We start from the raw sequence: 57,671 nt of genomic DNA on the forward strand, positions 1-57,671 counted from the left end.
GGTTTGGCGGGAAACGAAGAATAGCTGTCTGAAAGTAAGTCCAAGTAAGAATGTTCCTCGGTCCAAAGTAATATCTCATCTTGTTTAAATTCGAATCTTTCGCATAAGGGTCTTGTTCAGAAGAAATAAGGGAAATATTGAACAAATTAAAAAAGACTGCTGACAATCGGCTTTGTATGCAGTCTTGCATAGGTGCTAGTGGTTCACCTGGAATCCGACTTGAAAAAGTCCCTTGTCAGCCATAATCCGCCAAGGTAAAGGGCGAGTGCAAAATAGGCTGGCAGGAGATGGATGAAATCAAGGTAGCCGATATAAAAATGGGTGAGGATCCCTGCTGAAAAAGCTGGGATACCGCCAATCAGAAAAGTCCTCCATACCCAGGCAGAACCCTCGTGAAAACCCCATAGAGCCATTGTCAGCACCAATAACCCCACGCTGAAAAGTGCACTGCCGAATCCTGCACGGTCATGCGCGATTACCGGGATCAATTTTTCGTTCAGTGCATTTAGCTGATCTGGTGTCATGCAAATATATTGAAGATCGGTATCAACAAATACAGATGTCGCTCCGATAGAGGAAATGATAATTCCTCCCAGGACAAACGAGGAGCCGAGAATTACCAACAATAGCTGTCCAAATACTGCCTTTTTCCATGCGCGATGGTTGGTTCGGTTTTTGGAGGCTGGGGGCTCATTCGCACCGCGTGTCTTTCTGTAGCCAATTAGATAAACAGGAAGAAGGATCAGCCAAAACAATCCGTGGAGCCAGTCGAAGTAACCGAATCCGAGAAACAGCAGAATCCCGAGGAAGCCTGTGATTGCTCCGATGTTAAAAGCTTTCCTCGTCCAATGGATGCCGTGTCTGATGCCATGGCGGGCAAGCTGCATATAGATAAACCCGCCAGAAATCATCGTTCCCGCCAGGGTCATCCGGTCATGAGACATGAATTTATACAGGTTGGCGTTATAAGTAATCAATTCGAGCCTGCTCATTTGCATGAAAGCTTCATCATAAAAAAGGATTACCTTCGTCAGACTATAGAAAAGGATTAGGGAACCACCAAGCAAAATAAACAGTCCGAAAAACCAATACCATAACCATCCTGGTTGGATGTTTGCTTCTTCTTCACGGATATCAAGCATTGCTTCCTGGATTCTCTTTGGCAATCCAGGTCCTGATGCGATATAGCCCCCAGACAGAAAGACAAGTTCTGCTCCTGCCCTGAACAATTCAAGAGCATCAGCCGGTTCGACAACTCCCCCCGAAGTCACGACTGGTAAGGCAATTTCTTTTTTTATCATCGAGATTGCACCAGTCAGGCCGCTGATTTGCTGTAAAGGCAGGACCTGTTTGCCTGATGTCATGACACCGTGTTCCTCTACCATGATTCCATCTGCAAAGGCACTAGCTCCCTTAAGTTTCGGAAGGGTGGCCGCAACATCATAATGGCTGACTGCTATAAGAATCGGTCTGTTATCCAACACTGCTTTTATTTGTGACAGGTCTTCCGGGCTTTTGATGCTGTCAATTTCTATTACGAATGCATCCCCAACGTCTTTGAAATGGTTGGCAATTGTTTCAGGTTCCTCCAGTCGGATGAGGACTGGAACATTTATTTTCTTCTTTTTCAAAGTGTCAAGTGTGGCCGGGAGTCCAATCGTCTGTAGATTTTCCGGAAGGATAAGCGCATCTTCTGTCGGAGCAATTGATGCACCGACGTCGGGCTCCCGCGGTAATACCGAAACAGGGCCAACTTCGATTGCCCCAAAACCAAGCGATTGGAATGCTTGAGTTCCTGTTAAATTTGGGTCGATTTTGCCGCTTAATCCAACAGGGCTTTTAAAATCAAGTCCAAATAGGTTGCGTGACAATTTTCCTGAAGGACTCATATGGCCGAGAAACTCGATGAATGATTTTCCTCCAAAAACACTGGCGATTGTCGACATTCCCCGGTGGATGAATTCCCTGCCTGCATTTCCGGGGAGCCGTGATAGCCATGGTTTAAATAGCGGGTGATAGGACCAATCAGGCATAATGTCCTCCTGAATTTTAAAGTTTTCTTCTATTCTAACGTAAACTTGCTGCCCATTGGCGGATAGGCAAGGAATTTTTCTCAGCGCATTGGCCATAATTTCAAATTGACTAATACAACTTAGTTACAAGGGCTAGGCAAAGTTTCCTTGCATGTGCCGCATAAAAACTAAAGCTTCTAGCTAAAATAGTGGAGAAAATGGATTGTGGAGGTAGGAAAATGGATTTGAACCGGGTTAAGCAAATTTTATCGTCATCTGCAGAAATCGATGTTGTCTATAATGGTGCCTCTGTCTGGATTGATCATTTAAATGAAGATGGACGGACCGCGACTGTTCATCTGCGGGGACCACTGGAAGAGCGATCATCTGTGGAGATTTCCGAACTGCACGAAAGATCATGATGGAAATGGATTAATAAAAGTATTAACCGCCGGTATGCAAAAAAATGTACGGCGGTTTTTTACTATGGCACAATGTATATAATACCTATAGTGGTTTATCTGCTATCATTTAAAGGTATTTTAAAATCGAAAGGGGAGATGAAGTATGTTCCATCATACAATTGAAGTGGACAAGTCATTGAATGAAGCGGTAACGGCACTTGAAGCAAGCCTGAAAAATGAGAAGTTTGGCGTCCTCTGGTCGCTGAATATGAAGGAGACATTGGCTGGTAAAGGCGTAGAGCTAGACGGAGATTATATCATCCTTGAAGTATGCAATCCACATGAAGCAAAACGAGTTCTGGAGAAAAGTCCACTCGTGAGCTATTTCCTTCCATGTAAAATTGTTGTATATAAAGAAAATGGTGCAACCAAGGTGGGCCTGCCGAAGCCTACTGAGTTAATTAAGTTTGTTGAAAATGAAGACCTGCAAGCCATCGCGTCAGATATTGAGAAAAGGCTGATCGGCGCTATCGACAACATTAAATAATGACCTTTTCTATGGATAAAATGAGAAGCCCAAGGCAGATGCCTTGGGCTTCTCATCATCACAAAACCTAATTAAAAGATTGCGTTTAAGATAAAGTACGAGATAGCTGCTACAGTAGCAGAAATTGGCAGGGTAATAACCCATGTAATAATCATGCGCTGTGCTGTAGTCCATTTCACGCCCTTTACCCTATGTGCAGTTCCAACTCCAAGAATGGAAGATGAAATGACATGGGTTGTACTAACTGGCAAGTGGATATAAGTCGCTCCAAAAATAATCAGCGCACCGGTCAAATCAGCTGCTACGCCGTTCACCGGGCGGATTTTCATGATATTCCCGCCGACTGTCTTAATGATCTTCCAGCCACCGATTGAGGTACCAAGACCCATGGCTAGCGCACAGGAGAACTGGACCCATAGCGGGATATCATTTGTAGTCAGGTAGTTATTTGCAATCAAGGCCATTGTAATGATACCCATAGCCTTTTGAGCATCATTCGTTCCGTGTGTAAATGACTGCAATGCTGCTGTTGCAACCTGGAAATAGCGAAAGTTCCTATTCGTTTTTGCGAGATTGTTGTTTCTGAATACAACTTTAAAAATACTGTAAATAATAAATCCTATTCCAAAAGCAAGGAGCGGTGAAATGATCAACGCTTGAAGGATTTTAAGGAAGCCACTGTAATTTAACGCACTAAATCCTGATGCTGCAATCGCCGCACCAGCAATGGAACCGATGATTGCATGCGAAGAGCTGCTCGGAATCCCATAGTACCATGTCAACAGATTCCAGAAGATCGCGGCAATCAAAGCAGCCAAAATCACGATTGATCCATTTTCAAGAGTGAAAGGATCAACAATATCCTTTGTAATTGTTTTGGCTACACCAGTAAAGGTCATGGCGCCGACAAAGTTCATGATGGCAGCCAATAGAATTGCATGGCGAGGTTTAAGGGCTTTCGTTGATACGGAAGTGGCGATCGCATTTGCTGTATCGTGAAAACCATTGATAAAGTCAAAAGCAAGAGCCCCGATAACAATCAATACTGTTACTAAAAATACTACATCCATGTCTCAGGCTCCTTACGCGTTTTTCATGACGATGCTCTCAAGGGTGTTTGCAACATCCTGGCAGCTGTCTGCGATCTCTTCAAGACCTTCATATATTTCCTTGTACTGAATGATTCTGATTGGGTCTTTTTCGACCGAAAATAAGTGTTTAATGGACTGGCGAAGGATCCCATCACATTTTGATTCAAGATCTTTAATCCGGATAGCATGTTCTCTTATTTGTTTAAGTTTCTTTGTAGTTAATAACTGAACAGCTTGTTCAATCTCAAAGGAAGCGCTCTTGATGGCAGACACGAATTGCATCATGAACTCATCCGCTTTAGTGATTGAATACATGTCGAACAGGTTCGCACATTGTTCCATCCCATCAAGGACATCATCCATTGACATAGAAAGGGCAAGAATGTCTTCTCTTTCAATCGGAGTGATGAACGCATTGTTCAGTTCCATGATGACTTCATGGATGTAATTATCGCCTTTCGTCTCCATGTCCTTCATTTTTTCAGTGAAGATTTTTAAATCGCTGGCATTGTTGAGTTTATAATCAGCAAAATATTCACTGCTTTCTTTCAAATTTACGGAGATATCCGTAAGCAAAATAGCAAACTTGTCCTTTTTTCTGAAAACCATTATGGTCCCCCCACTGTTATCCAAATAAATTTTTTAGAGCGAAATTCATTTTAGCTTAAAGATGTCGAAATATGAAGATGTTTGCGTAAAAATTTACATAAATTTAATAAAACTCTTGTTTCGATTTTTACATTCTTAATAATGGATTAATATTGAATTCCTCTTTTAATCATCCCCTAAACAATTTTCAGAAGGAAAAGCCCATTTTTAAAAAATGAATATGTCCAGCTGTTTAGGACAATTTTTTGCCGGGAAATTAGAAATTGAGTGAAGATGAAAATTTCGGCCAATGAGCCGTTTATATAGATTTAGCGGCTGCTTTTCGGCAGCCGTTTTGATTTGTAATCATTTCCGCTGAAGGATAAAATGGATAAAAAAAGAGGGATTTCATGGCCAGTATTTTTGATAAAATCAAATTACATAATGGAGTGGAAATGCCTGTTCTGGGTCTTGGTGTATACAAAGTAGAGCAAGGGACACAAATTGAAGAAACGATTCATACAGCACTGGAATACGGCTACCGGCTGATTGATACGGCTTCTTTTTACCAGAATGAAGAAGGTGTCGGAAGAGCTATCCGGAACAGCAGCATCCCAAGAGAAGAATTGTTCATTACCACGAAGGTCTGGAATTCTGAACAGGGATATGACAATACGTTACGAGCATTCGATGAAAGCATGGAGAGGCTGGGCCTCGAGTATCTGGATTTGTATCTGGTACACTGGCCAGTCAAAGGAATGTATGTGGACACATGGCGTGCCCTCGAAAAACTTTATCAAGAGGGCAGGGTAAAGGCTATTGGTGTCAGCAATTTTAAAATCCATCATTTGCAGGATCTCCTAAGCCAATGTAAAGAAAGGCCAGTAATCAATCAGGTTGAACTTCATCCACTGCTGGCGCAGACGGAACTTCAGAATTTCTGCCGGCAAAATGACATTAGGGTGGAAGCATGGTCGCCATTATCCAGAGGAAGGTTTCTGGATGAACGTGTTTTGGGTAGCATCGCTGACCGCCATGGAAAGACTCCGGCTCAGGTCATTTTAAGGTGGCACCTGCAGCATGAAATTATTCCGATTCCAAAATCGGTCACGCCATCAAGGCTTAAAGAAAATGCCGACGTATTTGATTTCCAGCTTAGTCAACAAGAAATGGCGGAGATTGATGACCTCAATAAAGATCAGCGTTTTGGGGCTGATCCCGATCATATCGATTTTTAATATAAGCAAAAGACGGACTGAATTTTTATCAGTCCGTTTTTTATTTTTCAAAATGGATACACTAAAAACAGAGATAAAACCCGACGAAACGTTTTAAAAAAGGATTTTGGATATTGAAGGTTTTAAAACAATCTGAGGGTGGTAATGTAGGTGTACAAGCAGAAAACAACATGATTCAACATCTCAGATTGACTGCTTGTCTGCTGCAGAATCTCAGGTTTAACATCACTGTTAAAGAGGTAAGATAAAATTAGAGCAAGCTGGTAAGCTCCCGGGAAGCAATTTTCATCAGCACAGCCTAATTTTAGAAACACTGCAGTATGAAAAATAGGTGCATGAACACCTGGCACTACTACTTTACATTACATTCACATCATAAGGAGGAAGAACAATTATGTTAAGTTTTCTTTGGGCATTAATTATTGGTGGTATTATTGGATGGATTGCAGGACTAATCCTTGGAAGAGATATTCCAGGCGGAGTCATTGGTAACATCATCGCAGGTTTCGTAGGTGCTTGGATTGGACAAGCAATCCTGGGTGACTGGGGACCTGTAGTTGCTGACTTTGCGATTATTCCGGCCTTGATCGGTGCTATCGCACTAGTATTCATCGTCAGCCTTGTAATGAAGAGCATGCGCAGAGCTGACTAATAAAAGGTAAATGAGCCCTTCCGGATTCGGAAGGGCATTTTTGTGCGCAATTTCTGGTTGTTCGAGTGAGGTGTGGCATTCCATGTTCCACTAATATATCAAATTTCATTTGGATCAATATTAATAAAGATCGGTTCCTCGTCGATAAAAGGAGCATGGCATATTATTTTTTCCTGTGTAAACGGGTGAGTGAATTCCATCTTTGCTGCATGCAGCGCCTGCCGATAAAATGCGTCACTTCCGCCATACAGCTCGTCTCCGGCCAGCGGATGGCCAATGGAGCTAAAGTGGACACGGATTTGATGTGTCCGTCCAGTATCCAATGTACACTGGACGAGGGTAAGGTTTTTCTGTTTAAGTTTTTCCAAAACTTTAAAATGGGTAATCGCATGCTGGCCTGTCTCGGATACTCGTCTTCTTGTGGGGTGATGCCGGTCCCGCCCGATTGGTTTATCAATTGTTCCTTTTTTCTGCCTGATGATCCCATCTGCCAGTGCCAAATAGATTCTTTTGATGGAACGTTCCTCAAGCATCTTATCAAGGATGGCGGCAATGAGAGGATTTTTTGCAAAAAGGACAGCACCAGTCGTATCCCGGTCAAGTCTGTGAATATGGCGCGGCCGGTTGACCTCACCACTTGCCTGCATATGGAATGCAGCAGCATTAGCTAGGGTGCCCGTCTGACCGTCTTCGTTTGGATGGGTGTCCATTCCCGCTGGTTTATTGAAGACAATCAGGTGATCATCTTCATAAAGGACTTCTACATTCAAATATTGAGGTACGTAGCTCGATTCCTCCTCAGTGAAAAGCTTCACGCTAAGTCGTTCACTTTTACGAAGAGGAAGTGTCCAATCAGGCAACTGTCCATTCAGTAAGACGCCCTTTTCCATCCGGAAGGTATGGACCAGCTTTTTCGGTGCCTTCCAAAAGTCCTTGAAAAGAGTTTCGACTGTGTATTTTTCCCATTCTACGGGAACCGTGATTTCAAACCAGTTGCCTTTTTTGTTTGTCTGGATCATCATAATCTCCTTATTTGTGTGTGTAAGATAAAATTCCATTTCACCTTAGGTTTTGTCAACTTTTACCGCCTGCATGGGCATAATTACCACCCGGTTAATCGGAATGGATATGTTATTCTAGGAATATATATTACGATTAGATTACAAAGGGTTAAAAAAGGTGGGTCGATCATTGAAAATTGTTTATGCGTCTACGCCCGGACAAGAAGAAAAAGTGTTAGAGCTTGCGAATTATTTTTACTCTGATATTTTTCCATTATACTTCACGGATGAAGACATACATGAATTTGAAAGGCTGGAAGTGTTACATACAAGGCCGGAGCAGTTCGAGAGATTCAGTACACTCGGAGACGCTTTCCAGGTCATTACAAGTATGCAGACTTTGATCTCGATCCTGGAGTCTGGCCATATTCCTGAAAAATATCAGTCCATGTTTCGTAAAAATGTCCAGATCTTGACGGACTACGGAATTTGCTTCCCATTCAATTACAGTCAGTTCTCTGAATCAAAACATGTCCATCTAGAGTATATCAGTACCTATGCCAAAGCTGCCAACAGACTTTTGTTATAAGAAGAAAACGCCTGCGAATCCGCAGGCGTTTTTCGTTATTTCAGAGTGTTCTCATTGAACCAATCTTTAAAAGTGGCTTCTTCCTGATAGCCGACGATCCGGTTGACTTCTTTTCCATCCTTGTACTGGACAATGGTTGGAGTCGATTCGATTCCGTAGTCATTCCAGCCTTGTTCGAATTCAAGAAGGTTGTATTGTACTAGATCAACATCCATATCCTTTGCCAGTGGTGCGACCACTGGTGTTGTGCGAACGCAGTGAGGGCATGTTGGGCTGAAAAAATAAACCGTAACATTTTCTCCAGCTTCAAGCTTTTTATCGAGTTCATCAGGCAGGATGATGTTTTGATAGTTTGGATCATCCAGCTGTTTGACGGTTTCAGGATGTAGCGTGTCCTTTCCGTATGGATTGCCTTCAGATTTTTCCTCATTTTGCGCTTTACTGACAAAGAATAAAGCTGCGAACAATCCTATGATAATAACCAAAAAAATGATGACTTTTTTCAACTTAAGCTTCCTCCTTCGATTTCTTCCAAATAACCAGGCTTAAAGAAAAAATAATGATGAATGCGGTCAAAGCCAGGAATGGGATGGTGATAAAACCAAACCAGTTGATGTATTGGCCTGTACATGGAACCCTTCCGCAAGTTGCAGCATTATCGGCCATGAACGGCACTTTTTGCAATGAATAATGGTAAAGCGAAATCAGTCCCCCGACAGCAGCCATGATCATTGTATAAAAAGAAATCTTATAATCCTTCTTCACAACGGCTATCCCCAGTATCAAGGCAAAAGGATACATCATTATTCTCTGGTACCAGCATAGCAGGCATGGTTCATACTGGCGGATTTCCGAAAAATATAGGCTGCCGAACATCGCAATGATGGATGTAGCCCATGCAGTAAACAATAAGGTTTCCCTTGAATCTTTTTTCGGCTTTTGCAAGCTAATCTCCCCTAAGCTATGTAATCTCTATTCAAACATTCTCTATAAAAGAAACAACTATCCCTCATTACATCTTAAGGAAAGTAATAAAATATTTCAATTAACATTATGTGAAATAATTTTTCCCAATACATCAGGAGAAGCTACATATAGAGTATTATATTTTGCTGATTGCGGGTATAGGGATATGCTGGGGTGTTTTTTTACATAAATGCAAGACGATTAAGAAAGGGTGCATCAATATATGACTGAACTGGATTTGTCCAAATTTGAAAAAAGAATGATTATCCGTAATACGAAGCATGAGGATATTGATGAAATCATCAAAATGCAAAATAGCTGCTTTCCTGGAATGGACCCCTGGAAAAGGGATCAGCTGGAAAGTCATCTTGAAATTTTTCCTGAAGGCCAGTTCGTAGCAGAATACGACGGAAAGGTGGTCGGTTCGTGTTCCAGCCTGATCATCAACTTTGACGAATATGATGACCGCCACAGCTGGGATGACATCACAGATGAAGGGTATATCACCAACCATAATCCCGATGGCTACAATTTATATGGAATTGAAGTCATGACCCATCCTGAATTCAGAAGGATGAAGGTGGGGTACCGTCTGTATGAGGCGAGAAAAGACCTCGCCAGGCAGATGAACCTGAAGAGTATCATCATCGGCGGCCGAATCCCGAATTACCATCTGCATGCAGAAGAAATGTCACCTCGTGAATATGTCAGGCAGGTCGCATCGCATAAAATATATGATCCTGTACTCTCATTCCAGCTAAGGAATGACTTCATATTAATGAGGATCAATCCGAATTATTTGCCGGACGATCTTCAGTCAAACAAATATGCAACCTTGATGGAATGGAATAATGTCGACTACCATCCGAAATCGAAGCGCTTTTTCAAAACAAGCAACCCGGTCCGTATTTGCGTTGTCCAATATATGATGAGGCAAATTGAATCTTTTGAAGACTTTGCACACCAGGTTGAGTACTTTACCGATGTCGCTTCGGATGCCGGCTCAGATTTTGCAGTTTTTCCGGAACTCTTTACAACACAGCTCATGTCGTTCATGAATGAAAAATCACCGTCGCTCGCTGTCCGAAAGGTGGCCGAATACACGGAACAATATATTGAACTTTTTACAGACCTGGCTGTCCGCTACAATGTCAACATCATCGGCGGCTCCCATTTTGTAAAAGAAGAAGATGAAGAAATCTATAATATCTCCTATTTGTTCCGACGCGACGGCACAATCGACAAGCAGTATAAGCTCCATATTACGCCGAATGAACGAAGATGGTGGGGCATCAGCCGGGGCGATGAATTGAAGGTCTTCGATACAGACTGCGGCAAAATCGCCATCCAGATCTGTTATGATATCGAGTTTCCTGAGCTGGCAAGAATCGCTACCGATATGGGGGCGAAAATCATCTTCACTCCATTTTGTACCGAAGATCGCCAGGGATACCTTCGTGTTCGTTACTGTGCCCAGGCAAGAGCGGTCGAAAATCAGGTATACACAGTCATCTCGGGAACAGTCGGGAACCTGCCGCAAACAGAAAACATGGATATCCAGTATGCCCAGTCCGGGATCTTTGCGCCATCGGATTTTGAATTTGCTAGGGACGGGATTGTCGGCGAAACGAACCCGAACATCGAAATGGTGATGATTGGCGACGTCGATCTCGAAATCCTCCGCCGCCAGCGCCAGGACGGAACAGTAAGGCAGCTGAAAGACCGCAGGCACGATATTTACCGGATTCAGTATAAAAAGTAAAATGGCTGCAACACCTGGGGAAAATGTACAAAATTCTTCAGGTGTTTTTCAGTGGTATTGGAATTGATTGAAGCCGTTAAATGGCATTCATTTTTGATTGGAGATTTACCCGTAGAAACATTATCAAAAGGGTGACCAATGGATGCTGTTGGTGCCGTAAAACCCAGGAAGGTGAAAAAAAGGACACCAATAGGCCTTCTTGGTGTCCAAAAAACCCAGAAACAAGAAAAACAGGTCACTAATTAAAGCGTATTGGAACCTTTAAATTACAATAACTGGATAATTATGTCACCAATAAAGCGTTTGGAACACAGAAAACCCAGATATTGGATAATTTTGTCGCCAATAAGCAATATTGGAGCACTTAAATCCCAAAAACTGGAGAAATGTGTTACCAATAAAGCGTATTGGAACATCGAAAACCTAAAAACTGGATTATCGTGCCACCAATAAGCCATCTTGGAACACTTAAATTCCAGAAACAGGAAAAGTGTGTCACCAATAAAGCATATTGGAACCTCTAAAACCCAGATACTGGATAATTTTGTCACCAATAAGCAATATTGGAACACTTGAAACCCATATACTGGATAACCGTGTCACCAATAAGCAATATTGGAACACTTAAAACCCATATACTGGATAATCGTGTCACCAATAAGCCATATTGAAGCACTTAAACCCCAGAAACTGGAGAAGTGTGATACCAATAAGCCGTCTTGGAGCACTTTAAACCCAGACAGAGGAAAAATGTGTCGCCAATAAGCCATCTTGGTGCCACGAAATCCCAGAAACCAGAAAAAAGGCTCACCAATATGTCCTGTGGATTCCTAAATCACTGAAAATAAATCAAAAACTTAACAAGTTAGCATAAAAGTTATCAAACATGCTCTATCTTGTTTTATAATTAGCTGTAAGATTCAAATCTTATTTTTCGGGAGGTCATTCGATGGATTGGAAGATGAATGCTGACAAGTGGCTTGGTTTTGCTGGATTGGATCCAGAGCTTAAAGCCGAACTTGATTCATTTAAGGAAAACGAGAAGCATTTAGAGGAAGTATTTTATAAGAATCTTGAGTTTGGGACTGGCGGTATGCGTGGGGAAATTGGCGCTGGGACCAATCGTATGAACATATACACTGTGCGCAAAGCGTCGGCTGGACTGGCGGCATACATAGAAGAACATGGGGCTGAGGCGAAGCAGCGCGGTGTAGTGATCGCCTATGATTCCCGCCATAAATCACCGGAATTCGCGATGGAAGCGGCAAAGACTTTAGCTACGCGCGGGATCCAGACATATGTTTTTGAAGAGTTGAGACCGACTCCGGAGTTGTCTTTCGCAGTACGATACCTGCATGCGTACGCAGGAATAGTCGTTACAGCTAGCCATAATCCGCCTGAATACAATGGGTATAAGGTATATGGTCCGGACGGTGGGCAGCTGCCGCCGGAAGGTGCTGACGAAGTCATTGCCAAAGTGAATGAAATTGAAAATGAATTGTCAATCGAAGTTATGGACGAGCAGGAGCTTAAAGATAAGGGCCTGATCAAGATGATTGGACCTGAAGTGGACCGCGCTTATCTCGAGAAGCTGATGACGATTTCCGAAAATCCTACATTATCGGATGAAGCCAATGTGAAAGTGGTCTTCACCCCATTGCACGGCACTGCCAATATGCCTGTGCGGAATATACTGACGAACCTGAAGTACCAGAATGTTGTAGTGGTGAAGGAGCAGGAGCTTCCAGACCCTGAATTTTCGACAGTGAAAAGCCCGAATCCTGAAGAACATGCTGCATTTGAACTAGCAATCCGAGAAGGAAAGAAAATCGGTGCAGATGTGCTGATCGCAACAGACCCAGATGCGGATCGTCTTGGAATCGCCGTTAAAGATGCTGACGGAGAGTACACTGTGCTGACAGGGAATCAGACAGGAGCCCTGCTGCTGCACTATATTCTTACACAGAAAAAAGAAAAAGGTACGCTCCAGGCCAATGGAATCGTGTTAAAAACAATCGTGACTTCCGAACTTGGGCGCAAAATCGCTTCGTCTTTCGGACTTGAAACCATCGATGTCCTGACAGGCTTCAAGTTCATTGCGGAAAAAATAAAGCAATATGAAGAGACGGGAGAGTATAAATTCCTGTTCGGTTATGAAGAAAGCTACGGATATCTGATCGGTGACTTTGCCCGCGATAAAGATGCCGTCCAGGCTGCCATGCTGGCCGTTGAAGTGTGCGCATATTATAAAAAGAAGGACATGTCTTTGTACGAAGCGCTTCTTAGTGTATTTGAGGAGTATGGTTTCTATCAGGAAGGGCTGCGTTCCCTGACGTTAAAAGGAAAAGAAGGAGCCGAGCTAATCCAGAAAACACTTGGAGTCTTCCGTCAGGAGCCGCTCAAGAATCTGGGTGGATTGAAAGTAACTGCAGTGGAAGATTATTTAACAGGTGTAAGAGTGAATGAAAACAACGAGGAAGAAAAGATCCAGCTTCCTTCTTCAAACGTCATCAAATACTATCTTGAGGATGGCACATGGATGTGCCTTCGCCCATCTGGAACTGAGCCGAAAATCAAGTTTTATTTTGGTGTGAATGACAAGAGTCTTGCTGAAAGCAAGCAGAAGCTCCAAAAAATCGAACAGAATTTCATGCAGGTTGTGGAAGAGAAAATGGAAGCAGCAAAGAACCTGTAAAAAACAAATAAATTTAGCTGAGGGTTACAGGGCCTACCTAAAAACAAGACTGGCTTAAGTGGAGGACATGCCAATGCTGTCGTCTATATGGCATCAGCACCGAAGCATATGCTGATCGATGAAATTGTCATCCATCCGCTGGTACAGAATTATCCGAAGTAAATTCAATCCGAAGAGAGTCAGTCTCTCTTCGGATTTTTTGCTTTTACGACTTTTGTCTGAGAGAGGTTCAGACTTTTTTAGAAAGCGGAATTTTCCGAATAAAGATATAATAGGGAGAAACGGGGGGATTTGTATGGCAGAAAATAAAGCTGATTCCAATGTCAGCATTCTGAAGGAAATAGCAGAATTACTGAATGAGGGGACAGAACTTAATCGTGTCCTGGCGGAGGTTTTAAGAAGGCTTTTACATATTACCGGCTTGGAGACAGGCTGGATTTTTCTGATTGATGGCGAGGGTGAATATCAGCTGGCTGCAAAGTCCAAACTGCCTCCTGCATTATCCCAGAATGAGTTCGCGCCAATGTGCGAGGGCGGCTGCTGGTGTGTGGACCGCTATAATGATGGCAGATTGAATAAAGCAACAAATATATTTGAATGTAAAAGACTTGAGGATGCGATTAATAATAAAACAGGTGATACAAATGGATTGACGCATCATGCGACGGTTCCATTGCGGGCCGGGGATGAGAAGTTCGGGGTCATGAATGTCGGCTCTCCTCATAAAATACATTTTGAACAAGAAGAGCTTGCCTTGCTTGAAGCTGTCGCATTTCAAATCGGTACTGCCATAAAAAGAATAAAACTTGCCCAGCAAGAGCAGGAACTTGCACTGGCAGCAGAGCGAAACCGGCTGGCAAGGGACCTTCATGATTCAGTGAACCAGCTTCTTTTTTCCTTAAGCCTGACGGCAAGGGCTGGCATTGAAATGGCGGGAACCTCCGAACTGAAAGAAACTTTCTCATACATACAGCACCTGGCTCAGGAAGCTCAGGGGGAGATGAGGGCGCTGATCTGGCAATTGCGCCCCCGCGGTCTTGAGAACGGAATCATTTGCGCGCTAGCCGGTTATGCAGAAATGCTGGATTTAAATCTGGACACTAAGGTATCAGGGATTGCAAGCCTGCCAGGTAAAGTAGAAGAAACACTTTGGCGAATTGGTCAGGAAGGTTTGGCCAACTGCAAAAAGCATGCCGGGACAAATAAAGTTGAATTGTTGCTTACCACGACAAGTGAACTGGTAGAAATGAGGATCAAGGATGATGGCTGCGGTTTTAATTTTGATCCGGAAAAAGAGCTGCCGTCACTTGGGTTGAAAAGTATGCAAACCCGTGCTTCTTCACTTGGAGGCCTGGTTGAAATCAAAAGTAACCATGGAAAAGGAACATCGGTTATTATAAGGATTCCTATTTAAAGGAGGAACAGGGGATGGCAATTAAAGTACTGATTGCTGATGACCATCATGTCGTCAGGAGAGGCTTGGCATTCTTCCTCAGGACGCAAGAACATCTTGAAATCGTTGGGGAAGCAGGTAATGGGAAGGAAGCAGTTAAGCTTGCAGAAAAGCTGAATCCAGATATTATCCTAATGGATTTAATCATGCCGGAAATGAACGGTATTGAGGCAACAAAAGTCATTAAAGCAAAAAATCCTGATATTAAGATCATGATGCTGACAAGTTATTCCGACCAGGAGCACGTCATACCTGCGATTGAGGCTGGAGCCTCTGGATATCAGCTAAAAGATATTCAGCCGGATGAACTCGTCAGGTCGATCATCAGGATGGTGGAAGGCGAAAACCAGCTTCATCCAAAAGCAACCTCACTCGTTTTAAAGCATCTTTCCGGGAACAACCGAGCTGTTAGAAGACCGCTTGATGAGCTGACCAAACGGGAGCTTGAAGTGCTGAAGGAAATTGCCAGCGGAAAAAGCAACAAAGAAATCGCAGCTGCCTTATTTATTACAGAAAAGACCGTCAAGACCCATGTATCCAACGTCCTGGCAAAATTGGAACTGGCAGACCGTACCCAGGCGGCTTTGTATGCAGTCCGGAATCGCCTTGTGGACCAGGAACCTCCTTCGGCCTAGCAGAAAATTCCTGAGGGATAGCAGCATAAAAAAGAACAAACACGGCACCTTAATATAGGTGGCCGTGTTATTTTTTGGTGGAATTCTCAGTTTAAATCGAGCCGGTTACAGCGGTTTCCAGGCAGTCGTCGCCGGCGGCTTCATTTGCGTGGTCGATGTATCTTAGCAGTGAATACAGGTTTCTTTCAATGACAGTATAATCTTTTTCAAAATTGTAAGCGTGGAGAAAATGTTCAATTTTCTTAGCCAGGAATTGATCCTCGGTCCTGACCATCAGGATGAGCAGGTTATCCCATTGTGACCGATGCGTGTAATATAGTGCGCGGTCATAATCCGTTTTGTTCATTGTCAATCCTCCTTATGAGGAGTTGATAATATTATATGGATTTGTGTGCGGAACTTCCTCAGAAAATGTTGGACGCCTTTGTTTACAGGGGTTTTTAATATTTACCTGTATATTCGGCCATTACATGAACCATGGGTGACTTGAAGAAAATAGCAACGAAAAGGGGCGTTCTTATGAAAAAGTTTCTTTTATCAATCGCGGTGACCATGCTTTTTTCAACCGGATTCTTAAGTATCGATAGCAAGGCGCAAAGGCCTGATTATGAAAAGTATGGCCGGATCGCTACCGCCGTGATCAAAGAAGATTTTCCCGGTGAGGAGGTCCAGGATTATAAGTATATGGGCCGAAAGCAAATTGATGATCGCCAGGTGCTGGACTCCTTCCAGTACAGAGTCAATGTAAACGGAAAACCTGTTTATATGACAGTGCAAATCACACATGATGTAAAAAATAACCGATTAGTAAGCCTTAGCGTAACTGAACAGCAACAGCAGTAAAGTTTTTAACCTGTTCATCTTTCTCCTTTTTTTCTCATACATTGTTGTATGAGGTGAAAGGGGGAGAGATGGTGTCGGAAGAACAGAAGTCTCTAGAATATGCCATTTCTGAAATTACTGAAATTGCGAAGGGATTTGGGCTGGATTTTTATCCGATGCGATATGAAATTTGTCCTGCCGAAATCATCTATACATTTGGGGCATACGGAATGCCAACGAGATTTTCGCATTGGAGCTTCGGAAAACAATTCCATAAAATGAAGCTACATTATGATTTGGGTCTATCCAAGATTTATGAATTGGTGATCAATTCAAATCCTTGTTATGCTTTCCTGCTCGATTCGAATTCGCTGATCCAGAACAAATTAATTGTTGCCCACGTACTCGCTCATTGCGATTTTTTCAAAAATAATGTCCGTTTCCAGAATACGAAAAGGGATATGGTTGAAAGCATGGCAGCAACTGCGGAAAGGATCCGCAAATATGAAATCGAGCATGGAAAACAAGCAGTTGAGTCATTTCTCGATGCTGTATTGGCGATTGAAGAGCATATCGATCCTTCCTTAATGAGGCCAAAGCTAGCATGGTCCATCGAAGATGATGACGGGGATGATGAGCCAGTAACAGCAGCCAGTCCTTATGATGATCTTTGGAACCTTGATGAAAAAAATGCACAGCCGAAAGAACAAAACAAGAAAAAGAAATTCCCGCCGAGGCCGGAGAAAGATCTTCTCTTGTTCATCGAAAGCTACAGCCGGGAGTTGGATGATTGGCAAAGGGATATCCTGACGATGATGCGTGAGGAAATGCTCTATTTTTGGCCGCAGCTGGAGACGAAAATCATGAACGAAGGATGGGCATCTTACTGGCATCAACGCATCCTCCGAGAGATGGACCTTACCAGCGGGGAGTCAATTGAGTTCGCCAAATTGAATGCCGGTGTTGTCCAGCCATCGAAGACAGGAATCAACCCCTATTATCTTGGTATTAAAATGTTTGAAGATATAGAAGAGCGGTATGATAATCCGACTGAGGAAATGAAACGCCGAGGTGTCAAACCAGGTTCAGGAAGGGAAAAAATGTTCGAAGTCCGCGAGATTGAATCAGATATCTCATTTTTACGCAATTACCTGACAAAGGATCTGGTCATGCGAGAGGATATGTATCTTTTCCAAAAACAAGGACGGGAATATAAAGTCGTGGACAAAGCCTGGGAGCAGGTCCGTGACCAGCTTGTAAGCATGAGAGTCAATGGCGGGTTTCCTTATCTTACTGTGACAGATGGTGATTACCTTAAAAACGGTGAGCTATATATAACACATGGCTTCGAAGGGATAGAACTGGATATTAAATACCTTGAAAAAGTCCTGCCGTATATCCATCAGCTATGGGGCAGGAAGTGCCATATCGAAACGATTGTCGAAGGCAGGGCCATGCTTTATACGTATGATGGAAAAGGAGTCCACCGCAAATATTTATAAGTCCAGAACCAAACCGCTGATTACTGGCGGTTTTTTTATGTGTGAAAAACATAATAATAAGGTAAATAAAATAGACAAGCTTATTGTTGAACCATTTTCACATTTGAGTCATAATAATATATATGAGCATATATTCATATATAAAGGGAGGGCTGACAAATGGGCCATAATCATTCACACGGCCACAGCCACAGCCACAGCCACAGTCATGGCCATAGTCATACAAACAATAAAAAAGCATTATTCTGGTCGTTCCTTTTAATCTCAGCTTTCATGATTGTCGAGGTAATCGGAGGCATCCTTACAAACAGTCTGGCACTTCTTTCGGATGCCGGGCATATGCTTTCTGATGCGGCTGCACTTGGGTTGAGTTTATTTGCGATGAAGCTTGGTGAAAAGAAAGCTACTCACACAAAGACGTATGGATTCAAACGTTTTGAAATTATCGCTGCTGCTCTCAATGGTCTGACATTGATCATTATCTCGATTTATATATTTGTCGAAGCGTACCATCGCCTGGCCAATCCTCCTGAAGTGCAGAGTCTTGGAATGCTGACCATTTCAGTTATCGGTTTACTGGTCAATATAGTCGCGGCATGGATTTTAATGCGGGGTGACAAAGATGAGAACTTGAACGTCAGGAGTGCATTTCTCCATGTAATAGGTGACATGCTGGGCTCGGTTGGCGCAATCGTTGCTGCATTGCTTATTTACTTTTTTGGCTGGGGACTTGCGGATCCAATCGCGAGTGTCGCAGTGGCGATCTTGATCATTATCAGTGGCTTGAGGGTTACAAAGGATAGCTTCCATGTCTTGATGGAAGGTACTCCGGAGCAAATTAAATTAGAAGAAGTGAAAGAGGAAATATTGAAGATTCCACAAGTTAGAGATGTACACGATGTTCATGTTTGGTCAATCACATCAGGGGTTTTCATGCTTAGCGGCCATATTGCGGTCGAAGGAGAAGGAGCACATGACCGTGTCCTCAGGGCGGCGCAGACACTGCTGCATGACCGGTTTGGCATCGACCACAGCACGCTCCAGGTCGAAGCGGAGGAACACGGCTGCCCGTGTGCACATGGGCCGTGTAATTAAAAACATGCCAGCCAATTCAGATTCACTGATGGCTGGCATGTTCTATGCTTTGTCGCAGCAGGTCGATGACATGTTCATCGTCATGAGTGTAATAAAGGGTTGTACCCTCTCTCCTGAATGTAACGAGCCTGAGGTTTTTTAAAAAACGCAATTGATGTGAAACAGTGGATTGCAGCAATGACAGTTTTTCGGCAATTTCATTGACTGAATGTTCTCCCTGAAACAGCAGGTGAAGAATCCTCAGACGAGTCGGATCAGATAAGGCCTTGAAGGTTTGCGACACCATGAACAAGGTTTCCTCATCCAGTTCAGCCGTTTCATTTTTCTTTTCTTTCAATATCATCAGCCTCCCACCTTCATTATAACGCATTAAAACCATGGTGGAATCATGGCCAATAAAATCTGAGCTAGCTTTTCTGCTGGATATAGAATCCATCAGACTCGGACCATTCAGCGAAATAGACCTCATCCAGCTGTTGTATTCCTTCCTCATTCAGTTTTTGATTTAGCCATTTCTCGTCCTTGCCAATATTTTTTAGGCCATTCTTTACTGGCTTTCCTTCATCAACGACCGTTTCAGCGATATCTGATCTAGGAGCGTGTACATCAAGTCCTGCATATGTCGGGGTTTGTGCTTTTGGTTTTAACAGTACGCTGATGTTTCCACTTGTTTCGAGTATGACATCCTTCACATCATTCATGGAAAAAACACCTTTAAGCCGTAATAGAGATTTTAATTGCTCCATTTCAAGCTCAGCCTTATTCAGGTTTTCAATCTGTATTTCCCCATTTTTGACAAGTGGTTCTGCCTGTCCTTTCAGGATTGGCCGCAGTTTATCAGATTTCTGGGTTGTTTTTTCTACAATGAAAATCAAAAGTCCCCAGACAGCAATCCCGAATAGCATTTCCCAAATCGTAGAAGACGACTTTTCAAACAAGTTTTCCTCGACCAATCCGCCTAAAACGACCGCATAGACAAAATCGAAAGGGGTGACCTGAGACATCTCCTTTTTGCCAAGAAGCCTTGTAACAATAATAAGTGCAGCAAGCCCGATGACCAGCTTTAGCGCAATCATAATATAAATCATATATTCCACCCTCCTATCTAAGGATGCATAACTATTCCCATTCGCGAGGAATGATAAAACAGGCAGAAAGTGGATAGGGTTGAGCATATGAAGGGGAAGCATGGTGCTCGCGTGATAAAATTTAGGTGATACAAATGAAAGAGGGGATTGAAATGGAAGAGAACAAAACGCTCGAATCTAAATATATCCAACAGCATCTTGCGAACGAACGAACTTATCTTGCATGGGTCAGGACATCCATCGCCATCATTGGAATTGGATTTTTGGCATCAAGCTTGCATTTCAACAGTATCAAGTCAGTGAGCCAGCTTGCCGATACAATCGCTGTTTTTGTCAGCATTTTTTCCCTGCTGATCGGTCTGACCATCCTTGCTCTTGCGACCATTCATTATTTTTCAGTACAGAAAAACATTAACAGCCAGACCTTCGAGTCGGCAAATAGTCTGATAAAGGTTTCAACAGGAATTATCTTTTTTATTTTCCTATTACTCGGATTATATTTAATCACTATTTTATTTTGATCTTTATATCATCGTGCTGTTTTCCTTTGGTTTTTTATGAGTGACAAGACCATCGTAATTGGTGATATACAGCTCGATTTCCGGCTCGACATCAAGACAATGAGCCTTCAACAGCTGATAATAGTTCACCCTGTTCGATGGATCATATGGCAAAACGGGAAACTCTTTAAATTCTTTCACATAGTGATCGACTGCTCTTTGGACTTTATCGAGTGTGATCGCAAGTTTTTTTTCATCCTCTGCAAAAATATCGTAGGTTTCCTTTGACATGTAAAATCTTCGGGCAGGAAAACCTTTCAAGATGGGGGCGAGTTGTTCTAAATCAATGCTATGATCGTCCTTTACAAGGATCGTTCGATAAACACCTTTTGGAAGTTGGTCTGAATATATTCTTACTGCCTGTCTAATCTCTTCCACACTGGAATCTATGATTGGCCAGGATTTTTTTTCCTCATTTCCGCCTTGCTTTTTCCTGATGGCAAACAAAACGTGAGCAACTCCAGCGATTGTGCCCATGATTGTGAACAAGGGATACAAACTCGACAATAGGTCAAAAAGATAGCCGGTTATTGGCCAGACGATTGCGGATAAAGCTTTCATGGCCGCTGTCCCATTGAACAAGTTCCCGTCTTTTTCGCTTTTTCTCCCGGTTTTCATAACAATTCCTCCCTTCAAAATTGCTCGACGTGTTAAATAGTTTAGAGCAAAAACTCTAACAGATGTTTCCCTCTTAAGAATTCCAGGTTTATGGCCGATACATATATAAGGAATAAGATTTTTTCTGAGAAGAATAATCGATGTGGAGTGTTGGGGCTGAACAAAAGAAAAAGAAGCTATTTCTACTTTCATTATATAAAATAGTTGCCCTCTTGTGGGGGATTTCGTTTTGAAAATTAAGAAAATAGTCTATTTAATCGCTCTTTTCATTGATGATTAATGTATAATATTGAAAAAGGTTTGTTCTTTAACAGGGAAATTGTCGTCTGGCCAAAACTGTAGTCCATTATAATAATAGGCTCTGTTTACTGCCTGACATGCATTGCATAAAAGAAGGCTCTTTGGTGCCAAAGTCAACGAATATTGGAAGCATATTCGAAATGAGCCCCGCTACCTGCAAGAATTCGGATCAAGTATTCAAAAAGCCGTATCCAATCCGAACGCAGCCATAAAAAAGACAGAAACGAGGGGCAGGATGGAGATTCCCCAAATGTACATATTTGACATAAAAACAATCGCTTTGACCGTTGTCTTCTTGATGATTTCATCAATTATGGCGGTCGAATTCAGCAGACAGATCAAAAAAAATACTGACAGAAAAAAACGAAGGATTGCTCTGTATTCACTGCTTCTGGCATTCACCTTTTTATTGACACATATTTTTGTGATCATATCAGCAGGTGTCCCCTTTTCAACAGGCAATTTTTATTTATTCTTTCTGCTGTTCTTTGGCATTTGCTCAATAGGGGCATATGCAGCTTTGAACCTTGCGCAAAGAGATATTGCCAATACGCCACAGTACATATACACAAGTTTGCTGATCGCCGCCAGCATTATGATTGCAGAGTATACAGCATTCTATATCATTTTCAGCGATACAATTGAGATTCAGTGGATTTTAACGGTTTTAAGCACTTTAATGGTGACAGTCACATCCTTTGTGCTGCTCAGGTTCCTGATGCAGATTACAAATGAGGATATTTATGAGTTTATAAAAAAATATAAATATTTGGGTAGTGTCTTTGGTGGTATGGCCTTAGGCGGCATCCCTTATATTGTCCTGACTTCGATGATGCCAATCACGGAAGGAGCAGGAATCCAATCTTTTATGGCTCCATTCATTTATATGGCCATGGCTAATTTATTCTTTATGCTCATCCCGGACCTTTTCGGTGAAAAATTAATCATGAAGAATGTCCAGTCCCATTTATCCTTGTTCAGTCATAACCCTGATTCAGTCTTCAGGGTTGATTTGCAGGGATCTATCTTGAATGTGAACAAAGAGGCCGTCGAGCTGACAGGCTATACAGCGAATGAACTCACTGGTCTCCATTTTATCGAGTTGATTGGCGGCAGCGAAGAAGGGGAGAAAATCAGGAGATATTACCGGAAAGTACTGAGCGGCGAGACGAAGGTGATAGAAACCTCCTTGAAAAAAGCGGATTCGACCTTCGCTGAAGTGAGAATCACGGCCGTCAGGATCATCGTTAAAAATACGACTGTTGGTGTTTTTGGAATTGTCAGGGATATCACAGAACAGAAAAAAGCAGACAAAATGATTGAGTACCTTGCGTATCATGATGAACTGACCAATTTGCCAAACAGGCGCAATTTAGAGAAAGTGATGGCAGGATTGTACATTAAGGATGAAACTTTTTCTTTGATTTACCTAGATTTTGACCGTTTTAAAAGAATCAATGACACGTTTGGCCACTCGTTTGGTGATAAGATTCTCGTGCAAATCGGCAGGGAACTTGCAAAGGTGACACCTGAGAACTGCCTGGTTGCCAGAATCGGCGGTGATGAGTTCGCGATTCTCGTGACAGAAGGGAATAAGCCGGAAATAGTCGCAGCAGAGGTGGTCAAGGCGTTCCAGTCACCGCTATTTGCCGGGGGAATGGAGTTTTTGATTACGGCAAGTATCGGGATTGCCCATTTTCCAGATGATACAAGCGATCTAGAGCTGCTGTTGAAGTACGCCGACATGGCTATGTATAAAGCGAAGGAGAACGGAACGAATAACTTCCAGTTTTTTGACGAGAGTATGGTCGATCAGGATGTCAATAAATTTGAATTGGAGAATGAATTGCGAAACGCAATCAATAATGATTCACTTACCGTTTTCTATCAGCCAAAGTACAATGCCAACACAAATGAAATAACCGGAGCAGAAGCATTAGCAAGATGGAAGCATCCTCGCCACGGAATGATTCCTCCTGGAGTGTTCATCCCGATTGCCGAGGAGGCAAACTTGATCGTACCGCTAGAGCGGATGATCATCAGGCAGGTGTTCAGCCAGCTTGTCACCTGGAAGGAGCAGAGGTACGAGGTTCCGCGGACATCCATCAATATCTCGATCATCCATTTTTATCAGGAGGATTTCGTGAAATTCATGCAGCAATCTCTTAAAGAGTATGATTTAGTGGGTGAATTGATTGAAATTGAAGTAACTGAAAGCATCATGATTAAGAAGGAAGACAGCATCAATGAACAGCTTCAGGCACTGAGGGGAATTGGGATTGAAGTAAGCATCGATGATTTTGGAACAGGGTACAGTTCATTGAGCTATTTGAGCAAGCTTTCAGTCGATCGCCTGAAAATCGATCAAAGCTTCGTTTCACACTCCCAGGAAAATCGCGAAATCATTTCTACGATTGTTTCTATGGCAACAAACCTTAAGTTGAAGGTCATAGCTGAGGGAGTGGAGACAGAATCTCAGATTGACTTGCTGAAGTCGCTGGGCTGCCAGGAAGTCCAGGGCTATTACTATTCGCCGCCTTTGCCATCGAATGAATACGAAACCATGATGAACAGAGAGCTCCTTGCGAATTAATGCATTCTTTTGACTGTGGAGTTCAATTATGATACTATTCCTATTATGAAAAGTCCTCTAGGGTTCCGCAGCAGCATTGCTGGACTGGTCCGAGAGAGGACGCACAGGAACACCTGTGTACACGGAGGGACAAAAACCCGGGAGATATCGAATGATATCTCCCGGGTTTTTTTAATGAAAGCTGTTTTCGCATTGAATGTTGCTTCGTACAAATACAACAACCCGCATTTGAAAGATTCGGAGCTCTTTTCGGAGATGCTTTCTAATCTAATAGGTGAGACTATTTGTATAGCCCCAGATGTTGGTGTGTGAACGCAACAAGATTTACGAAAAGAGACTTAGTGAAAGGAGCAATCAGTATGGCTTGGATCTTTTTAGTTATAGCTGGCATATTTGAAGTGGTATGGGCAATTGGCCTAAAGTATACGGAGGGATTTACCAAAGCAATCCCATCGTTGATCACTCTGGCCGGTATGGCAATAAGCTTTTACTTTTTATCCATGGCCGTCAAGACGCTGCCCATCGGGACCGCTTATGCCATCTGGACGGGGATCGGTGCTGCCGGTGCTGTCATACTTGGAATCATCCTGTTTGGGGAACCGCGTAATCTTTTGAGGCTGATGTTTGTCGCATTCATTTTAATCGGGATCATTGGTCTGAAGGCAACTTCGGGGAGCAATTGACCATATAGAAAGCAGACTGGCATTTCATGCAGTCTGCTTTTTTGCTGGGATTTCCGTCACGGATGAATCGAACTGAAAATATGTCGGATTTGAAAACATCAGGCTTATTTGTTACCAGTTTTGTAACATATCGATATGTTTAATGATGTTAAAATTGATTTATGCCAAATGAAGGGGAGCATGCTGAAATGGAAGGTTTATCTGAAATCGTCAATCTGTTAAAAGGGATCGAAAGTTCAATCGATTCCCTGAATAAGCGGACCGAAAGCATCGAGAAGAGACTTGACCGACTTGAAAAAGTGGATAGCATCGAACATCGCGTAACTTCAAATCAAATCGATATAACAGATATAAAAGACGCACTTGAAAGAATGGAAGAGCTTCAAAGTGCAAAAATCGAAAATATGCTGAAAGAATTAATGACCCAGACCGAAATGAAGAACAATTCTGAATTCAGCACAATCCATAAACGCCTTGATTCCCATTTATTGAAATTGGGAAGAGTCGAGGAAGAGATCCTGATCGTCCAGCAGGAAAAATAGATTTTGGAGAGATTGCCGATGTGCAGTCTCTTTTTTTTCGATAGCCTATTATAAATAGCTACTTACCCCTCCACAAAACTTTCATAAATCTGCAAACACTTGTCACGCATGGGATATATGGGGATTTCACACTTGTTAATGTTCAGCTGTTCACAAAATATATACCTTTGCCGGTCTTGGACGAAGGATGCCAGAGTTATGATTAAGGTGTAATCAGACATTTTCTGTTATAGGCAATCTTAATAGATTCTATTTTTTCGAGGTGAGTGCTTTGAAATACGATTTAGTCCTTCTCCATGCACCAAGTGTATATGATTTCCGGAAAAATGCATTGCTGGCTGGCCCAATCAGTGATGTTGTTCCGTCATCTCCAGTTTTTGAAATGTATCCTATTGGGCTGACAAGTATTGCTGAATATTTGGAACGTCAGGGACTGCGAGTGAAAATCATCAATATCGCCAACAGGATGCTGATGGATGAAAGCTTCGATGTGGAAAAGAAACTGAAAAAAGTCAAGACACGTGCCTTTGGGATTGACCTGCACTGGCTACCACATGCTCATGGCAGCATCGAGCTTGCCAAAATTGTCAAAAATCTTCACCCACAAACCCCCATCGTTTTTGGCGGACTTTCTGCTACCTATTACCATAAAGAATTAATTGAGTATCCCTTCATCGATTTTGTCATGAGAGGTGACTCTACAGAAAAATTGATGCTGCTGTTGATTAAGTATTTGAAAGACGGCACGCATCAGCTTGGCGGGATTCCCAACTTGACATGGAAGGATGGCAATACTCCGGTTTACAATCCGCTGAGCCATGTTCCGGACAGTCTGGATGAATTTGATATACCCGGCTACCGTTATACCATCAAATCAGTGTTCAAGTATAAAAACTTTCTGGATCCGCTGCCGTATAATGGCTGGCTCCAATATCCAAACACAGCGATCCTTACAGCAAAGGGATGTACCCAGGGCTGCTTGATCTGCGGAGGATCCAAGCAATCATATAAGGATAACTGCAACCGGAAGGTGCTCGCCAAACGTTCCCCGGAGAAATTGATTGAGGATATTTTGTTCATTCAGCGCTTCAGCAGGGCGCCAATCTTCATTCTTCATGATATCCGCCAGGCAGGCAAAGAGTATGTGGATGAGTTTTTTGATCGGCTCAGCAAAATCAACCTTAAAAACGAACTGGTCTTTGAACTGTTCCAGTATGCCAACGAAGAGTATTTTGAAAAAATCGAGAAGGCAGTGCCGAAGTACAGCATTGAATTGACCCTGGAAACCCATGATGAAAAGATTCGGAGATTCAATGGGAAATTCAACTGCACGAATGCGAAAGTGATTGAAACGCTGCAGGCTGCATTGAAGCACAGCTGCAAAAAAATTGATATTTTCTTTATGGTTGGCATTCCGCATCAGGATTACCAGAGTGCCCTGGATAATGTGGATTTTTGCGAGGAAATCCATAATGCATGCAGCGGGGATAAACGATTATCATATTTTGTTGCCCCGCTTGCTCCATTCCTCGATCCGGCAAGCCCGGCTTTTGAACAACCCGAGAAATACGGCTATAAAAAGTTCTGCCACACCATCGAAGACCACAGGAAAGCAATCACCCAGCCTTCCTGGAAATACATGCTCAGCTTTGAAACCGATTATATGACCAGGGATGAAATTGTTCAGTCAACCTATGAATCTGCAAGAAACCTGAATGCATTCAAATTAAAGCATGGCCTTGTCGACAAAAAGACGCATGATGAGGTCAATGAAAAAATCGACAAATCTCTTGAATATATTGAAAAAATCGATCAAATTGTCGCGCTGCCCGATGAAGAAAAAAACCGCCAGCTAACCTTGCTCAGCAAGGAAATGGAGGAGGTCAACAAGTACAGTATATGCGGAAAGCATGAACTGAAATGGGAAGTGAAAAAGCATTATGCAAATATCTTCTCACTGACTGCAATCGGGATTGAACTATTGGCAGAGGACATTTCAATCAATGTCAAGCAACGGTTCAACGCTTATAATAAACGAGTAGCAGAAGCCTCAAAAAGCAGAACATGATTCACCAGTCTAAAGCCTTCAGGATATCCTGAAGGCTATTTTTCTGCTGAAAAAAAGACTCCCCGTATAATGTTGTTCAACAAGTCGACCATAATAAATGTTTAAAGCAGCCATAAATGTGAAAAATGTAGAAGAAATAACATATAAAGTGATTTTCGGATGGAGGATGTCATCAATGATAGAATTTTTAAAAAGAGGTAACAAGTCTTCCGGGATTGCTGCGCTTGGGAATACATTCCTGGCAATAATCAAGGGTGTTGCGGCTGCTATTAGCGGAAGTGGTACAATGCTGGCGACGACTCTTCATTCGGTTGCGGATGCATTGAACCAATTTTTCGTTTTCATTGGCAGTTCCATTTCGGAAAAAGAAGCAACCAAACGGTTCCCAACCGGTTTTGGAAGGGTCGTGAACTTATTTGTTCTCGTTGCAGTTATCATCATTTCAATTATGGCGTATGAAACAGTCATCAAAGGATGGGAACTCATTCAGCATCCGAAGGCCTCATCAAATATGTGGTTGAATATTGTGATCATGCTAGTGGCGGTCCTGGTTGATGGAAGCATACTGGTAAAGGCGATGAAAGAAATTGCTCATGAAACGAGAAGTAAAGCAAGTGGGTTCGGAATTGTGCCAAATGCGTTTAAGAATGTCAGTTTCGCAGCACCGCCGACAAGGCTTGTTTTTTATGAAGATTTAATTGCAACATTCGGAGCGCTTTTAGCATTGGTTTCTATTGTACTGGCACAAGTAACTGGTTTTTATTTCCTCGATGGCATTGGAACCTTGCTGATTGGCATCCTGCTGATTGGGATTGCATTGAAAATTGGTTTTGAGAACACTGTGGGCCTTATTGGTGTCGCAGCACCAAAGGTTGTTGAGGACCGGATTGCCCAGCTAATCCTGTCCGATCCTGATGTGGTGGATATCAATAAACTTAGGATTGTCCAGGAAGGCAGACAGTATCACGTCGAAAGCTATCTTGAACTTCGCAAAGGATTGACACTGGCAGATGCTGATGATATCAAGTTCAGGGTCAGGGATAAGGTACTGACAGACCCCGACGTAGACGATGTGGTCATGGGAATCATCGAAGCGGATGACATCCAGACGTGGAAAGTGTAAATAAAGATGCAAAAACCCGGACAGATAAATCTGTCCGGGTTTTGCTTATGAGACAACTTCAGTCTTATTCATAAAAAAATTTTCTGTTGGTTTCTCTGGTTCGGGCTGTTTCGTTACTTCAATATACTTGATGTGATGTTCTTCCATCTCGATGATCTTGAAATTGTACGTTCCGAAGCTGACGATGTCACCTTGTTTTACTTCGTAATTCTCGGTTAGCATCCAGCCGCCGAGGGTATCTACGTCTTCATCGTTGATATCAAGTGAAAGAAGATCATTTACCTCGCTTACAAGTAATTTGGCATCGATGATATAGTGGCTTTCTTTGATTTTACGAATCATTGGCACTTCATCCATGTCGAACTCATCACGAATTTCACCAACAATTTCCTCAAGTATATCTTCGACTGTCACGAGTCCTGAAGTACCACCATATTCATCCATTAAAATCGCCATGTGTATGCGTTCTTTCTGCATTTTCACAAGCAAATCGTGGATAGGGATACTGTCGATGACCCGGATGATTGGACGAATATATGAATCTATTGTTTTTTTGCCGCGGTCCTGGTCATGAATCAGATCAGTCATGACCTCCTTGATATTGACGAGACCGACAATATGGTCCTTGTCTCCGTCAATGACAGGATAGCGGGTGAATTTTTCTTCTTTCACAATCTGGAGGAAATTCTCCAGCGAATCTTCCAATGACAGGGAAATGATTTCCGTGCGGGGCACCATGATTTCCTTGGCGATCCTATTGTCGAATTCGAAGATTTTATTTACATACTTAAACTCTGACTGGTTGATTTCACCGCTTTTAAAGCTTTCAGACAGGATAATGCGAAGTTCTTCTTCAGAATGTGCCAGATCAGTTTCAGAAGCAGGCTTAAGTCCGACAAGCCCGACTGCAAGGCGGGCAGATCCATTTAACAGCCAAATGAATGGATACATGATCTTGTAAAAAAGGATCAACGGACCAGCAGTATTCAACGACACCCATTCTGCTTTCTGGATCGCCAATGTTTTAGGAGCCAATTCGCCGATTACGACGTGCAGGAATGTAATGATTGCAAAGGCAATGCCAACTGCCAGGATATGGCTCAATGATTCCGAGATATCCAGAGTGTTGAATACCGGCTTTAGCAAATCAGCAATTGCAGGTTCACCTAGCCACCCAATACCAAGAGCAGTAATCGTGATTCCCAACTGGCAGGCTGAAAGATACTCATCCAGATTGGTAATGACTCTTTTTGCCAGTACAGCCTTTTTGCTGCCTTCTTCTATTAATTGATCGATTCTGGAACTCCGCACTTTAACGATCGCAAATTCTGATACGACAAAAAATGCCGTTAAAGCAATTAAAATGGCTATCCAAACCAAGTTAAATATGTCCAAATAAGTTCCCTTAGCCTGCAGATCTGCAGGTAAGGAGTCACCTCCCAGTAAACTGAAAATTAAGCTTTATTCAAGTTTCCATTTATTAAATAATTTTTTCAAGAATTGCAACGGCCCATTTCCGTGCGGCTGGACAGCCAGGGCCTATCTCCTGTTATGCTGTTCCGCCCGCTCGGCAGCTGTTACATTCTTGATACGATAGTTTGCCCCATCATACCACCTCAGCTTTTTCATTTAAATTTAATTATACCATATCCAGCTTAAGTCCGGGGAACATTAATGTGGTTGATAACAATGTATGAAACAGATACATAAAGTATGAAGTTTATGTTTAATTATATTGGAAAATTCTGATTATAACAATTTAATCGAATCATTAGCAGCAGAAAAATTTCCCAATGTTAAAATTTTACTTTTGATAATATTATTTACAATTTTGGTTTGAATCTTATTTAAATATTCAGTAAGATTAGTGAAAGGAGGGTGGACATGAGTAATCTTTTATCCAGTCTGGAAAGCAAGCTGCATAAACAAGGGAATACAAATGAGCAAATCTGGGTCGAGCCAACCACAGATTTTATTTGTAAAAGAACGCCTGACGGTCTCATTAAATATGTGACGCCGGCCATACAATCAATGCTTGGTTATGCCCCGGGTGAAATAGTCGGAAGACTGTACACCTTATTCGTACATGCAGAAGATTATAAAAGAATTGCCAATATCGCCATGCCTAAAGGGGAAGAGGTATGCAGCCTGACATACCGGTTAAAGCGTAAAGATGGAGTGTATATCTGGGTGAATTCACAAATCTCTGTCACACGCGATCCCAAAACGAATGTGCCTCTTGAGTTGATTTCAGTAACCAGTGATGTTTCCGCGAAGATAAAAGCAGAGCATTTCATCCTTGAATATGAGAAATTGAATGTTGTGGGCCAGCTTGCAGCAGGGATTGCCCATGAAATAAAGAATCCTTTGACAAGCCTTAAGGGTTTCATCCAGCTTATGAAAGCGGGACAGGAATTGAATCAAGGCTATTTAGCAATCATGGAAGAGGAAATCAAACGCATTGAAGCTGTCTCTAAAGAGCTGATGTTGATGGCGAAACCGCACAAGTCTGATATTAAAGCTTTCAACCTGAATGATTTGGTTGATCACGCTATTACCCTCCTGATGGCCGAGGCAGCGAAGAAGTGTGTTGAAATTACCAGAAAATCAACACTTGTGGATGGAATGTTTCTTTGTGATGGGAACAAGATCAAGCAGGTGCTGATCAATTTGCTTATGAACGCGATTGATGCGATGGAACTGCCGGGTAAGGTGACCGTGGAGATTTCGAAATCAGAGGAAGTTTTGACTATTATAGTCTCAGACACTGGTAAAGGGATTCCTCAGGAACATCTTGATAAGATCGGCAAACCTTTTTTTACGACAAAGGAGAACGGAAATGGTCTTGGCCTGATGATCTGCCATAAAATTATCGAAGAGCATAATGGCAAGATGAATGTGGAATCGAGTTCAAAGGGGACGATATTCACTATCAGTCTGCCAATCCAGTGAGTTGTCACCAGCACAATTGAGGAATCATTTCACCTGCTTAGTTTCTGCTGGTATAAATTCATCAACCGGAGACAACCCGGTACGTCTTAAGAGCAAATAGCCTTAAGAGGATTAATAAAATGCAGTTGACCGGCTTTTCCACTCTCTTGCCAGAAGTCCATATACAATTAAGTCGTGAAAGTTTCCATTCAAGTATTCCCCATCACGGATGACTCCCTCCTCGCGAAAACCAAGCTTAACGGGTACTGCCTTGCTTTTATGATTGTCCTTACCGCATCTTATCTCTATTCTGTTCAAACCATGCCCGTAAAAAGCATGGTCAATCACTGTCTTCACACACCTGATTATAATACCCCTGCCTTGCCAACCTTCCCCTAAATAGTAGCCAATGCTTGCCTGGGAGTTATTCCAGTCAATAGCATGAAGGCTGATACTTCCCGCCAGGACACCCCGGTATCGAATTCCAAAGTGGAAGCTGCTTCCTTCTTGTGAACCTTTCTCCCACATTTGAATGACTGAGTAAAGTTGACCCGGAGAGTTGATACCATCTATCCAGGGAAGCCATTTGCGAAGATAATTTCGGTTAGAATCCAAAAGCCAGAACAATTCCCCTGCATCCTGTGAACCAAAGAGATTAAGGCTGATCCCAGAATCGGTTTTTAAATAAAACATCCAATACCTCCTGTATGAATCATGAACGGGAATTTATACCAAATATCGGTCGTTGGTTTATAGGGAATGAAAGAGGGAATAAATCTTTACATTCTTTTTTATACTTTTTTAAACTGGGAGGAAAATTATGAAACTGACGACTAAAATATTGATAGGCCTTGGACTTGGTGCCATGACTGGGCTTATCCTTAACATCTTTGCACCTGAATTGTTCACTGTTCTAGATAAATTCTTATTTACGCCCCTAGGGAAGATATTCATCAATTTAATTAGTATGCTTGTCGTGCCCATTGTCTTGTTTTCAATCATTCTTGGTACCGCAGGACTGGGTGATCCGAAGAAGCTCGGCAGGATTGGCTTTAAGACTGTAAGCTACTTTTTAGCGACAACAGCAATTGCGATAATAATAGGTCTTGCTCTGGCCTACCTTATCAAGCCAGGGTTGATGGGCCAATTTGATACTGCTGGAGCTGAATTCAAAGCTGAAAAAGCACCGCCAATAAGTGAAACCTTTTTAAATCTTATTCCGGCGAACCCATTTGAAGCACTGACAACAGGAAATATGCTTCAAGTAATTGTCTTTGCGATATTCATCGGTATAGCCTTGACTGCCCTAGGTAATAAGACCAAAGGAATTTTGAACCTAATCGAACAGGGCAATGACATCATGATGTATTTAGTAGGACTTGTAATGAAGTTTGCTCCATACGGAACATTTGGTTTGATTGCAACTGCTATCGGCAGCCAGGGACTTGACGCAATCAAGGCTATGGGTGTATACATGCTTGTTGTAGTTCTTGCTTTAATAATCCATGCAGTGATGACTTATGGATCAAGTGTATACTTCCTTGGGAAAATGAATCCTTTCAAGTTTTTCAAAGGATTCTCACCGGCTATGGGGGTTGCGTTCAGTACATCAAGCAGCAACGCAACGCTTCCGGTCTCAATGGAAACTGCCCAGAAGAATCTTCGTGTTCCTGAATCTGTTTCAAGCTTTGTCCAGCCGCTTGGCGCCACGATCAATATGGACGGAACGGCAATCATGCAGGGTGTAGCGACTGTCTTTATTGCCCAGGTTTATGGAGTAGACCTTTCAATGACTGAGCTGCTGACAGTCGTTTTAACTGCTGTACTTGCAAGTATTGGAACCGCAGGTGTGCCGGGCGTAGGCTTGATCATGCTGGCAATGGTTCTCCAGTCTGTCGGTCTGCCTGTTGAAGGTATCGGCTTAATCCTGGGAATTGACCGTCTTCTGGATATGGCGCGTACAGCTGTGAATATCACAGGCGATGCAGCATGTGCAGTCATTGTCGCTGAAACGGAAAAAAAACATACCGTTCAAAAAGAGAAAAGAAGAATCACAAGTACAGAGGACAATCGTACACTTGAGTATTAAGGATAAATAAAAGACCCTGCCGGCACCGGCAGGGTCTTTTTGTGATGTTAGTTCTCCATCCTTATTAATGGCAAAAGCATGATGAATGAAGTTTTATCCGGCTCTGATGAGCAGGCAAGAATACCTTTGTGCTTCTCGATGATTTCACGGCAGACAAACAATCCCAGGCCGGTTCCGAGAGTTTTCGTCGTGACGAAAGGCTCGAAAATCGTCTTCAGTAACTGGTCGGGAATGACAGGGCCATTATTGGAAATTTCGATTTTTATATGTGTATCATTCACGAAGTATCCCTTGATTTCAATTTTAGGGTCAGCCCGGTACTGGCTCAGGACATCGATTGCATTAAAGATGATATTGATCAAAACCTGTCTGATTTCATCGGCATATCCATACAATTCCATATCATCTGCTACTTCCTTGACAATCCGCACATTGGTGTCGAGGATGCTGGGATATAGGAAGTTCAATACCTCATCAATCATTTTATTTAATGAGAAAAGGTTTTTTTCCTTTCCAATTAGTTCTTTTTTAGAAAGAAGCAGAAATTGTGAAATCCGGAAATTGAGTTGGTCAAGCTCGCTGGATATGATATCAAGATACTTCATATCCTCGTGTTCGGATCTCAATAGCTGTATAAATCCCTGGATGGAAGTCAGGGGATTGCGGAATTCATGGATAAAACTTGATGTCATCTGGCCGAGCAATGTCAGCCGGTCCTTATGGGTAGAGTCGATAAATTGGTTTTTTTCCTCAATGATCTTGTTTTTCTGTTCATTGTAATAAGATACCGCGTAATACAGGAAGGTATCAAAACAGTAATTGATTCGGTTGATGGACTCCTGCATCTCATTCCACTCCATATTCATTTTGTGCAGATGCTTGTAGAGTACAGATCGTCCTGAATTAACATTGTAGACAAAATCTCCAATATTGATGTCAGCGCGAACTCGTTCTTCTCCTACCATAAAAGCAAGTTTTTGGAGATGTTCTTCCAGCTCTTCATTTGTCTTGGAAAAAACGGAGAGAATGATTTCATACATTTTCTCAGCATTCTTGGCTATTTTCTCTTTATATGGATCATCTTCCGAGACGATAATTTTAACAGTCCAGTCGGCAATGAGTTGTTCCCTTTCACTAGTCAGGAAGCTAAGCAAACGGTTATCCGTAATTGGCAGCATTTTATTAAGTCCCCCAGTTTTTCTTTTCGGTATTAAAGATTCGAGGTAAACCGCGAAATCCCTTTGTCGAAAATTAAGAACATCCGCTGAATAGCGTCGAATCGGTAAAAACGTGACAAAAGACCGATATTTTTAGCATCTCGGGGTGAGATTTGTCTTTTTTGTTTCGACAAGGATTGGAAAAACAATATTTGACTTGTTATAGGATCGAAGAAGTAGTATATTCATAGTGTAGAAACTAAATAATAACCACAAGGGGAGCTGCCAGAGTGCAGCTGAGAGTGAGCGCCCGAGTTCTTACCCTTTGAACCTGTTAGTTAATGCTAGCGAAGGAATGTGGATGCGATAGGAAAGCAATCATGGGAATCCTATATCGATCCCTGATTGCTTTTTTTGTTTCTGAAGCAGAAAAGGCGTGTTGAAAACGGACCTCATTCTGGAAAGAAGGAGGAACAGATATGAAACAAAAACAAACATTATTTTTAGTGGAAGTAGCAGTGTTTTCTGCTCTGGCTTATTTGCTGGATTTATTTTCGGGGTTTTTATTTTCTCGAATCTGGCCGCAGGGCGGTTCAGTATCAATCGCGATGGTACCGGTATTCCTGATGGCATTCCGCTGGGGAATTAAAGGTGGCGCCATCACAGGGCTTCTGCTGGGTCTATTGCAATTCATCCTGGGCTTCTCGCAAATATTCCATCCTATACAGGGGATCATCGATTATTTGGTCGCCTTCACGGTATTAGGATTTGCCGGTATTTTTGCAAGACAGATCCAAGAGAATATCAAGAGTGGAAATAAGAAGAAATGGATTGGGTTGATCATTGTGGGTACCTTCATTGGAAGCCTGCTTCGCTTTATCGCTCATTTCTTTTCCGGCTGGGTCTTTTTCGGAGTTTGGGCGCCAGAAGGACAGCCGGCATGGCTGTATTCACTCATCTATAACGGAACCTATATGATTCCAAGTATGATACTAAGCGCAATCATCATCATTCTTGTCATTGGCTATGCTCCGTCGAGGATGGTCAAATCAACACTTGTAACCAATAAAATGTGATAAAAAGGAGAGCTGACAAATTGTTCAGCTCTCTTTTTATATGGGCTCTGATAAAGCTGAATGATGATTTAATTCAGAACTGTTATCCGGAAAAATTGTCAATTCTATGGAGTTTTCCTTATTCCCATCTGTTAAAAGGGTGTTTTGTGATTTATGTCACAGTGAAAGAGACCTGAAACTGATTAAATAAAGATAATCATTCTCAATTAGTAAACTACTATCAATGATATTCTGATACAAAAAATCTAACAAACTGAAAAAAGGTGATGGCTATGCTGGGAAATTTAAAGACTGGTGAAAAAGGCCGGATCATGAATATTGCTGGAACTGACAAATTTGTCAGAAGAAGATTGCTTGATTTCGGAATCGCTGAAGGATCGGAAGTATGCATAAAATGCATTCTGCCTTTTGGAGGCCCGGTCATGGTTGAATCGTGCGGCCAATGCATAGGTATCCGACGCAAAGAAGCATTACGGATCGAAGTGGAGCGATTATGATGAACATCGCGCTTATCGGCAATCCGAATACCGGTAAAACTTCGTTATTTAATAACTTAACAGGGTCATATGAATATGTTGGCAACTGGAACGGAGTAACTGTCGAAAAGAAAGTTGGCCTGTTCAAGAACGGAAAGGATCAGCTGATTGATTTACCTGGAGTCTATACGCTCAATCCATTGTCAAAGGATGAAGGTGTGGTTACGAACTTCTTCCTGGAGGAATCATTCGAGAAACTTTTGAATATCCTGGATGCGTCGCAATTAAGGCGTAATTTGCACCTTACCATGCAGCTGCTGGAATACGGTGCGCCGGTCACTATTGGTCTGAATATGCTGGACGTGGCAAAAAACAGGGGCATTCAAATTGATATTGAACAGTTGTCAAAATCATTGGGAGTCCATGTTGCTCCTGTTGTGGCAAGATCCGGAAAGGGCTGTAACGAACTTGCTGAACTTGTTACAGGAGAAGCACCACGATCTGGCAAAACAAATCTTGTCTATTATGGAAAAGCGATAGAGGAGGGAATCCTCCAGCTTGGGCAGAAGTTGAATGGGAGGACACGACATCCTGTTCGCTGGCTGGCCATTCAGCTGTTTGAAGGCAATCCCTATGTTAAAAACTATTTGACTAACTTTTTGCCATTGGCAGAAATTGAAGCACTTGTCGACTCTGTCACTGTTGCAGAGCAGCAACAATCAGGGTGCAAACAAGCCCTTGACCAGTTGATCCACCGCAAAAGAAGTGATGCGATCGATAAAATCGTGTCTGCTGCCACAACCAGACCGGACAATGGAAAAATACCATTGACTGAGAAAGTTGATATGGTCGTGACGAATAAATTCCTTGGGATCCCAATCTTTCTTGTCCTGATGTACATCATGTTCATGCTTACCTTTGACTGGCTTGGCTTCCCACTGTCAGATGCATTGGACATAATCTTATCCGGACCTGTGACAGCTGGAATCGCGGCGGCACTGAACTGGGCAGGAGCATCCTCATTCATAAAAGACCTCGTGCTTGATGGAATTGTTGCCGGAGTAGGTGGAGTTTTGGTCTTTGTGCCGCAAATCTTCATTTTGTTCTTTTTCATTTCGCTGCTTGAGGATTCAGGGTATATGGCCCGTGTCGCGCTGGTCATGGACAGGTTGATGGAATCTGTCGGCCTTAATGGGAAGGCATTCATTCCCATGATGATCGGGTTCGGCTGCAATGTGCCAGGCATCATGGCAGCAAGGACCATTGAGACACCAAAAGAGAGATTAATGACCATCCTGCTGACGCCGCTGATGTCATGTTCAGCAAGGCTTCCTGTATACGCTTTGTTTGTCGGTGCGTTTTTCACAGGGCATAAGGCTGCTGTCGTTCTTAGTTTGTATGTACTAGGTGTTGTAGTCGCCCTGATTCTGGCCAAGGTCTTTTCAAAGACACTGTTGAAAGGGGAAACCTCCGTTTTTGTCATTGAACTGCCTCCATACAGAATGCCGCAGGCAAAGGCGCTTTGGAGAAGCACTTGGGATAAGGGGAAAGGTTTCGTGAAAAAGGCGGGTACATTCATCTTTGCAGGCTCTGTCCTGATTTGGCTGCTCGCGTATGCTGGTCCGGAAGGCGTAAATGTCAGCATGGATGAAAGCTATCTGGCGCTTCTGGGAGGAATCTTTGCACCACTATTCGCTCCTATAGGATTCGGCACCTGGCAGGCAAGTGCTTCCCTTTTCACCGGTTTCCTGGCGAAAGAAGCGATTATTTCAACCATGAACATCATCTACTTTGTCCCGGATGAAGCAAGTCTCCAGGGGCTGCTGGCGATTCATTATACACCACTTGCTGCTTACAGTTTCATGGTGTTCATCCTGCTGTATATTCCTTGCCTCGCGACTACAGCGACCATTTATAAGGAAACAGGCTCGAAACGCTGGACCGCCTTTTCAATCGGCTATGCGCTGGTCATCGCTTATCTTTTGTCGCTGGCCATCTACCAGGGCGGAATGCTGATGGGATTTAGCTAAAAGCTGGAAGGAGGAAGGGAACATGATCGCAAATATTTTAATAGGCGGGGCCATTTTCGGCTATGCCGGATGGGCCTTCTACCGATTCATCAAGAAATCAAAAGAAGGAAAATGCGCTGCTTGCTCCATTCAAAGCTCCTGCTCCAGCAACTGCAGCATCAGCCAGAAAAAACAGATTAAATAAGAAATGGGGGTGCGGAATCGTCAATATTCTGACCCCCTTTTTATATCTCGAACAAAATAATGCTTCTTTTCGATCATTTCAGAATCAAATAGTAAAAAGTATTTTGAATTTCGAGTAAACAAGTGTAAAATTACACTAAAAGAACTAAAGAGGATGAAGCGGATGACGAGAGATGAAATCATAAGCAGGGTTTCGGAGAAATTGAGGGTACTAAGGGCAGAGGTTGGCTATACCCAGGATAAAATGGCTGACATCATTGGAATCTCCAAAAAAACACTTGTCCAGATCGAAAAAGGCAGGGTTCAGGCCGGGTGGTCAACAGTCGTGACAATCTGTGCCTTGTTCAGGGAAACGGAGACGATTCAGTTTTTGTTCGGCAATGAACCACTTGAGGTCCTCGAAACGATTGCCCATGAAGGTACGGATTACCGAAAAGAAAAGACATTGGGAGGGAAAGTCTGGTGGCGGGAAGTCGCCAGGGATGGCGGCTTTGTCATGCAGCAAAACATTCTGAGTCAGCATTACAGAATCCTCGATGAAGATGATTTCCGGATTTTCAGCAGTTTTGAAGAAACAGAAACCAGGGAGCGTTTGGAGGAACTTGCCTCCGAAGCGATGAATGAATAATACAGAAAGCAAGAGCCGGGCAGTATTTACCCGGCTCTTGCTTTGTTTATTTGGCTATAAGTACATGGCAATGAGCGTTATTTGCAACTTTTTGGCTTACGCCTCCGAGGAGCTTTCGCTTGATTCCTTCGTTCCCGGACTGGCCGATGATAATCAAATCCGCATCGACATCCCTTGCATATTCTAATATACCTTCTGCGGGGTTTCCTTCCAGGATTGAAAAGTCGGTATCAAGATCAAGGACCTCCAGCTCAGCCTTTGCGTTATTGAATGCTGTTTCAGAGCTATGAGTAATGATTGCGTGCTCTGATTTCCCAAAGGCACCTTGTTCTGTTGCCAAAGGAGGCACCTGGACTCCATCTGCGGGAAAGTTGTTAATCGGCAGGGGTTCGATTGGGCGGTCAGTTGATTCAACCAGTTCATTTTTCACCTTTTCTTCATATACATGACCGACAAACAACTTGACTCCGTCTAAGTTTCTTGTAAGATCCTTCGTCAACTGAAGGGCCTTCCGAGCACCAGCGGAATCATCATAAGCAAGAACCACGTTTTTTATTCCAGCCATATTCATCTACCTCCAGGGTTAGTACTTCTTATTTACTGTTCATTACCCCTATTTCAAAAAGAACTAACGCTTAAAATAATCCAGCATACCCTCATAATTCATCAAAGACTGGCGAACTTTGTTGTAAATCTTTCATTTAAGAGATAAGGAGTGGCCTATATGGGAATGGATTCTCAAAAGGCAATGCATCCGACTATACGGAAATGCCTGCAGCACCTTGATGTCATACAAGCTGATGATAAAACAAAGCAGATTGTTTATATGTATATGGAGACGCTTCTCCGGGAAAGGGACATGGCTGCCGCCAGTCAGCAGCAAATCACAGAAGATGGATCTAATAATCAATGAAAAAGCCAATCGAACATTTGTCGATTGGTCTTTTATTTATATTCCAGTGTTTTGACAGCCAATCAAGAAGTCCTGCTGGCAGACATATGCAGATAGAGTTATAGTAGGAACCTTGCCGTATTATGTCTTTTTTCCTTGTAATTAGCCAATATGTGTTAATCCTTTTGAAAAATGGGTAAAAGAAAGTGTCATATTTCTAAACTATTTTTAAAAGGTTGGGGTGCTCAGTGAGCAAAAATTCAATAGCAACACGTTTTTTAAGAGGCTGGAAAAGGTTACATATGAACCAGGTGCTTGTTTTGTCTGTTTCAACAGCAGTTCTGGCATTCCTGAGCTTTTTCCATGTTTATTCGGAGGGGGCTGACATCAGCGCATTGAACGATGACATGGCCCAGTCGACGGTCATTTACGATGCAAATGGGGAGGTCGCAAGCAAGATTTCGGCATTGAAAAATGAAGGAATCAAGATTGAAGATGTCCCGGACCATGTCAAAAATGCCGTCATCGCCATTGAGGATCACCGCTTTTATGAACATGACGGGGTGGACCTTGTTGGAATATCAAGGGCTTTTGTACAGAATGTCAAGGCAGGCAGCATTGTTGAAGGCGGAAGTACGATTACACAGCAGCTGACTAAGAATGCACTTCTTACGAGTGAAAAGACATACAAAAGGAAGCTTGAAGAATTCTTCATGGCCAGGGAAATTGAAAAGCAATATTCGAAAGATGAAATCATGCAAATGTACCTGAACCGCATTTACTTTGGAAATGGTTCATGGGGCATCAAAGAGGCGGCAATGGGTTACTTTGGCAAGGATGTAAAAGACCTTTCCATCAGTGAAGCGGCGATGCTCGCAGGCCTGATCAAGGCGCCATCTGCGCTTGATCCACACAAAAACTATGATAAAGCGATTGAGAGAAGAGATCTCGTCTTGCAGATGATGAATACACATGGCTTTATCAAGGAAGATGAATACAACCAGGCAGTTGCCGAAAAAATCGCCCTCAATGAAAAAGGCGGAGATCCGTTACGCGGACGCTACCCATTCTATGTAGATCATATCATTGATGAAGCAATCAAAAAATACGGTCTGACTCAGGATGATGTGTTAACGGGCGGGCTGCAGATCTATACCGAACTCGATGTGACGATGCAGTCAGCAGTGGAAGCCACATACGCTAAAGATGACATTTTTCCAAAAGGCACTGAAAAGCAAATCGTCCAAAGCGGTGCTGTACTGGTCGATCCTAAAACCGGAGGCATTCGTGCCCTTGTAGGCGGCCGCGGTGAGCATGTATTCCGTGGTTATAACCGTGCTACACAACTAAAGGCACAGCCTGGCTCGACAATGAAGCCGCTTGCCGTATATGCACCTGCGGTTGAAGAAGGCTGGGGTGTTACGGACATGCTTAAGGACGAAGAGATGGAATTCAAAGATTACAAGCCTCATAACTATAATGATAAATATAAAGGCGAAGTGCCGATGTATGAAGCATTAAGAGATTCATTGAATGTACCTTCTGTCTGGCTTCTGGATGAAATCGGGATTGTGAAAGGGATGGAATCTGTTAAGAAGTTTGGCATTAATCTCGATCCAAAGAACGACCGCAATCTGGGTCTGGCACTTGGGGGATTATCCACGGGAGTTTCTCCGGTGACAATGGCCGAGGCATACTCCGCGTTTGCCAACAATGGAGAGCGGCATGAAACCCATGCGATTACGAAAATCGTCGACAAGGAAGGCAATACAATTGCTGAGTACAAGGGAAAGAAAAGCAGGGCAATCTCAAAAGAGACCGCAGAAAAAATGACAACGATGTTAATGGGTGTTGTCGAGGAAGGAACAGGGAAAGGGGCGAAAATTCCAGGCAGGGAATTAGCCGGAAAAACAGGATCCACCCAGGTTCCGATTGATGGGGTCAAAGGTACGAAAGACCAGTGGTTCGTAGGATATACTCCGCAGCTTGTCGGCGCTGTATGGGTTGGTTATGACAAGACAGATAAAGAACATTATTTAACGACCACCAGCAGTGAAGGAGCAGCACTGATTTTTAAAGACTTTATGTCGGAGGCTTTAAAAAATACAAAAGCAGAATCCTTCAATGTTCCTCCACTTTCAAAGTATATAGAGGAGCACAAGAAGCAACAGCGTGCCAAGTCTGTAAAGGAATTAGAATCAAGGGTCAAGAAGGAATCAGAAAAGCTAAAGAAACAATGGGAAGAAGCAAAAAAGAAACTGAACAAGAAAAAAGAAGAACCAAAAGATAAGCCAGAAAAGAAAAAGGAAAAAGAAAAAACAACTGAAGCTGCTGCCGCAACAAATACTGGCAACAACGACACCAAGGATTCTGGCGATACAAACGATACTGGCGGTGCAGGTGACACCGAAGGCGAGGGAGATACCGGCGGTGCAGGTGACACTGGAGGCGAAGGAGAAACCGGCGGTACAGATGACACCGGAGGCGAAGGAGATACAGGTGGTGCAGGTGACACCGGTGGTGAAGGAGATACTGGTGGTGCAGGTGACACCGGTGGTGAAGGAGATACTGGTGACACAGGAGATACTGGAGGCACAGGTGACACCGGAGGAACCGGTGATGGTGGCTCAGATGATAATGATAGCAATAACTAAGTTTAAACAGCGCGGGTTTCCTGCGCTGTTTTATTTATGTACTGTGTTCGTAAGCTCTGTTCTGGCCAGGTTGATAACCGCATAAAAAAGAGGCTGCCTAAGGTCAAGTTTTTGACCAATAGCAGCCCCTTTTGGAACGTCCTTATAATAATCTTAACAGGAAACCGATCACGACGATTGCGCCGACGATCATTAGTATTGTTCTTACCACGAAAATTCACCTCAACTATTGTATGTTCTGATACTGTGATTATATTTGAAAAGATTCTGTAGTTTCGATCAGTCGCTTGCGCTTCACCCGAAGTACAGAAGCCTCGTTTGTTAACAGTTTTGTCAACTGGTTCAATTTAGGTTCTACATCGGTGCCTTCCATAATAATTTTTAAAGTTGTATTTGGTTCGACAGTCAGCAGGAATGATACAAGTTTGGACAATGATGTTGCCTCAACTGCCTTCTGACGGCTGTATAAGTAAGTAGTACTATCCAATTTATTAGCAGCCTGATAGATTTCAAGCATTTTCTTCATTGTAAATCTCTTTTGTACCATTACATTAGATGACATAATCTCTTTCATTTATAATTAACTCCTTTAAAAAACTTTTTTAAGTAGGTTAGTTGAATATTACCCCGTAATCGTGGTTTGAAAACCTTCATGGAGTGAAATGGGCGATGTTGGCAGAATTGGCGATTGCAAATTCCTGTAACTGGAAAAAGAGGTAAGCAATGAGCCGAATTGGTGCCCTGAATCTCCAGAAATCGGAAAAAGAGGTCACCAATGAGCCCTATTGGTGACCTAAATCTCCAGAAACCTGAAAAAGAGGTCGCCAATGAGCGGCCTATAGCATAAAAGGCCTGCAGAGAAAGGCTTCAATAGAACAAGTACCCAGCATACGACCTCAGTGCTGTTTAAATCCGTCTCAAGCAGGAGAAGGAAACAGCCGGGAGAAAGATTCTTGCCAACAGGAAGTTACGATACCATAAAGATACTAAATGAGTTGCGAGGAGAAAAACGAATGAAAAAATTTATGGATATTTTCAGGAACGGCAGCTTCACCAAGTTGTTTCTGGCAAACTTCACTTCCCAAATGGGCAGTACCATCGGTTTGACGGCCTTTATGTTTTACTTGCTTGACCGGTTCAGCTCCCAGCCTGTGTATGCGACTGTTACCGAATTGATGTATTCTTTGCCAATGCTGGCAGTGTTTTTCATGATTGGGGTTTTCGCTGATCGGATGGACCGGCAAAAGATTGCCGTTTATTGTGATTGGATCAGCGCTGGTTTATCGCTTGGTTTGATTGCGGCCATTTTTGTAGGCTGGATGCCGTTGGTCTTTGCGGTACTGTTTTTAAGGAGCGCCATTCAAAAGTTCTTTTTCCCAGCTGAGCATGGAATGGTGCAGGGAATCCTGAAGAAAGAGGATTATACGACTGCTGCGGGATTGAACCAGCTCGTCATGAGTTTGTTCATGCTGTTCGGCAATGGTCTTGGAGTCCTGGCTTACTGGTCGATTGGGATCTATGGAGCAATTTTGATTGATACATTATCGTTCATCATCAGTGCACTATTGGTTCAGAAAACGGTGGTTTCGCTGGAGGCAAGACTTCCGAATGGTCCGCAAAAACTGAAGGAACTGAACATCAAGATGGTCTTCAGTGATTTTAAACGAGGATTCTCCTATGTTTTGAGCAGCAGATTGCTATCTACTCTGATCATCGGCTTTTTCATTTTCGGCATTGTCAATGGTGGCTTCTCGGTCATGCCGATCTTTATCCTGAAGTATAAGCTTGCGCCAGATTCCTATGAGCAATACTCGATTGTCATCGGATTCGTGTTTGGCATCGGTGTTTTGATTGGCAGTTTCATCGCATCATTGCTTTCCCAAAAAGTTAAGCTTTATCATCTGATTTCAGCGGGACTATTGATTGCTGGCAGTTTCACGGCTCTTGCTTCAATTCCAAATAACATTTACCTGTTCCTCGGCATTCTCTTTATCTCTGCTTTGGCACTGCCGCTTATTAATGTTGGGCTTGGGGGATGGCTGCCGAGCATCATTGATCCTAAAATGATGGGCAGAGTTCAGGGGCTGATTAGTCCGTTGAGCATGCTCTCCCAGTCGCTGACGCTTGCTTTTATTGCCTATAGCTTCCCGGTTTTTCTGACCATCGAAATGCTATATTGGATTGTTGGCGGCTGTCTTGCATTAGTTGGTTTATTTTATCTGATTGCCCTGCCAAAACTGGCCGAAGAACAGACTGCTGGGGTCGAAAAAGCCGCAGCAGAATCAGGAGTATAAATGAAGGTCCTTTGTGGGCTTTCTTTTTTTATTGGCCAAGAAAAAATTTTTTGAACGGTTCTTTACTTCAGACGTCTTATGAATAAATAATGAATAATAGAGTTCATTTTTGGGGTGGCGGGGAAAGCGAGGCATGCTTTTATGGATGAAATAGAGTTAATCACTGAAGCGAAAAAAGGTGACCACCATTCGTTTGCTGTGCTGTTCAGGAATCATTATCCCCTGCTGGTAAAATACCTGATGAAGATTACGATGAATCCTGACCTGTCCGAAGAATTGGCACAGGCGACAATGGCAAAATGTGTGGAGAAGATTCACTTATTCAATGGGAAATCCAAGTTCTCCTCATGGCTCATCAGCATCGCAACAAATATGTACATCGACCAGCAGCGTAAGAAAAAGCGCGAACGAGAGTGGAACGATGGGGAAGCAAGGTCTCGCAAGCTGCAATGGCATATGGAATCCAGGAATGAGGAATGGACAGATGCACTTGCTGCCTTATCCAGACTATCAGATGAAATGAGGATCCCGCTCATTCTTAAGCACTATTATGGATATTCATATGATGAGATTGGTGAAATCCTGAATATCGCCGCTGGTACTGCAAAGTCTAGAGTCCACCACGGTCTTTTAGCCGTTAGAAGGGAGCTGAAAGTAGATGAAAAACCAAAAGGGAATCTCGTCAAAGGATGAGCAAATGGATAAGGAATTTTTTTTTGAAACCATTAGCGCGATTCATAATGGACTGGATAAATTGGATTCCATGGACATATATACACCTGATGAAAAGTGGTTTGAACAAATGGTGCTGAATCAGCAGGAAGCTCAAAAAAAGAAATTTCTCAGGGAGCTGACATGGTTCATTATATGTGCCGGGCTGATCCTTACCATGGTCATCTTCACCATGCTGCAAGTGCCGGTATTGTTCTATATGCTCCAGGCGATTACAGTGGCTGTCGCTGCTTTTTCTGGCTATAAAGGAATGCAGAAGCAGGTGGACAGCTGATGAACGAAGAACTGTCACCACTCATGCTGGCTGCTGTTGTCGTAATCTTATTGATGCAGAGCATTTTTCTGTTTACCAATGCCCGTAAGCATGGCCATAATTATTGGCTATGGGGGATATTGGGTTTGATCCAGGCTCCCATGCCGCTGCTTTTTTACCTGCTGTTTGTAAGAAAGATCTGGCGCAGGAAATGAGGAAACCATTAAAAATGATGAAAAATATCGAAAAGTTAGAATTGACATATTTGCCATTGAGATGATAACCTTACAAAGGAATGGAAAAAATAACTAAAAGGAGGGTTACGGACATGAACATTGTAAAAATCGCCAAATACAATCAACTGAATACTTGTAACCCATCCTTTTACAATAATTGACTTGTAGTTAATCAACTTTCTCTAAGAAGCTGGAGGCATGGGTTGCGCATTCGCGTGACGTGTGCCTTTTTCTGTCTTTATCAAGAGATTCAGGACATATCGCATGCCGCGGTATGTCTTTTTTCATGTGCAGGGAAGTTCCATTCCAAAAATATTGAAGGAGGAAACAATATGGTCAACGCAAATGTAAAGAAACTAGTAAAAGAGGAACATCTGGAAAGCGGCTAGTCAGTTTTTTTACAACAGAGAGGAGAGTGACTGACAATGTTATCGGTATTAAAAAAGTTAAGCTGGTTTTTCAAAGAAAACTGGAAAAGATATAGTGTTGCGATTACATTACTGATTTTTGTCGGCGTACTTGATGTACTTCCCCCAAAAATCGTCGGGATGGCCATAGATTCCATCCAACTCGGCTCCATAAATCAGCCGTTGATTTTCAAGTATATTGGTGCGCTGGCGCTTATTACAGTTGTCTCATATTTCATCACTTATATTTGGATGTACCAGTTATTCGGAGGGGCTTTCCTGATCGAGAGGAAGCTGAGGAGCCGCTTCATGAAACATATGCTAAAGATGACTCCTACGTTTTTTGAAAAGAACCGGACAGGGGACCTGATGGCAAGAGCGACGAACGATTTAAAGGCTATTTCGATCACGGCAGGTTTCGGCGTCTTGACACTGGTCGATTCAAGCATTTTTATGCTGACGATTCTGCTTACGATGGGCATTTTCATCAGCTGGGAGCTGACACTTGTCTCCATTATCCCGCTGCCTATCATGGCCTATCTGATCAATATATACGGGAAAAGGATCCATTCCAAGTTCACGTCCGCCCAGGATGCATTCGGCGAGCTGAATGACCGGGTGCTGGAATCTGTATCAGGAGTTAGGGTCATCAGGGCCTATGTGCAGGAAAAAGCAGATGAAGCCCGGTTCCATGAGTTGACGGAAGATGTCTATCGCAAAAATGTGGAAGTCGCAAAAATTGATTCATTATTTGAACCGACGATCAAAATTCTTGTTGGGCTGAGCTACCTGATTGGCCTGGGCTATGGAGCCTTCCTCGTCTTCCAGCAGAAACTGACGCTGGGCGAGCTGGTTAGCTTTAATGTATATCTCGGTATGCTCATCTGGCCAATGTTCGCAATTGGCGAACTGATCAATGTCATGCAGCGCGGCAACGCTTCTCTAGACCGTCTGAATGAAACCTTGTCCTACAAGGAGGATGTTGCTGATCCGGTTAAGCCGGTGGAGGGCAATGAGCCGGAGTTTTTACAAATGTCTGAGTTGACATTCAGGTATCCTTCATCAAAAGTGAACAATCTTGATCAAATCAAGCTGCATCTGAATCGTGGCCAAACGCTCGGGATTGTCGGCAAGACAGGAAGCGGCAAAACGACTTTGATTAAACAGCTCCTCAGGGAATACCCTGAAGGCAGTGGAAGCCTGCTTGTATCAGGTGTGCCAATCCAGGAACACAGCCTGAGGCAGACAAGGAGCTGGATGGGTTATGTTCCGCAGGAAAACATCCTTTTTTCCCGTTCGGTGAAAGAAAACATCCTGTTCGGAAACCCGCTGGCAACTGATAAGGAGTTGCAGGATATCATTGATTTGTCGGCTTTTCGAAAGGATCTGGAAATGCTGCCTGAAGGCTTGGAAACCCTTGTCGGTGAAAAGGGAGTCGCACTTTCAGGAGGCCAAAAGCAGCGGATTTCGATTGCACGCGCTTTGATCAAGGATCCGGAAATCCTGATTCTTGATGACTCGCTATCGGCAGTCGATGCCAAAACAGAGAAAAAAATCATTGATAATATCCGCAGAGAACGGAATGCCAAAACAACCATCATCACGACACACCGATTATCTGCTGTGGAGCATGCAGACCATATCGTTGTCCTTGAAGATGGAAAAATCGTTGAGGAAGGTACGCATGAACAATTGATGGAGGCCAAAGGCTGGTATCATGCTCAATATATCATGCAGCAGGCAGAAGCAGTCGAAGAGGAGGTGCACTCCGTATGAGTACAGGAAAAAGACTGTTCCAATATGCATTGAATTATAAAAGAATCATTTTAGTTGCACTGGCCATGCTGACTGTCGCTGTCGTCGCTGACCTTGCTGGCCCGTTCATCGCCAAGCGGATGATCGACCATCATATCCTTGGGATTGAATCGGTCTGGCATACGACTGACGAACAAAGCGGGGCTGTAAAATATAAAGGCAACTTTTATACAAAAGATGATGTGGAGCAGGAAACAGATTCTGCTCAAATTCTTCAGGTAGGCAGGAATTTTGTTTTTGTTGATAGAGAGATTGAATTCGACGGCAGCCGAAGTTATGAGGATGGGGTCTTGACGGTCAACAAAGGACCCAAGGCTGCCCAGTATGAAGCTCAATTGCTTTCAGGTGAGGAATTGATGGGTTTTTATCGGCCTGAAATTCCGGGCATTATTAAACTGCTGGCCTTCTATTTCGGTTTGCTGGTCATCGCTGCAATCTTTCAGTATGGACAGAGATTCTATCTGCAAAAATCAGCCAACCGGATCATCCAGAAGCTGAGGGAGGATGTTTTCAGGCAAATCCAGAGGCTGCCGATTCGGTATTTCGACAATCTGCCAGCAGGAAAGGTCGTTGCCAGGATCACGAACGATACAGAGGCGATACGTGAACTGTACGTAACCGTCCTGTCCACGTTCTTTACAAGTTTCATCTATATTACTGGCATCTATATTGCCTTGTTCATCTTGAATGCGAAGCTTGCGGCCATCTGTTTGCTGTTATTGCCAGTTCTGTTTGTCTGGGCAAAGCTGTACCGCAAATATGCATCGAAGTATAATCATGTGATTCGCTCACGGGTAAGCGACATCAACGGAGTGATCAATGAATCGATCCAGGGAATGAGCATCATCCAGGCGTTCGGCCGGGAAAAAGAAACACACCAGGATTTCGAGAAGCTCAATAACGAGCATTTTACCTATCAGAATAAACTGCTGAGCTTAAATTCGTCGACCTCCCATAATCTTGTCGCAGTGTTGAGGAATATCGTTTTCGTGGCGTTCATCTGGTATTTCGGCGGCGAGGCCCTGCAGCCATCCTCTGCTATTTCACTTGGGATGCTTTATGCGTTCGTCGATTATATCAACCGGCTTTTCAATCCTGTCCAGGGAATCGTCAACCAGCTGGCTAATCTCGAGCAAGCATTGGTTGCCGGGGAGAGAGTTTTCAAACTGATGGATGAAGAAGGAATTGATGTAAGCGAGGAAGAGGTTCCACGCTATAAAGGAAATGTAACTTTCGATCATGTTTCCTTCAGTTATAAAGAAGGCGAGTATGTACTGAAGGACCTTAACTTTGAAGCTAGACAAGGAGAAACTGTAGCACTCGTCGGTCATACAGGATCCGGCAAAAGCTCAATCATGAATCTGCTGTTCAGGTTTTATGATCCCCAGGAAGGGAAAATCATGATTGATGGGATGGACATTTCCGAAATGCCAAGGCAAACCTTAAGAAAGTATATGGGCATTGTCCTTCAGGATCCGTTCCTCTTTACTGGGACGATCGCTTCCAATGTCAGCCTTGAACATCCTTCGATATCTAGGGATACTGTCGAGAAAGCACTGCAAAGCGTCGGAGCTGACAGAGTCCTGAAAAACCTTGAAAATGGCTATGATGAGCCGGTGATTGAGAAGGGAAGTACACTTTCCAGCGGGCAGAGGCAATTGATCTCTTTTGCCAGGGCTCTGGCTTTTGACCCGGCCATCTTAATCCTTGATGAGGCAACCTCTAGTATTGATACTGAGACGGAAGCGATCATCCAGGAGGCAATGAATGTCCTGAAGGAAGGAAGAACGACCTTCATCATTGCCCACAGGCTATCGACGATCCGCAATGCCGATCAAATTCTTGTACTGGATCGCGGCCGGATTGTGGAAAAAGGCAATCATGATCAGTTAATGGAGTTGAAAGGGAAGTATTATCAAATGTACCAGCTGCAGCTTGGAAACAAAGCGAAGGCAGGTTAAAAAGAGATTCACACTCATTCTTAATGGGTGTGGATTTTTTTAGGCTCTTTTCTCAAACTTTGTTGCTATTGAATTCAAAATTGGATTGAATTCGCTTTATTCCTTCTTAAAGTAGACGCTTTTTATGAGAAAAGAGCATGCAAACCATATACCGACCGCCAAAATAGGAAAATATTACGTTAAAATCGGCTTTAGGATTTTAACAACAATCTTTACGAAAACAGCCTTTTTTTCTGTCCGCAGCTGCGGTAACCCTGTGTGAAACCTCACTATAATTCCTGTTTTTGTCACAGAATGTTGCGAAACGACTCAGTTGTCTCTGGTGTTCCTGTGGTAGTTTAATAATAACCATATTATTTCAGGAGGTTGTTTAGATGGCGGAACTCACAGTAACCTTAAGCATCGCGAGCATCATGATCCTGGGCTATTATATTGGATATGCAATTTATAAAGCATAACCTTAAGCAAAAAAAGACATAATGAAAAGCGGAAGTAGCATTCATGACTGCTTCCGCTTTTTTCGTCTGTTTACATACACTTTTCTGTCATTTGGGCTTTAAAAAAGGTATCCTGAAGGCGAGAATGTTTGAAATGTTTAGATAAGTAAATAATTAGATTGAGGAGGGATCATTTTGTCAGATTATCGGATTGAAAGGGATACGATTGGTGAAATTAAGGTGCCATCTGATAAATATTGGGGCGCACAAACTCAGCGAAGCAAGCAGAATTTCAAGATTGGCACAGAAAAAATGCCAATAGAAGTCATTTATGCTTTTGTGGAAGTAAAGAAAGCTGCAGCCAGAGTGAATGCTGCGTCTGGAAAGTTATCGGAAACAAAAGCAAAGGTGATTGAGACGGCCTGTGATGAAATTCTTGCAGGAAAATTCGATGCGCATTTTCCGTTGGTCGTGTGGCAGACAGGAAGCGGAACTCAGTCTAATATGAACGTCAACGAGGTAGTCGCCAGAAGAGCGAATGAACTGCTTGCCGAGCAGCAGGCAGAAGAAAAGGTCCATCCGAATGATGATGTGAATATGTCGCAGAGTTCGAACGACACATTCCCGACGGCGATGCATATTGCCGCTGTAAAAAAAGTGAGTGCTGAAGTATTGCCTTCCCTTGAGCTCCTAAAGGAGACGTTAAGGAAAAAAGAAGAGGAATTCAATGAAATCATCAAGATCGGCCGAACCCATCTCCAGGATGCGACCCCTTTGACATTGGGGCAGGAAATCAGCGGATGGAAAGCGATGCTTGAAAAAGATAAACAAATGATCGAGGATGGTCTCAAGTATGTGAGAGATCTGGCAATAGGCGGGACAGCTGTCGGAACAGGAATAAATGCAGCGAAAGACTTCGGTGACCAGGTAGCAAGCCAGCTTGCCAGCCAAACAGGAGAAACCTTCCGTTCTGCACCGAATAAATTCCAGGCTTTGACATCGCATGATGAAATTGTCTTCCTTCACGGAGCATTAAAAGGACTGGCAGCCGACTTGATGAAAATTGCCAATGACGTTCGCTGGCTTGCCAGCGGCCCAAGAAGCGGGATTGGCGAGCTCTCCATACCGGCAAATGAACCAGGCAGCTCCATCATGCCAGGCAAAGTCAATCCGACGCAAAGTGAAGCCCTGACAATGGTGGCAACCCAGGTTTTTGGAAATGATGCGACAATCGGATTTGCGGCAAGTCAGGGTAATTTTGAATTGAATGTATTCAAGCCTGTCATCATCTATAACTTCCTGCAAAGTGCAAGACTGCTGGCAGATGGAATGAGGTCTTTCAATGATAACTGTGCTGCAGGAATTGAAGCGAATCTGGATGTCATTGCTGGTCATGTTGACCGCTCACTCATGCTTGTCACATCTTTGAATCCGCATATTGGTTATGAAAAAGCAGCTGAAATCGCCAAGCTTGCTTTCAAGGAAAACACTACCTTGAAGGAAGCGGCAATCAAGACGGGGTATTTAACTTCAGAGCAATATGATCAGTGGGTCAAGCCTGAAAAGATGATTTGATGAGAGTATGCACTTGGTGCTTTTCCAGGGGCCATGTGGGGAGTCAGTGAAACCAGAAAATAGTAAGGCCCCCTGATGAAGGGGGCCTAAGCCATTCTTATTTTATTGTTTAATGCAATTTAGCGTGCAGATCCGCCAAGTTGTTGCTCAGCCATTTGCACAAGGCGCTTAGTGATTTCTCCACCAACTGATCCGTTAGCGCGAGAAGTTGTTTCGCCGCCAAGCTGTACGCCAAATTCTGTTGCGATTTCGTACTTCATTTGATCAAGAGCTTGTTGAACACCAGGAACTAATAATTGATTAGAGTTGTTGCTACTAGCCATTAATATTTCCTCCTTTGTGTTTTTCAGAGTTGTATTTGGGTTAGTATTGGAGTCGAACCAATCATGGCTTTTGCCATGCCGCCTGGGTTTAACCCATGATGAGGAGTTTGGCTGGGCTAGCCGGAATTGCACCGGCGCACGTCATAGCTGCCTTCTAGGCTTAACCCAATGTCTTAATCCCTTTGCTAAGCTGCGCTTTTTTCTTTGTTGCTGCTTTATTAATAACTAGTATGTTTTGTTTCGAAAAGTTTATGCGCTGATCAATTAAGGTAATTAATACCAATATTATCACCTTACATAACCAATTTTAATCAACACAAACTAATGCTAGCGATACAGGAGAAAGGATGGAAAAGGATGGGGATGTGCCCGATTTGCAATGGCTTCAGGAACGTTGCTCTTCCATGTCCAAACTGCAGCGGCAGCATGGAGGACAGCGGGAGGGAAGCAGACTTTTATGATGATTACAGTCCGTATATGCCAATTGATCAAATGAAGCTTGAAGATGGTTATCCTGCCGATTTTGCCGAGGAGGAGTGCCCGCACTTGTTCAAATGTCCAAGCTGCGGAACAAGCCAGGTATTTTTAATCAAAGAATGATCCATGGTCAAGAAAGCAAAAAAAAAGCAACCGCAATGGTTGCCTTTTTCATGTATTATGGACGGATTCTTACTTCTGTTTCTGCATCGAAGAAGTGAACCTTGTTCATATCGAATGCCAATTCAATTACCTGGCCTGGAGTTACATCTGTGCGTGAATCAACACGAGCTACGAAATCCTGGCCTTCGAATTGAGAATAGATCATTGTTTCAGCACCAGTCAATTCAGATACTTCTACAGTTGCTTTAACAGTGGAACCTTGAGAAGCATCGATGAATACTGGCTCATCATGAAGGTCTTCTGGTCTTACACCAAGGATGATGTCTTTTCCTACATAACCTTGTGCGCGAAGGACTTTCATTTTTCCTTCTGGGACAGCAATAGAAGAATTGTTGATTGTGAACTTTCCTTCTTCAAGCTTTCCAGTGAAGAAGTTCATGGAAGGAGATCCGATGAATCCTCCAACGAAGACATTCTCTGGATTTTCATAAACTTCTTTTGGAGCTCCAACCTGCTGGATAATTCCATCTTTCATGACTACAAGGCGGGTTGCCATTGTCATCGCTTCAGTCTGGTCATGTGTTACGTAGATAGTTGTTGTATCCAGGCGGCGGTGAAGCTTGGCAATTTCAGCACGCATCTGTACACGAAGCTTTGCATCAAGGTTTGATAATGGTTCGTCCATTAAGAATACCTTTGCGTCACGGACAATCGCACGACCCAATGCAACACGCTGGCGCTGGCCGCCGGAAAGTGCTTTTGGCTTGCGGTCCAGGTAAGGTTCAAGACCAAGAATCTTTGCTGCCTCTTTAACGCGGCGGTCGATTTCATCCTTCGGGAACTTGCGAAGCTTCAATCCGAAAGCCATGTTATCGTATACAGTCATATGTGGATATAGAGCGTAGTTCTGGAAAACCATCGCGATGTCACGGTCTTTAGGAGGAACGTCGTTCACTCGTTTCCCGTCGATGTAGAAATCACCTTTGGAAATTTCCTCAAGACCTGCAATCATACGAAGAGTCGTTGATTTACCGCAGCCAGATGGTCCAACGAATACGATGAATTCTTTGTCTTCGATGTGAAGGTTGAAATCTTCAACAGCAGTTACTTTGTTATCATAAATTTTATAAATATTGTCTAATTTTAACTCGGCCATTTTTTAAGCCTCCCTGATTGTTTGTCTACAAGAACAGTTTAGCGAAAAGGCCTACCATTAATCATCAGCAGGATGCACAAAAAAATGAAAGCCCTTTTATGCAAATTGTTCAAACCGTCTAAATCAGCCCATTTCTTTATAAAGGCCGGCAAGATAAACAACGATGGCTGCGTCAAAATCCTTCAGCTGCACACCGGTTTTTTCTGTGAACTTGTCTAGTCTGTACTGAAGGGTATTTCGGTGTACATACAATTTTTTAGCTGCAAGTGAAACATTCGAATTGCTTTCCAGGAACGTTTTGATCGTAGTCATTAACTCTTTGTCATCGCCAAATGCATCGAGAATTGAATGGGAGAGAATATCCTGTAAATGATCTGGCAGCTGTGTTGCCAGGAGCATCGGAAAGGCTTTTTCAAAAGTGAAGACATCTCCGCGATTCGTAAGCTTAACTAATTCTAGGAAAACTTGCTTTTCGTTTGTGAAAAAGCCTGGGAGCTGCCGGGAAATTGTTTGGAACTTGCCGATATAAAAAGAAATTTTAATAAAAAAGTCACTTTCGAATGTTGCGGAAATTGATTGAAGCTCGTCTGCATCTTCAATGATTTCCTTCTTCTCTTCAATGATCATTCCATAGGAGTCCTTCCTCCAGAGGATAGTATGTTCAGGGAAAAAGCCTTGCAAAGCCTCATTGATTTCCTCTGTTTCGATATGTTTTGCCTGCAGCCGGAATTGAATGAAACGGACCTCTTCCATCGCAGTCGGCGGTATCGCTCCACCATGAAAAAGAAAATCACTCCACGCAAGTGCTTTACCAGTAAGAACAGTATGCGGATCGGTTTCAATATACTGAAGCAGATTCTTCAGCAAGTCAAGCTGGTCTTCCGATATCTGTTCCTTTGGAATGCTGATCCATATTGGCTCTTCCTCGGTAAATTGAAACCAATGATGTTCACTTGATGGATGAGCTGGAAAATGATTGTGCGTGACAGAATCAGGAAAATAAGCTAATATTTTATTAATCATATAAGTATCCTCAGATTTAATTTGATAAAAGTTGACATATCTTTTATTATAACAGGTGTGGCTTTGAAATGTGAATTCACGCCACGGGATAAACTGGTAGAAAAAAGGAAAATATATTGGTATAATAGATACAATACGGGGTACCGTAGGAGAGAGGTGCAGGGAAATGGAATACACACCAGAAATGAAAAATCGCTTAAAGCGTTTGGAAGGCCAAGTGCGCGGCGTTATCCGCATGATGGAAGAAGAAAATCACTGCAAGGATGTTGTCACACAATTATCGGCAGTCCGTTCTGCAGTAGACCGTGCGATTGGTTTCATCGTGGCAAAAAACCTGGAATCATGCATCACGGAAGCAGCTAAGGAAGGCAAAGAAGCCGACGAAGCCATCAAAGATGCAGTCAATATGATTGTTAAAAGCAGATAAGACACCAGCATCCTTTTTAGGATGTGGTGTCTTTTTTTTGTTTCCTATTTATTAGGCGGATCTTCAGGTGGGAGTTCATGGCTTTCCCCGATATTTGGAGTATCGTCCAATCGATGGACAGTCCCGCCTGCCATCCCCTCATTGATCATCCTGTCGACATCGACATATACTTTATCCCGGCCCTCATATTGCAGGTCCTCAGCGAACATTTTCTTGTCCTTTTGTTTCATGGTTTCCTCCTTCAATTCTTTTACGCTTAGAATGTCGGAAAGGAACAAGAAACATACAGATTATTTGTCATACACATGGAAAAGCATCAGCTCGTGAACACGTTCCTTCAGCTGGTCGATATCCCCGTCCAGGGGCGGTTCGGAAATCCATTGAATATCTCCATTTTGATGATAAATTCCCGTATACTTCTGCTTTTTAAAATAAAAGGAAAAATGCCAGCCAGGCATTTCTTTATTTTCAAATAATGATTTGAATTGGAAATGAGTGATCACTGTGATTCCCCCTGTTAGATGATCTATACCACTATTATATAGCAATAGTGGAAAGGGGAGCGACCTCAATTTGAAAAACCGGATTTCCTGAAAAATAAATCTACAAGTGCAATGATCCTTTTTTCTTCGATTTGGGATTCATCAAAGCTCATTGGTTTTGAGTTCACTTCAAAAATGGCATAGTCTCCTTCTACAGTGAGCCCGGCATCGAGGGAGAATTCCCCGAAATAGCCCAATTCTTCTGTCAGCAGATGCCCGATTTCCTTTACGGCCCATGCGAAAAATGCATCATGCCTGGGATTCTTCACATGAATATAAGGAAGTACGATTCCGCCGTTCGGCACGTGGGTGGTCAAGTCTAGTTTCTCTGATTGGCGGATTCCGATGCCGGTTACTTCATAACCATCCAATCCATCATGAGCATGGACACGGAAATCGAACCGCTTTCCACCAATGGCTGCAGGCTTGATTTCTTTTTGGGCGATATAATCGTGTTTTAACAGCTGCCTGTATTTTGCCTTCCAGAATTCCTTCATACCCGGATAAACCTGGCGTTGGGAATGGCTCTCCAACTCAATTTGTCCGTTCCTTTGCCGCAGCCGGAAAATCCCGATGCCTTTGGAGGAAGAAGCTGGCTTCAGATAAATTCCCTGATGTTTTTCAAGAAAGGCCGCCAGCTGGATCATCGTTTTTACACAAATGCTTTCAGGCATTAACTTCCTTAATTGATCATGTCTTGCAAAAATGGAGTAAAGCTTGTTTTTGTTAATGAAGGCAGGATTGAAAAATGGGATCCCGAGTGCGGAGAAGTAATCCACTGCATCCTTGAAAGGCTGCTGCTGTTCAGCTTTTCGGAATGGCACGCGATTGAAGACAAGATGCGGCAGCGGCGTCTTGACAGGAATCCATTTGTTGGCTTCAGGTAAAAATGTGACCCCGGTAAGGCCATCCTTGACGACGGTTTCTGGAGGGAAAACAACCACCATTCCATTGCGTTTCACCAGCACCTCCTGGAGTGATTTGAATAGTGCTCCGTTGCCTGCCAGTGCCATTTCTTTGCTCATGGAGGTCATGATTCCAACCAGCGGGCCGCAATTTCCCTGCTTGTTTTTTAAGGTGAATGGGTATGTTTGCTGCGGGACAGAGCTTGAAGGGGTGGATCTGATTTGGATTTTATTAAAGCCAA

57 protein-coding genes and 2 riboswitches (1 of these 59 running past the window's edge) are annotated in these 57,671 nt (G+C 43.0%); of the genes, 36 read left to right on the forward strand and 21 right to left on the reverse strand.

Annotated elements, in window-relative coordinates; genetic code table 11:
* Positions 1–203: 203 nt before the first annotated feature.
* Complete coding sequence (locus tag J7E38_RS03265) at positions 204–2,033, reverse strand: dihydroorotate dehydrogenase (protein WP_214709563.1); 1,830 nt, start codon at positions 2,031–2,033, stop codon at positions 204–206.
* A 218-nt stretch (positions 2,034–2,251) separates the two neighbouring features.
* On the opposite strand from J7E38_RS03265, the gene J7E38_RS03270 reads away from it, so the two are divergent.
* Together J7E38_RS03270 and J7E38_RS03275 are read left to right on the forward strand one after the other, a co-directional pair.
* Positions 2,252–2,434 carry an H-type small acid-soluble spore protein gene (locus J7E38_RS03270; protein ID WP_214709561.1) on the forward strand — a complete coding sequence of 61 codons (183 nt, stop codon included), beginning with the start codon at positions 2,252–2,254 and terminating at the stop codon, positions 2,432–2,434.
* Between the two features lie 145 nt (positions 2,435–2,579).
* On the forward strand, positions 2,580–2,963 hold the full coding sequence (locus tag J7E38_RS03275; protein WP_214709559.1) for a DUF302 domain-containing protein: 384 nt from the start codon (positions 2,580–2,582) through the stop codon (positions 2,961–2,963).
* A 71-nt stretch (positions 2,964–3,034) separates the two neighbouring features.
* Here the strand turns inward: J7E38_RS03275 and J7E38_RS03280 are convergent, their stop codons facing one another.
* Positions 3,035–4,033, reverse strand: coding sequence for an inorganic phosphate transporter (locus J7E38_RS03280; RefSeq protein ID WP_214709557.1), 999 nt, complete (start codon positions 4,031–4,033; stop codon positions 3,035–3,037).
* Between the two features lie 12 nt (positions 4,034–4,045).
* Positions 4,046–4,663, reverse strand: coding sequence for a DUF47 domain-containing protein (locus J7E38_RS03285; protein ID WP_214709555.1), 618 nt, complete (start codon positions 4,661–4,663; stop codon positions 4,046–4,048).
* A gap of 389 nt (positions 4,664–5,052) precedes the next feature.
* Between J7E38_RS03285 and J7E38_RS03290 the strand changes: the two genes are divergently transcribed.
* A complete protein-coding gene (locus J7E38_RS03290; protein WP_214709553.1) occupies positions 5,053–5,880 on the forward strand; it encodes an aldo/keto reductase in 828 nt (275 codons plus the stop codon).
* A 394-nt stretch (positions 5,881–6,274) separates the two neighbouring features.
* Positions 6,275–6,532, forward strand: a complete 258-nt coding sequence (locus tag J7E38_RS03295) for a GlsB/YeaQ/YmgE family stress response membrane protein (RefSeq protein WP_214709551.1) — start codon at positions 6,275–6,277, stop codon at positions 6,530–6,532.
* A gap of 98 nt (positions 6,533–6,630) precedes the next feature.
* On the opposite strand, the gene J7E38_RS03300 is transcribed toward J7E38_RS03295, so the two are convergent.
* Positions 6,631–7,551 carry an RluA family pseudouridine synthase gene (locus J7E38_RS03300; protein ID WP_214709549.1) on the reverse strand — a complete coding sequence of 307 codons (921 nt, stop codon included), beginning with the start codon at positions 7,549–7,551 and terminating at the stop codon, positions 6,631–6,633.
* Between the two features lie 172 nt (positions 7,552–7,723).
* Here J7E38_RS03300 and J7E38_RS03305 point away from each other — a divergent pair, with 172 nt between their 5' ends.
* The gene (locus J7E38_RS03305; RefSeq protein ID WP_214709547.1) at positions 7,724–8,122 is read left to right on the forward strand and encodes a YhcU family protein; all 399 of its coding nucleotides are present in this window, start codon (positions 7,724–7,726) and stop codon (positions 8,120–8,122) included.
* A gap of 35 nt (positions 8,123–8,157) precedes the next feature.
* On the opposite strand, the gene J7E38_RS03310 is transcribed toward J7E38_RS03305, so the two are convergent.
* Both J7E38_RS03310 and J7E38_RS03315 read right to left on the reverse strand, forming a co-directional pair.
* Complete coding sequence (locus J7E38_RS03310) at positions 8,158–8,628, reverse strand: thioredoxin family protein (protein ID WP_214709545.1); 471 nt, start codon at positions 8,626–8,628, stop codon at positions 8,158–8,160.
* Between the two features lies 1 nt (position 8,629).
* Positions 8,630–9,067 (reverse strand): disulfide oxidoreductase, encoded by a 438-nt coding sequence (locus tag J7E38_RS03315; protein WP_214709543.1) that lies wholly within the window; start codon positions 9,065–9,067, stop codon positions 8,630–8,632.
* Positions 9,068–9,311: 244 nt separating this feature from the next.
* Here J7E38_RS03315 and J7E38_RS03320 point away from each other — a divergent pair, with 244 nt between their 5' ends.
* From J7E38_RS03320 to J7E38_RS03335, 4 genes are all read left to right on the forward strand, one after another.
* Positions 9,312–10,850: a bifunctional GNAT family N-acetyltransferase/carbon-nitrogen hydrolase family protein gene (locus tag J7E38_RS03320; RefSeq protein ID WP_214709541.1), complete on the forward strand. Its 1,539-nt coding sequence runs from the start codon at positions 9,312–9,314 to the stop codon at positions 10,848–10,850.
* Positions 10,851–11,799: 949 nt separating this feature from the next.
* Positions 11,800–13,545 carry a phospho-sugar mutase gene (locus J7E38_RS03325; RefSeq protein WP_214709540.1) on the forward strand — a complete coding sequence of 582 codons (1,746 nt, stop codon included), beginning with the start codon at positions 11,800–11,802 and terminating at the stop codon, positions 13,543–13,545.
* Between the two features lie 295 nt (positions 13,546–13,840).
* Positions 13,841–14,959, forward strand: coding sequence for a GAF domain-containing sensor histidine kinase (locus J7E38_RS03330; RefSeq protein ID WP_214709538.1), 1,119 nt, complete (start codon positions 13,841–13,843; stop codon positions 14,957–14,959).
* A 14-nt stretch (positions 14,960–14,973) separates the two neighbouring features.
* Positions 14,974–15,633 (forward strand): response regulator, encoded by a 660-nt coding sequence (locus J7E38_RS03335; RefSeq protein ID WP_215038168.1) that lies wholly within the window; start codon positions 14,974–14,976, stop codon positions 15,631–15,633.
* Positions 15,634–15,724: 91 nt separating this feature from the next.
* Here the strand turns inward: J7E38_RS03335 and J7E38_RS03340 are convergent, their stop codons facing one another.
* Entirely contained in the window at positions 15,725–15,979 is a 255-nt protein-coding gene (locus J7E38_RS03340; RefSeq protein ID WP_214709536.1) for a YhdB family protein, read from the reverse strand.
* A gap of 173 nt (positions 15,980–16,152) precedes the next feature.
* Between J7E38_RS03340 and J7E38_RS03345 the strand changes: the two genes are divergently transcribed.
* The 3 genes from J7E38_RS03345 (at position 16,153) to J7E38_RS03355 (ending at position 19,052) form a co-directional block, all read left to right on the forward strand.
* Positions 16,153–16,476, forward strand: coding sequence for a DUF3889 domain-containing protein (locus tag J7E38_RS03345; protein ID WP_214709534.1), 324 nt, complete (start codon positions 16,153–16,155; stop codon positions 16,474–16,476).
* Positions 16,477–16,544: 68 nt separating this feature from the next.
* Positions 16,545–17,957 (forward strand): SpoVR family protein, encoded by a 1,413-nt coding sequence (locus J7E38_RS03350; RefSeq protein ID WP_214709532.1) that lies wholly within the window; start codon positions 16,545–16,547, stop codon positions 17,955–17,957.
* Between the two features lie 159 nt (positions 17,958–18,116).
* Positions 18,117–19,052, forward strand: coding sequence for a cation diffusion facilitator family transporter (locus tag J7E38_RS03355; RefSeq protein WP_214709530.1), 936 nt, complete (start codon positions 18,117–18,119; stop codon positions 19,050–19,052).
* A 22-nt stretch (positions 19,053–19,074) separates the two neighbouring features.
* Here the strand turns inward: J7E38_RS03355 and J7E38_RS03360 are convergent, their stop codons facing one another.
* Both J7E38_RS03360 and J7E38_RS03365 read right to left on the reverse strand, forming a co-directional pair.
* A complete protein-coding gene (locus J7E38_RS03360) occupies positions 19,075–19,395 on the reverse strand; it encodes an ArsR/SmtB family transcription factor (RefSeq protein WP_214709528.1) in 321 nt (106 codons plus the stop codon).
* 64 nt (positions 19,396–19,459) lie between these two features.
* Positions 19,460–20,140 carry a DUF421 domain-containing protein gene (locus J7E38_RS03365; protein WP_214709526.1) on the reverse strand — a complete coding sequence of 227 codons (681 nt, stop codon included), beginning with the start codon at positions 20,138–20,140 and terminating at the stop codon, positions 19,460–19,462.
* Positions 20,141–20,292: 152 nt separating this feature from the next.
* Here J7E38_RS03365 and J7E38_RS03370 point away from each other — a divergent pair, with 152 nt between their 5' ends.
* Positions 20,293–20,661, forward strand: coding sequence for a YidH family protein (locus tag J7E38_RS03370; protein ID WP_214709524.1), 369 nt, complete (start codon positions 20,293–20,295; stop codon positions 20,659–20,661).
* 3 nt (positions 20,662–20,664) lie between these two features.
* Here J7E38_RS03370 and J7E38_RS03375 read toward each other — a convergent pair whose 3' ends face one another.
* Positions 20,665–21,318 (reverse strand): DUF3939 domain-containing protein, encoded by a 654-nt coding sequence (locus tag J7E38_RS03375; RefSeq protein ID WP_214709522.1) that lies wholly within the window; start codon positions 21,316–21,318, stop codon positions 20,665–20,667.
* A 550-nt stretch (positions 21,319–21,868) separates the two neighbouring features.
* Here J7E38_RS03375 and J7E38_RS03380 point away from each other — a divergent pair.
* The 5 genes from J7E38_RS03380 (at position 21,869) to J7E38_RS03400 (ending at position 28,627) form a co-directional block, all read left to right on the forward strand.
* On the forward strand, positions 21,869–24,211 hold the full coding sequence (locus J7E38_RS03380) for a sensor domain-containing protein (RefSeq protein WP_214709520.1): 2,343 nt from the start codon (positions 21,869–21,871) through the stop codon (positions 24,209–24,211).
* Between the two features lie 46 nt (positions 24,212–24,257).
* Positions 24,258–24,357, forward strand: a riboswitch (guanidine-I (ykkC/yxkD leader).
* Positions 24,358–24,570: 213 nt separating this feature from the next.
* Positions 24,571–24,894 carry a quaternary ammonium compound efflux SMR transporter SugE gene (sugE, locus tag J7E38_RS03385; protein WP_214709518.1) on the forward strand — a complete coding sequence of 108 codons (324 nt, stop codon included), beginning with the start codon at positions 24,571–24,573 and terminating at the stop codon, positions 24,892–24,894.
* Positions 24,895–25,082: 188 nt separating this feature from the next.
* The gene (locus J7E38_RS03390; protein WP_214709516.1) at positions 25,083–25,436 is read left to right on the forward strand and encodes a hypothetical protein; all 354 of its coding nucleotides are present in this window, start codon (positions 25,083–25,085) and stop codon (positions 25,434–25,436) included.
* Between the two features lie 271 nt (positions 25,437–25,707).
* On the forward strand, positions 25,708–27,504 hold the full coding sequence (locus tag J7E38_RS03395; protein ID WP_214709514.1) for a TIGR04190 family B12-binding domain/radical SAM domain protein: 1,797 nt from the start codon (positions 25,708–25,710) through the stop codon (positions 27,502–27,504).
* 166 nt (positions 27,505–27,670) lie between these two features.
* A complete protein-coding gene (locus tag J7E38_RS03400) occupies positions 27,671–28,627 on the forward strand; it encodes a cation diffusion facilitator family transporter (RefSeq protein ID WP_215038169.1) in 957 nt (318 codons plus the stop codon).
* Between the two features lie 45 nt (positions 28,628–28,672).
* On the opposite strand, the gene J7E38_RS03405 is transcribed toward J7E38_RS03400, so the two are convergent.
* On the reverse strand, positions 28,673–30,022 hold the full coding sequence (locus J7E38_RS03405; RefSeq protein WP_214709510.1) for a hemolysin family protein: 1,350 nt from the start codon (positions 30,020–30,022) through the stop codon (positions 28,673–28,675).
* A gap of 489 nt (positions 30,023–30,511) precedes the next feature.
* Between J7E38_RS03405 and J7E38_RS03410 the strand changes: the two genes are divergently transcribed.
* Complete coding sequence (locus J7E38_RS03410) at positions 30,512–31,579, forward strand: ATP-binding protein (protein WP_214709508.1); 1,068 nt, start codon at positions 30,512–30,514, stop codon at positions 31,577–31,579.
* Between the two features lie 111 nt (positions 31,580–31,690).
* On the opposite strand, the gene J7E38_RS03415 is transcribed toward J7E38_RS03410, so the two are convergent.
* Positions 31,691–32,251, reverse strand: a complete 561-nt coding sequence (locus tag J7E38_RS03415) for a GNAT family N-acetyltransferase (protein WP_214709506.1) — start codon at positions 32,249–32,251, stop codon at positions 31,691–31,693.
* A gap of 127 nt (positions 32,252–32,378) precedes the next feature.
* On the opposite strand from J7E38_RS03415, the gene J7E38_RS03420 reads away from it, so the two are divergent.
* Positions 32,379–33,647, forward strand: a complete 1,269-nt coding sequence (locus J7E38_RS03420; protein ID WP_214709504.1) for a dicarboxylate/amino acid:cation symporter — start codon at positions 32,379–32,381, stop codon at positions 33,645–33,647.
* A 47-nt stretch (positions 33,648–33,694) separates the two neighbouring features.
* Here the strand turns inward: J7E38_RS03420 and J7E38_RS03425 are convergent, their stop codons facing one another.
* Positions 33,695–34,825: a histidine kinase N-terminal domain-containing protein gene (locus tag J7E38_RS03425; protein ID WP_214709502.1), complete on the reverse strand. Its 1,131-nt coding sequence runs from the start codon at positions 34,823–34,825 to the stop codon at positions 33,695–33,697.
* A gap of 244 nt (positions 34,826–35,069) precedes the next feature.
* A riboswitch (TPP riboswitch) is annotated at positions 35,070–35,177 on the forward strand.
* 106 nt (positions 35,178–35,283) lie between these two features.
* Between J7E38_RS03425 and thiT the strand changes: the two genes are divergently transcribed.
* The 5 genes from thiT (at position 35,284) to J7E38_RS03450 (ending at position 39,197) form a co-directional block, all read left to right on the forward strand.
* The gene (gene thiT / locus J7E38_RS03430) at positions 35,284–35,880 is read left to right on the forward strand and encodes an energy-coupled thiamine transporter ThiT (RefSeq protein WP_214709500.1); all 597 of its coding nucleotides are present in this window, start codon (positions 35,284–35,286) and stop codon (positions 35,878–35,880) included.
* A gap of 272 nt (positions 35,881–36,152) precedes the next feature.
* Positions 36,153–36,377, forward strand: coding sequence for a FeoA family protein (locus J7E38_RS03435; protein ID WP_214709498.1), 225 nt, complete (start codon positions 36,153–36,155; stop codon positions 36,375–36,377).
* On the forward strand, positions 36,377–38,386 hold the full coding sequence (feoB, locus tag J7E38_RS03440) for a ferrous iron transport protein B (protein ID WP_215038170.1): 2,010 nt from the start codon (positions 36,377–36,379) through the stop codon (positions 38,384–38,386). Before J7E38_RS03435 ends, feoB begins: the two co-directional genes overlap by 1 nt.
* 22 nt (positions 38,387–38,408) lie before the next feature.
* Positions 38,409–38,570 (forward strand): FeoB-associated Cys-rich membrane protein, encoded by a 162-nt coding sequence (locus tag J7E38_RS03445; RefSeq protein WP_214709494.1) that lies wholly within the window; start codon positions 38,409–38,411, stop codon positions 38,568–38,570.
* Positions 38,571–38,732: 162 nt separating this feature from the next.
* Positions 38,733–39,197, forward strand: coding sequence for a helix-turn-helix transcriptional regulator (locus J7E38_RS03450; protein ID WP_214709492.1), 465 nt, complete (start codon positions 38,733–38,735; stop codon positions 39,195–39,197).
* A gap of 46 nt (positions 39,198–39,243) precedes the next feature.
* On the opposite strand, the gene J7E38_RS03455 is transcribed toward J7E38_RS03450, so the two are convergent.
* The gene (locus J7E38_RS03455) at positions 39,244–39,762 is read right to left on the reverse strand and encodes a universal stress protein (protein WP_214709490.1); all 519 of its coding nucleotides are present in this window, start codon (positions 39,760–39,762) and stop codon (positions 39,244–39,246) included.
* Positions 39,763–39,921: 159 nt separating this feature from the next.
* On the opposite strand from J7E38_RS03455, the gene J7E38_RS03460 reads away from it, so the two are divergent.
* Together J7E38_RS03460 and J7E38_RS03465 are read left to right on the forward strand one after the other, a co-directional pair.
* Positions 39,922–40,110: a hypothetical protein gene (locus tag J7E38_RS03460; RefSeq protein WP_214709488.1), complete on the forward strand. Its 189-nt coding sequence runs from the start codon at positions 39,922–39,924 to the stop codon at positions 40,108–40,110.
* A gap of 281 nt (positions 40,111–40,391) precedes the next feature.
* On the forward strand, positions 40,392–42,743 hold the full coding sequence (locus tag J7E38_RS03465) for a penicillin-binding protein 1A (protein WP_215038215.1): 2,352 nt from the start codon (positions 40,392–40,394) through the stop codon (positions 42,741–42,743).
* A 250-nt stretch (positions 42,744–42,993) separates the two neighbouring features.
* On the opposite strand, the gene J7E38_RS03470 is transcribed toward J7E38_RS03465, so the two are convergent.
* Entirely contained in the window at positions 42,994–43,269 is a 276-nt protein-coding gene (locus J7E38_RS03470) for an HPr family phosphocarrier protein (RefSeq protein ID WP_214709484.1), read from the reverse strand.
* Positions 43,270–43,756: 487 nt separating this feature from the next.
* Here J7E38_RS03470 and J7E38_RS03475 point away from each other — a divergent pair, with 487 nt between their 5' ends.
* From J7E38_RS03475 to fumC, 7 genes are all read left to right on the forward strand, one after another.
* Positions 43,757–45,037: an MFS transporter gene (locus J7E38_RS03475; RefSeq protein WP_214709482.1), complete on the forward strand. Its 1,281-nt coding sequence runs from the start codon at positions 43,757–43,759 to the stop codon at positions 45,035–45,037.
* 141 nt (positions 45,038–45,178) lie between these two features.
* The gene (gene sigY, locus J7E38_RS03480; RefSeq protein WP_214709480.1) at positions 45,179–45,730 is read left to right on the forward strand and encodes an RNA polymerase sigma factor SigY; all 552 of its coding nucleotides are present in this window, start codon (positions 45,179–45,181) and stop codon (positions 45,728–45,730) included.
* Positions 45,696–46,043: a YxlC family protein gene (locus tag J7E38_RS03485; RefSeq protein WP_214709478.1), complete on the forward strand. Its 348-nt coding sequence runs from the start codon at positions 45,696–45,698 to the stop codon at positions 46,041–46,043. Before sigY ends, J7E38_RS03485 begins: the two co-directional genes overlap by 35 nt.
* Positions 46,043–46,237 carry a hypothetical protein gene (locus J7E38_RS03490; protein ID WP_214709637.1) on the forward strand — a complete coding sequence of 65 codons (195 nt, stop codon included), beginning with the start codon at positions 46,043–46,045 and terminating at the stop codon, positions 46,235–46,237. Before J7E38_RS03485 ends, J7E38_RS03490 begins: the two co-directional genes overlap by 1 nt.
* 446 nt (positions 46,238–46,683) lie before the next feature.
* Complete coding sequence (locus tag J7E38_RS03495; RefSeq protein ID WP_214709476.1) at positions 46,684–48,441, forward strand: ABC transporter ATP-binding protein; 1,758 nt, start codon at positions 46,684–46,686, stop codon at positions 48,439–48,441.
* On the forward strand, positions 48,438–50,441 hold the full coding sequence (locus J7E38_RS03500; RefSeq protein WP_214709474.1) for an ABC transporter ATP-binding protein: 2,004 nt from the start codon (positions 48,438–48,440) through the stop codon (positions 50,439–50,441). Before J7E38_RS03495 ends, J7E38_RS03500 begins: the two co-directional genes overlap by 4 nt.
* A gap of 632 nt (positions 50,442–51,073) precedes the next feature.
* A complete protein-coding gene (gene fumC, locus J7E38_RS03505) occupies positions 51,074–52,453 on the forward strand; it encodes a class II fumarate hydratase (RefSeq protein ID WP_214709472.1) in 1,380 nt (459 codons plus the stop codon).
* A 119-nt stretch (positions 52,454–52,572) separates the two neighbouring features.
* Here the strand turns inward: fumC and J7E38_RS03510 are convergent, their stop codons facing one another.
* On the reverse strand, positions 52,573–52,776 hold the full coding sequence (locus J7E38_RS03510; protein ID WP_023615428.1) for an alpha/beta-type small acid-soluble spore protein: 204 nt from the start codon (positions 52,774–52,776) through the stop codon (positions 52,573–52,575).
* A gap of 357 nt (positions 52,777–53,133) precedes the next feature.
* On the opposite strand from J7E38_RS03510, the gene J7E38_RS03515 reads away from it, so the two are divergent.
* Complete coding sequence (locus J7E38_RS03515) at positions 53,134–53,376, forward strand: hypothetical protein (protein ID WP_214709470.1); 243 nt, start codon at positions 53,134–53,136, stop codon at positions 53,374–53,376.
* A gap of 55 nt (positions 53,377–53,431) precedes the next feature.
* Here the strand turns inward: J7E38_RS03515 and J7E38_RS03520 are convergent, their stop codons facing one another.
* Together J7E38_RS03520 and J7E38_RS03525 are read right to left on the reverse strand one after the other, a co-directional pair.
* The gene (locus J7E38_RS03520; RefSeq protein ID WP_214709468.1) at positions 53,432–54,532 is read right to left on the reverse strand and encodes an ABC transporter ATP-binding protein; all 1,101 of its coding nucleotides are present in this window, start codon (positions 54,530–54,532) and stop codon (positions 53,432–53,434) included.
* A gap of 123 nt (positions 54,533–54,655) precedes the next feature.
* Entirely contained in the window at positions 54,656–55,555 is a 900-nt protein-coding gene (locus J7E38_RS03525) for a PucR family transcriptional regulator (RefSeq protein ID WP_214709466.1), read from the reverse strand.
* 166 nt (positions 55,556–55,721) lie between these two features.
* Between J7E38_RS03525 and J7E38_RS03530 the strand changes: the two genes are divergently transcribed.
* Positions 55,722–55,982, forward strand: coding sequence for a metal-sensitive transcriptional regulator (locus J7E38_RS03530; RefSeq protein ID WP_079507876.1), 261 nt, complete (start codon positions 55,722–55,724; stop codon positions 55,980–55,982).
* A gap of 44 nt (positions 55,983–56,026) precedes the next feature.
* Here the strand turns inward: J7E38_RS03530 and J7E38_RS03535 are convergent, their stop codons facing one another.
* From J7E38_RS03535 to J7E38_RS03545, 3 genes are all read right to left on the reverse strand, one after another.
* Positions 56,027–56,212, reverse strand: a complete 186-nt coding sequence (locus J7E38_RS03535) for a hypothetical protein (RefSeq protein ID WP_214709464.1) — start codon at positions 56,210–56,212, stop codon at positions 56,027–56,029.
* 60 nt (positions 56,213–56,272) lie between these two features.
* Positions 56,273–56,485: a YheE family protein gene (locus J7E38_RS03540; RefSeq protein WP_214709462.1), complete on the reverse strand. Its 213-nt coding sequence runs from the start codon at positions 56,483–56,485 to the stop codon at positions 56,273–56,275.
* Between the two features lie 65 nt (positions 56,486–56,550).
* Positions 56,551–57,671: the 3' portion of a YheC/YheD family endospore coat-associated protein gene (locus tag J7E38_RS03545; protein WP_214709460.1), read on the reverse strand. 70 nt of this gene lie beyond the right edge of the window; the window shows 1,121 of its 1,191 coding nt (coding positions 71–1,191); its start codon lies beyond the right edge, outside the window — the gene reads right to left on this strand; it ends in the stop codon at positions 56,551–56,553.

This window comes from Bacillus sp. ISL-35 (assembly GCF_018613355.1).
Classification (GTDB): domain Bacteria; phylum Bacillota; class Bacilli; order Bacillales; family Cytobacillaceae; genus Mesobacillus.

Bases quoted from the DNA above. Each gene is read 5' to 3' on its own strand.
- J7E38_RS03285 (WP_214709555.1), bottom strand. From the start codon at position 4,663: ATGGTTTTCAGAAAAAAGGACAAGTTTGCTATTTTGCTTACGGATATC.
- J7E38_RS03325 (WP_214709540.1), top strand. From the start codon at position 11,800: ATGGATTGGAAGATGAATGCTGACAAGTGGCTTGGTTTTGCTGGATTG.
- J7E38_RS03340 (WP_214709536.1), bottom strand. From the start codon at position 15,979: ATGAACAAAACGGATTATGACCGCGCACTATATTACACGCATCGGTCA.
- J7E38_RS03335 (WP_215038168.1), top strand. From the start codon at position 14,974: ATGGCAATTAAAGTACTGATTGCTGATGACCATCATGTCGTCAGGAGA.
- thiT (WP_214709500.1), top strand. From the start codon at position 35,284: ATGAAACAAAAACAAACATTATTTTTAGTGGAAGTAGCAGTGTTTTCT.
- J7E38_RS03515 (WP_214709470.1), top strand. From the start codon at position 53,134: ATGGGGATGTGCCCGATTTGCAATGGCTTCAGGAACGTTGCTCTTCCA.
- J7E38_RS03525 (WP_214709466.1), bottom strand. From the start codon at position 55,555: ATGATTAATAAAATATTAGCTTATTTTCCTGATTCTGTCACGCACAAT.
- J7E38_RS03445 (WP_214709494.1), top strand. From the start codon at position 38,409: ATGATCGCAAATATTTTAATAGGCGGGGCCATTTTCGGCTATGCCGGA.
- J7E38_RS03510 (WP_023615428.1), bottom strand. From the start codon at position 52,776: ATGGCTAGTAGCAACAACTCTAATCAATTATTAGTTCCTGGTGTTCAA.
- J7E38_RS03420 (WP_214709504.1), top strand. From the start codon at position 32,379: ATGAAACTGACGACTAAAATATTGATAGGCCTTGGACTTGGTGCCATG.
- J7E38_RS03450 (WP_214709492.1), top strand. From the start codon at position 38,733: ATGACGAGAGATGAAATCATAAGCAGGGTTTCGGAGAAATTGAGGGTA.
- J7E38_RS03535 (WP_214709464.1), bottom strand. From the start codon at position 56,212: ATGAAACAAAAGGACAAGAAAATGTTCGCTGAGGACCTGCAATATGAG.
- J7E38_RS03400 (WP_215038169.1), top strand. From the start codon at position 27,671: ATGTCATCAATGATAGAATTTTTAAAAAGAGGTAACAAGTCTTCCGGG.
- J7E38_RS03375 (WP_214709522.1), bottom strand. From the start codon at position 21,318: ATGAAAACCGGGAGAAAAAGCGAAAAAGACGGGAACTTGTTCAATGGG.
- J7E38_RS03360 (WP_214709528.1), bottom strand. From the start codon at position 19,395: ATGATATTGAAAGAAAAGAAAAATGAAACGGCTGAACTGGATGAGGAA.
- J7E38_RS03470 (WP_214709484.1), bottom strand. From the start codon at position 43,269: ATGAAGAAAATGCTTGAAATCTATCAGGCTGCTAATAAATTGGATAGT.
- J7E38_RS03350 (WP_214709532.1), top strand. From the start codon at position 16,545: ATGGTGTCGGAAGAACAGAAGTCTCTAGAATATGCCATTTCTGAAATT.
- J7E38_RS03280 (WP_214709557.1), bottom strand. From the start codon at position 4,033: ATGGATGTAGTATTTTTAGTAACAGTATTGATTGTTATCGGGGCTCTT.
- J7E38_RS03415 (WP_214709506.1), bottom strand. From the start codon at position 32,251: ATGTTTTATTTAAAAACCGATTCTGGGATCAGCCTTAATCTCTTTGGT.
- J7E38_RS03475 (WP_214709482.1), top strand. From the start codon at position 43,757: ATGAAAAAATTTATGGATATTTTCAGGAACGGCAGCTTCACCAAGTTG.
- J7E38_RS03390 (WP_214709516.1), top strand. From the start codon at position 25,083: ATGGAAGGTTTATCTGAAATCGTCAATCTGTTAAAAGGGATCGAAAGT.
- J7E38_RS03455 (WP_214709490.1), bottom strand. From the start codon at position 39,762: ATGGCTGGAATAAAAAACGTGGTTCTTGCTTATGATGATTCCGCTGGT.
- sugE (WP_214709518.1), top strand. From the start codon at position 24,571: ATGGCTTGGATCTTTTTAGTTATAGCTGGCATATTTGAAGTGGTATGG.
- J7E38_RS03460 (WP_214709488.1), top strand. From the start codon at position 39,922: ATGGGAATGGATTCTCAAAAGGCAATGCATCCGACTATACGGAAATGC.
- J7E38_RS03290 (WP_214709553.1), top strand. From the start codon at position 5,053: ATGGCCAGTATTTTTGATAAAATCAAATTACATAATGGAGTGGAAATG.
- J7E38_RS03490 (WP_214709637.1), top strand. From the start codon at position 46,043: ATGAACGAAGAACTGTCACCACTCATGCTGGCTGCTGTTGTCGTAATC.
- J7E38_RS03355 (WP_214709530.1), top strand. From the start codon at position 18,117: ATGGGCCATAATCATTCACACGGCCACAGCCACAGCCACAGCCACAGT.
- J7E38_RS03265 (WP_214709563.1), bottom strand. From the start codon at position 2,033: ATGCCTGATTGGTCCTATCACCCGCTATTTAAACCATGGCTATCACGG.
- J7E38_RS03485 (WP_214709478.1), top strand. From the start codon at position 45,696: ATGAAAAACCAAAAGGGAATCTCGTCAAAGGATGAGCAAATGGATAAG.
- J7E38_RS03410 (WP_214709508.1), top strand. From the start codon at position 30,512: ATGAGTAATCTTTTATCCAGTCTGGAAAGCAAGCTGCATAAACAAGGG.
- J7E38_RS03345 (WP_214709534.1), top strand. From the start codon at position 16,153: ATGAAAAAGTTTCTTTTATCAATCGCGGTGACCATGCTTTTTTCAACC.
- sigY (WP_214709480.1), top strand. From the start codon at position 45,179: ATGGATGAAATAGAGTTAATCACTGAAGCGAAAAAAGGTGACCACCAT.
- J7E38_RS03320 (WP_214709541.1), top strand. From the start codon at position 9,312: ATGACTGAACTGGATTTGTCCAAATTTGAAAAAAGAATGATTATCCGT.
- J7E38_RS03275 (WP_214709559.1), top strand. From the start codon at position 2,580: ATGTTCCATCATACAATTGAAGTGGACAAGTCATTGAATGAAGCGGTA.
- J7E38_RS03380 (WP_214709520.1), top strand. From the start codon at position 21,869: ATGTACATATTTGACATAAAAACAATCGCTTTGACCGTTGTCTTCTTG.
- J7E38_RS03365 (WP_214709526.1), bottom strand. From the start codon at position 20,140: ATGATTTATATTATGATTGCGCTAAAGCTGGTCATCGGGCTTGCTGCA.
- J7E38_RS03465 (WP_215038215.1), top strand. From the start codon at position 40,392: ATGAACCAGGTGCTTGTTTTGTCTGTTTCAACAGCAGTTCTGGCATTC.
- J7E38_RS03370 (WP_214709524.1), top strand. From the start codon at position 20,293: ATGGAAGAGAACAAAACGCTCGAATCTAAATATATCCAACAGCATCTT.
- J7E38_RS03300 (WP_214709549.1), bottom strand. From the start codon at position 7,551: ATGATCCAGACAAACAAAAAAGGCAACTGGTTTGAAATCACGGTTCCC.
- J7E38_RS03425 (WP_214709502.1), bottom strand. From the start codon at position 34,825: ATGCTGCCAATTACGGATAACCGTTTGCTTAGCTTCCTGACTAGTGAA.
- J7E38_RS03295 (WP_214709551.1), top strand. From the start codon at position 6,275: ATGTTAAGTTTTCTTTGGGCATTAATTATTGGTGGTATTATTGGATGG.
- J7E38_RS03530 (WP_079507876.1), top strand. From the start codon at position 55,722: ATGGAATACACACCAGAAATGAAAAATCGCTTAAAGCGTTTGGAAGGC.
- J7E38_RS03435 (WP_214709498.1), top strand. From the start codon at position 36,153: ATGCTGGGAAATTTAAAGACTGGTGAAAAAGGCCGGATCATGAATATT.
- J7E38_RS03500 (WP_214709474.1), top strand. From the start codon at position 48,438: ATGAGTACAGGAAAAAGACTGTTCCAATATGCATTGAATTATAAAAGA.
- feoB (WP_215038170.1), top strand. From the start codon at position 36,377: ATGAACATCGCGCTTATCGGCAATCCGAATACCGGTAAAACTTCGTTA.
- J7E38_RS03330 (WP_214709538.1), top strand. From the start codon at position 13,841: ATGGCAGAAAATAAAGCTGATTCCAATGTCAGCATTCTGAAGGAAATA.
- J7E38_RS03520 (WP_214709468.1), bottom strand. From the start codon at position 54,532: ATGGCCGAGTTAAAATTAGACAATATTTATAAAATTTATGATAACAAA.
- J7E38_RS03270 (WP_214709561.1), top strand. From the start codon at position 2,252: ATGGATTTGAACCGGGTTAAGCAAATTTTATCGTCATCTGCAGAAATC.
- J7E38_RS03495 (WP_214709476.1), top strand. From the start codon at position 46,684: ATGTTATCGGTATTAAAAAAGTTAAGCTGGTTTTTCAAAGAAAACTGG.